The organism is Haemophilus sp. HMSC061E01, assembly GCF_001810345.1.
Lineage (GTDB): Bacteria > Pseudomonadota > Gammaproteobacteria > Enterobacterales > Pasteurellaceae > Haemophilus_D.
Window position 1 is genome coordinate 112,463 of sequence record NZ_KV801015.1, and the last position, 57,671, is coordinate 170,133.

A 57,671-nucleotide genomic window follows, 5' to 3' on the forward strand; every position below is an offset into this window, starting at 1 on the left:
AAAAAAAGCGGCGGCTGAAGCTGCCAAAGAAACAGAATAACGCAGGAAAAAATTATGTTTAAGAAAATGGTGAGTTCGCCTCATACCCATTCAGGCAAATTAACCGCCCGTATTATGTTATGGGTGATTGCAGCCATGTTGCCTGCTCTGCTCACACAAATTTATTATTTTGGAATGGGTGTTTTGGTGCAATCCGCCTTGGCTATTTCTTTCGCATTATTACTTGAGTTTATTGTGACCAAATTGCGCAATAAGGCAAATCTTGTCTATATTTCAGATTTTAGCGTGGTGCTTACTGCCTTAATTTTAGCGATGGCGATTCCGCCTTATGCACCTTATTGGGTGATTTTAATCGGTACGCTTTCTGCTGTTATTCTAGGCAAACACGTTTATGGCGGCTTGGGACAAAATCCTTTTAATCCGGCTATGGTGGGTTATGTGGTGCTATTGATTTCTTTCCCTCTACAAATGACAAGTTGGATGCCGCCTATTTCATTATTAAATGAACCCCCAACATTTGCGGATTCGCTTTCTTTAATTTTCACAGGCTTAACCACTGACGGTTTTAGCTTAAGCCAACTCGTCCATTCCATTGATGGAATTACACAAGCGACGCCATTAGACAGCGCAAAAATCTTCTATAACTTACATCAAGGCGATGAAAGCGTATTCCATGATTTTGTAAAATTGCCGATTTTATTACAAAACGGGACTGACTTTGCTGAAGGTTGGTGGCAGGTTAATCTGGCATTTATGCTTGGTGGGATTGTATTAATCTTAAAGAAAAAAATTCACTGGCAAGTTCCTGTTTCAATGCTCGTGACCTTTGTGACCTTAGCAACAATCACTGCGATGTCAGGCCATCATCATTTAAGTATGATAAGCCAACTCTTTAGCGGTGCCATGATGTTCGGCGCATTCTTTATTGCGACTGACCCTGTCACAGCTTCTATTACACCTCGTGGTAAGCTTGTATTTGGTACTTTGGTTGGACTATTGGTTTACCTTATTCGTTACTTTGGAAACTACCCTGACGGCGTGGCATTTGCGATTTTGTTAAGTAATATTTGTGTACCACTTATCGATCACTATACCCGCCCTCGTGTAGCTGGCCACTTTGCAAAAGGGAGAAAATAATGGGTATTTTAAAAGTCACCTCCCGTTTTGGTTTGTTATTAGGTTTTATTGCGCTTACATGTACCGCTGTTTCTGCAGGCATTTATATGCTGACAAAAGATAAAATTGATGAAGCCATGGCTGAACAACAAAAAGCGTTATTACTCCAAGTGATCCCTCAAGATTATTTTAATAATAACTTGCTTGAAAGCGTAGAAACACCTGAGCAAGATAAACTCAAAGGCATTCAAAAACTCTATTTTGCTATTAAAGATCATGTACCCACTGCCTATGCTTATGAAACAACAGCACCAGATGGTTATTCAGGGAATATCCGTTTATTAGTAGGAATCACACCAAAAGGTGAAGTTTTAGGTGTGCGTGTCATCGAACATCATGAAACCCCAGGATTGGGCGATAAAATCGAACTTCGCATATCTAATTGGATTTTAAGTTTTACGAACCAAGTTATCGTACCAGAAAGCCTAAAAGATTGGGCGGTCAAAAAAGATGGCGGTAAATTTGATCAATTTTCTGGCGCAACCATTACGCCACGCGCGATTGTAAATCAAGTAAAACGTTCTGCTCTCGTGATGCTTGAAAATGAGGCATTACTCAACGAGATGGCAAAAAAATACGCGCAATAGGATATTTATTATGACTGATTTAACCGAAAAAACGACCTCACTTGATGAGCAAAGTGCGGTTGAAAATTCAGAAGAAATAACGCAAACGCCTTCTATTTGGAAAGAAATCTTTATTCAAGGCGTATGGAAAAATAACTCAACCCTCGTGCAATTATTGGGGCTTTGTCCGCTCTTAGCTGTATCAAGTACTGCGACGAATGCATTGGGTTTGGGCCTTGCAACTATGTTGGTTTTAACCTGTACAAACACCGTTGTTTCGCTCTTTCGTAAACAAATCCCTCATGAAATCCGTATTCCGATTTATGTGATGATTATTGCCACCACCGTAACCGTGGTGCAATTATTGATGAATGCTTATACCTATACACTCTATCAAGCTCTTGGGATTTTTATTCCTTTAATCGTGACTAACTGTATCGTCATCGGTCGTGCCGAAGCCTTTGCCTCTAAAAATAGCGTAGCACATGCAGCCTGGGATGGTTTTTCGATGGGATTAGGTATGGCATTAAGTATCACCGTATTAGGTGCGCTACGTGAAATCCTAGGCCAAGGTACCCTTTTTGAAGGCATTGAAAACCTATTTGGTCAAGGCGCCAAATTCCTGACATTACATATTTATCACGCTGACAGCAGCTTTTTACTCTTTATTCTTCCGCCAGGTGCGTTTATTGGATTAGGCATTCTACTGGCGATTAAAAACCGAATTGATATGAAAAAATGAACCAAGCTAAACGAATTGAAATCCTCACTCGACTTCGGGAGCAAAACCCGCATCCAACCACGGAATTAGAGTATAATTCGCCTTTCGAATTACTCATCGCTGTGATTTTGTCAGCTCAAGCGACCGATAAAGGCGTGAATAAAGCGACAGCAAAATTATTCCCTGTGGCAAATACCCCACAAGCTATTTTAGATCTCGGCTTAGAGGGGTTAAAAGAATACATTAAAACCATCGGGCTTTATAACAGCAAAGCAGAAAATATCATTAAAACCTGCCGTGATTTAGTTGAAAAACACAACGGTGAAGTACCTGAAAGTCGTGAAGCCTTAGAAGCCCTTGCGGGAGTCGGCAGAAAAACGGCGAATGTAGTGTTAAATACCGCTTTCGGTCATCCAACTATTGCAGTGGATACGCATATTTTTCGCGTATGCAACCGCACAAACTTTGCCCCTGGCAAAGATGTGGTAAAAGTGGAAGAAAAACTACTCAAAGTTGTGCCAAAAGAATTTAAAGTGGATGTACATCACTGGCTGATTTTGCACGGGCGCTATACTTGTACCGCGCGCAAACCTCGATGTGGAGCTTGCATTATTGAAGATCTCTGTGAATACAAAGAAAAAACAGAATATTAAACGAATAAAATCAAACGGAATATATTATGACAACAAACAATCAATCTCGCCAAACATGGTCTAGCCGACTAACTTATGTGCTCACCGTTGCGGGTGCGACAGTTGGCTTTGGGGCAACGTGGCGCTTCCCTTATTTAGTGGGTGAAAATGGCGGCGGTGCCTACGTACTCCTCTTTTGTATCGCGATGATTGTCATTGGTATCCCGATGATTTTAGTAGAAAATGTTATCGGACGCCGTTTGCGTGTGAATTCCATTGATGCCTTTGGCGACAAAATCCAAGATAAAGGTAAAAACATCTCCAAATATTGGAAGATTCTTGGTTACATGGGGCTTCTTGGCTCATTTGGTATCATGGCTTATTACATGGTATTAGGTGGTTGGGTGATGTCTTATATCATCAGCCTGATGAATAATACCCTTGATATCAGTACCCCAATTACAAAAGAAGTGGCCAAAGATTTCTACGATTTACACATCAGCAACAGCCCATGGGAAATCATGCTCTACACCTTCCTGTTTGTGGCAGTGAATTACATTATTTTAGCGAAAGGTATCATCGGCGGGATTGAACGTTCCGTAAAATACTTAATGCCATTACTCTTCATTTTCCTCATCGGCATGGTGATTCGTAACCTTACCTTACCGGGTGCAATGGAGGGTGTGACTTTCTACTTAAAACCAGATTTCAGCAAAATTACACCTAAATTATTCATTTTCGTATTAGGCCAAGTGTTCTTCGCATTAAGCCTTGGTTTCGGTGTATTAATTACTCTCTCAAGCTATTTAAATAAAGAAGAAAACCTTATTCACACAGCCGTTATTACAGGCTTCACAAATACTATTATCGCTGTGTTATGTGGTTTTATGATCTTCCCATCATTATTCACATTCGGCATTGAACCTAACGCCGGGCCAACTTTGGTTTTCCAAAGTTTACCAATTGTATTCTCACATTTATGGGCGGGTAAATTCTTTGCTATCGTATTTTTCGGCTTATTGCTTATTGCGGCATTAACCACGTCAATTACGATTTACGAAGTCATCATCACCGCATTACAAGAAAAACTCAGAATGCGCCGTGGTAAAGCGATTTTTGTTACCTTAATGGGAATTTTCTTATTAGGTAACGTGCCATCTATTCTAGGTGATAACCTTTGGAAAGATTTCACCATTTTCGGTAAAAGCATTTTCGATACCTTCGATTTCGTCAGCGGAAATATTCTCTTTATGCTGACCGCACTTGGCTGTGCCATTTTCGTTGGTTTCGTGTTAAAAGATGATGCCAAAAAAGAGCTATCACCAACACCAAATTCACGCTTCACAACAATTTGGTTTAACTATGTTAAGTTTGTGGTTCCAGTGATTATTTTGGTGATTTTTATTAGTAATATGTAATAAAAAAACCGAGCTATTTCGCTCGGTTTCTTTTTTACCTATACCCTATTTTGCTTCTGCTTGAGTCTTTTTCTCTTCAAGTTCTTCCCAACGAAGGAAGGCTGTTTCAAGTTCCGCTTCAGTATCCGCTAATTCTTTAAGCTTAGCATCCGTTACATCATGGGCTTGTTGGAAAAAGTGAGGGGCACCAATTTCAGCTTGAAGTGTGGTGATTTTCTCTTCCAATTCTTCCAATAATTGTGGAAGTTGTTCTAACTCACGTTGTTCTTTGTAAGAAAGTTTAACGGATTTTGGCTTTTGAGAAACAACGTCATTTTTAACCGCACTTTCCTGTGCTTTTGGTGCTTCTTTTTTGACTTTTTGAGCTTCTTGCTCTGCTTTCATCGCAAAGTAATTGGCTTGTTGTCCCTTTGCATCAAAGAAACCGCCCACGTATTTATTCAATACGCTGTCGCCTTCAAAGAAATAACACTCAGTCGCGACATTATCAATAAACTGACGATCATGGCTGACAATCAATAGCGTGCCTTGATAATCCGTGAGGATTTCTTCCAATAATTCTAAGGTTTCTACATCCAAGTCATTGGTTGGTTCATCGAGAATCAGTAAGTTATTCGGTTTCAGTAATAATTTAGCCAATAACAAACGGTTACGTTCACCACCTGAAAGCGCTTTTACAGGTGTCATCGCACGTTTGGGTGGAAATAAGAAATCCTGCAAATAGCCCAAAACATGACGTTTTATGCCATTGACTTCAATATCCTGCTTGCCATCGGCAACGTTATCCATCACCGTTTTTTCTGGATCAAGATCAGCACGATATTGGTCAAAATAAGCAATGTCTAATTTTGTACCGCAATGAATGCGACCGCTGGTTGGCTTGGTTTCACCTAATAAAAGTTTAATAAACGTGGTTTTTCCACAGCCATTTGGGCCAACCAATGCAATTTTATCGCCACGTAAAATGGTCGTGCTGAAATCTTTGAGCAGCTGTTTGCCTTCAATCTCATAAGACACATTTTCCATTTCAAACACGATTTTGCCTGAACGACTTGAGTTATCTAATTGTAACTTAGCAGTACCCATCACCTCACGACGTTGGCGACGTTCTTCACGCATGGCTTTTAAAGCGCGCACGCGGCCTTCATTACGTGTACGACGCGCTTTAATCCCTTGACGAATCCAAACTTCTTCTTGCGCTAAACGCTTATCAAAAAGGTCATTTTGCAATGCTTCAACACGTAAGCTTTCCTCTTTAGCGGTGAGATATAAATCATAGTTACCTGGATAAGACACTAATTTCCCGCGATCTAAATCAACAATACGAGTCGCCATTTTACGGATAAAAGAACGGTCGTGGGAAATAAACACAATACTTCCAGTAAATTCTAATAAGAAGTTTTCTAACCATTCAATTGCATCTACGTCCAAATGGTTGGTCGGTTCATCTAATAACAAGACATCGGGGTTACACACCAACGCACGAGCAAGAGCGGCTTTACGCAACCAACCACCCGATAAATCGGCTAATTTGGTATCGGGATTTAACTCGAGCTTTTGCAGGACTTCATTGATTTTATTTTCAAACTGCCAACCATTGGCATGCTCTAATTTTGCTTGCACTTGTGCTAGCTGGTTAAGAGTTTGTTCGCTGTAATTTTGTGTCAACTCTTGCGAAATATGGTGATATTCCTTTAACAAATCTGCTAAATGTTCAATGCCTTCTGCCACATAATCAAATACATTCCCTTCAGCATGGCGAGGCGGATCTTGTTCTAAACGTGAAACCACTAAATCTTTTTCATACTGCACTTTGCCGTCATCCATGGTGACTTGCTGTGCAATAATTTTTAATAAAGTCGATTTACCTGCCCCGTTACGCCCCACCAAACATACGCGCTCATTGGGTTCAATATGCAGTTCAGCGTGATCAAGTAACGGATGATCACTAAAAGAAAGATAAGCGTTAGTTAAACTAATTAATGCCACAAAATTGTCCTATAAATTCAAAATATCAATAAAAATAACCGCACTTTAGAGCTGATGATAAACCTTTAAAGCATAGGCATCTGACATGCCTGCGATATAGTCACAAATAATACGTTTTTTGCCCTGTTCTGGCGCATTTTTCCAACGAGTAGCCGTATTCGTTGGCAATAAACGTTCTGGGTCAGACTCAAAAATCTGGAACATTTCCGTAAGAATGCGTTGGCCTTTATATTCAATACGTTGCGTTTCCACATGACGAATCACGTATTTCCATACAAACTTTTTGAACACATTTAATGCCGCAATCACATCTTGCGGTAGTTCTGCATTATAACGTAACAAAGGTTCATCAAAATTACCGGTGACTTTCCAACGCACATGAGTAATAAAGAAATTCACTAATGCACCAATGGCATTTTTACGCTCGAAATGATGGTTGGAGAATAATCGTTGGCTGACTTGCTCTATATTTTTTGCCAGCCAATCTGAAGGAATCGTTTTAAGTTCATCCAATGCTTCTTGCCACTGATGTTGATTTACTACACCGGTCACAATCGCATCTTCTAAATCATGTACCCCATACGCAATATCATCCGCCAATTCCATAATGCTGCAATCTAAAGATTTAAATTGTGTTTTTAAAAACTCGGCAGGATTTGACCGCACTTTTTGAAATGAACCAAACAAAGTGCGGTCATTTTCAGAAAGGTTTTGCAATAGCCAATTAAACATTGTGACGTCATCACGGAATAACCCTTTTCCTGGTTTCCAGTCGCTAATTTTGACATAGCGTGGATCAGCGTTTTCAGTATGCGGCAACTGGGCATATTGAGGGGAAGATAAGTCTAAAATATTCGGATATTTCACCACACCTAAAATGGCACGACGTGTTAAATTCATCCCTGCTGTTTCAGTATAGGGCTCAAGTTTAGTAATAATACGAAATGTCTGCGCATTGCCTTCAAAGCCGCCATGATTCCGCATCATATAATTGAGCGCTACTTCCCCACCATGACCAAACGGCGGATGACCAATATCATGCGCAAAGCACAAACTTTCAATTAAATCATTGCTTGGTAATAAAGGCTTGAGTTGTTTCTGTAATTCACTTTTTTCGATATGAAGCTGGTCTGAAATAGCAACATAACTTTCCGCAAATTTTAATTGGGAAACCAGGCTGCTACCGATTTGTGCTACTTCTAGAGAATGAGTTAGGCGCGTGCGATAAAAATCATTTTCGCCCACCGCGTGAATCTGTGTTTTGGCTTGCAGACAACGGAAAGCAGCAGAATGTAAAATCCGCCCGCGATCACGACGAAATGGTGGTCGGTGATCTTTTTCGCGAGGTGGATCAGGAAGGAAACGTTCGGTCCAAAAATCAGCTAATTGGGTTCTCATAAAAATAGATGAATAACTTTGAATACTAAGGGCGCTAAAATTGAGCTCATAATACCGCAAAGTACCAAAGAAATCGAACTATAACTACCGGCTTTCGGATTAGCTTCCATACAGCTTACCGTGCCGAGTGCGTGAGAAACGGCACCAACAGATAAACCTACGGCTTCTTGTTGTTTAATACCGAGTTTTTTCAAGATGAGATAACCAAAAACCGAACCTTGTAAACCTGCAACAATCACGCCTACGGCTGTAACGGCTGGAATACCGCCTAAATGAGAAGACACTTCCATCGCAATTGGCGTGGTAATTGATTTTGGCAATACGGTAGCGACCATTTCAGGGCTTGCCCCTAAAATAATCGCAAAAATGGCACCGGTAAACATGGAAAACAGAGAAGCCAATGTCACCACAGAAAGAATAATTTTCCACTGTTTCGCAATTTGACGAAGTTGTTCATACAACGGTAACGCCAGCGCAACAATACTCACGCCTAATAAATTATTAATCGGCGCATTACCCGCCATGTAATCATCATAAGGAATATCGCCAACTACTAAAATCAGCACAAGAATTGATACTGTGAGCACGAACGTATTGAAAATCATGGATTTCCAACGTTTACTGATTTGTAATGCGAGCCAAAATCCGAAAATCGTTAAAATGGTATAAAGATAAATTGCATACTGCATAATAAAACCTTAGTCAGCTTGAAGATTGCGTCTTTCTAATACTTTTTTACGCTTATGGGTAAAGGATTGTTTATAAAATAAATAGTTTCCTATAAATGCAATAACTAAAAGTGTCAGAACGGTACTGAGAATATTTGGGATGAGCAAAACTTTCCATTGGCTAACGAGTAAATCATAATATTTGATAATCCCCACGCTCACAGGCACAAAAAGAACCGCCATGTATCGGATCAATAAGCTCGAGCCGAAATAAATCCACTCCAGGTGAATCACATGAGTCGTTAAACCTAAAAAAAGTAACAATAACCCCCAAATACTGCCTGGAATCCCCACTGGAATGTATTGAGAAATCAAATTGCCGAGTAGTAACATAATGTATAAAATGATGAGCGAACGAGCGAGTTGAACGCCTTTTTGGAGTAACATATTTCCTCTATCAACTTTTTTAATAATAATTAAAAATTATTTTACGCTTTTTTGTTAAAATTACCCATCCATTTTAGCGAAATTTTGCGATGCAGATCAAAGAAATTCCAAATGATTAAAAATGCTTTCTTATTTTTAGCCCTAATTTTGACCGCACTTTGGACGCAATTTTCAGTCGCTACTGAACGCCAAATGGCATGTTGGGTTGTAGGGGTCAGCGATGGCGACACCTTAACTTGCCTCTTACCCACTAAAAAACAACTCAAAGTGCGATTACAAGAAATTGATGCACCGGAAAAAGGCCAACCATTTGGAAAGAAAGCCAAACAATATCTTTCACAACTGGTTTTCAAACAAAATGTGACGTTGTCCGTTTCTGGTTACGATCGTTACCAACGTATTTTGGCAACGGTTTACCTGCAAGAACAAAACATCAACTTAGAAATGGTAAAAAACGGCATGGCGTGGGTTTATCCGCAATATGTTAAAAATCCACTCTACTTTCAGGCACAAGATTTTGCCCAACAACAAAAAATTGGCTTATGGCGAGATTCCAACCCTATTGCCCCTTATGAATGGCGAAAACAGAACAAAGCAGGCAAACATGGAGGTCAACATGGCTTTTGATTATCAATCATTTAAAAATGAATTTCCTTATTTTAAATCGTCAAATGCCGTGGTTTATTTGGATAATGCGGCAACAGCATTAAAACCTCAAGCACTAATTGATGCAACAAGTACTTTTTATCAATCGGCAGGCTCCGTGCATCGTAGTCAGTATGAAGCCGCACAAACAGCACAATATGAAAATGCCCGCCACTTAGTTAAAACCTTAATTAATGCAGAAGATGAAAAAGCGGTGATTTGGACTTCAGGAACGACGCATAGCATTAATTTAGTCGCTAACGGTTTACTCCCCTCTTTGCATACGGATGACGAGATTTTAATTAGCCAAGCAGACCATCATGCTAATTATGTTACGTGGCATGAGACAGCGAAAAAATGCGGGGCAAAAATTCAAGTGTTGCCTATTTTGGATAATTGGTTAATTGATGAAAATGCCTTAATTGCAGCCTTAAATGAGAAAACTAAATTAGTGGCGCTCAATTTTGTTTCCAACGTAACGGGAACGGAACAACATATCCAACATTTAATTCGAGTAATCCGTCAACATAGCAATGCGCTCATTTTAGTGGATGCCGCTCAGGCTATTAGCCATATACAAATTGATTTGCAGGCATTAGATGCGGATTTTATTGCCTTTTCGGCACACAAAATTTATGGACCAAACGGCATTGGTATATTAAGCGGAAAATTAAGCTCACTTTCTCTGCTACAACCGCTTTTTTACGGTGGAAAAATGATTGAGCGCGTATCCCATGAATGTATTACTTTTGCCGATTTGCCTTATCGATTAGAGGCGGGCACACCAAATATTGCGGGCGTGATTGGCTTTGGTGCAGTGCTAGATTGGCTCAAAAAATGGGATTTTCAGGCAGCCGAAGCTTATGCCGTTGCTCTTGCTGAGCAAAGTAAAGTGCGGTTAAAAAACTATCCAAATTGTCGTTTATTTAATTCACCGCAACCGAGTTCAGTAGTATGTTTTGTTTTTGATGGGATTGCGGCTTCGGATCTTGCTACCCTATTAAGTGAACAGAAAATTGCGTTGCGTGTGGGTGAACATTGTGCCCAACCTTACTTAGCCCGTCTTGGCGAGCGTACTACATTAAGACTTTCTTTTGCGCCTTATAACAGCCAACAAGATGTGGACGCTTTTTTTGCGGCATTAGATAAATCCTTAGAGTTATTAGCATGCTAGAAAACATTAAACAGGCAAAAAATTGGGAAGATCGCTACCGTTTTATTATTCAAGCGGGTAAGCATCTCCCTCAACCTTCTCCTGATGAATTGGCTCAAATGCAATCGATTCAAGGCTGTGAAGCGGGACTTTGGTTTATGCCCATTCCACAACATGACGATACGTTTCAATTTCAAGCTTACAGCGAAGCGCGCATTATGAATGGCTTGTTATGGTTGTTGTTACAAAACATCAACGGCCAAACCCGAAACCAATTACAACAATTTAATATTCGTCAATTTTTTGATGAGCTTGGTGTTGCCTCCCGCTTAAGTGAAACCCGCTTAAACGGTTTAAAACAAATTGAAGAAATCTTGCACAATCTGTAATTATGTATCTGATCGAACCCTTTTTTAAATTAACTGCCTTAGAAAATGACATCGGCCAACAAAGCCGTTTACTCAATGCAATCATCGACCAATGGCGTTATAACGGGCAAATTATCGGCCGTGAAATCCCGCTTTATTTAACGGAGGAAGACGATCAACAAGGTTTTGCAATGCGCGTTATTTGCCCTGAGCAAGATAGCCTTTTGCCCAAGAACAATAACCAAACTGTGAATCTGGCAATGGAAAATGCTGAAAAGTGCGGTCTAAATTTTCAAGGTTTTCAAATTATTGCCGATGATTTAAATGCTGACAGTACAGCTGAATGTAACCGACCTGCATGGCAGATGCTCTACACCACGCATTTACAATCTTGCTCGCCATTACATAGCGGGGATGATTTCTCCCCAATTCCGCTCTATAAACAGCTAAAAAATCAACCGCACTTAAGCCAAGATTTAATTAAATGGCAGGAAAATTGGCAGGCCTGCGATCAGTTGCAAATGAATGGTTCGGCTTTAGAAAAAGAAGCATTAAATGAAATCTTCGAGGTTAATAGCACGCTCAGCAAACATGGACGCTACCTTGCTGCTGAAATCGAAAAAGAAAACGGCATACCGACCTATTATTATTTATACCGTGTCGGTGGACATTCTTTAGAATCGGAACAACAACGCTGTTGCCCGCAATGTGGTGGCGATTGGACATTAGACGCACCACTATTTGATGTAATTTACTTTAAATGCGACCAATGTCGATTAGTCTCGAATGTGTCGTGGAATTTTTTATAACGCTTTCGTCATTCAGGAAAACAAATGAACTATCAAGATAAAAGCCTTCAATCTTTAAAACTCGGTCAAGCAACAGAATATGCTGCGAATTATGACCGCACTTTGTTACAACCCGTGCCTCGAAAACTCAATCGTGATGGCTTAGGCATAACTGAACAACAGCCATTTTCCGAAGGGGCGGATATTTGGACAGCCTACGAAATTTCTTGGTTAAATCCAAAAGGTTTGCCACAAGTAGCTATTGCCGATGTGGAAATTGATTATCGCAGTGAAAATTTAATTGAATCGAAAAGCTTTAAACTCTACTTAAATAGCTTTAACCAAAGTAAATTTGCTGATTTTGCTAGCGTAGAACACACTATGCGTGAAGATCTAAGTGCTTGTGCTCAAGGCGAGGTCAAAGTACGTTTGCATCCTTTATCCCATTATCAAGGACAAAGTATTGATACTTTACCGGGCGATTGCATTGATGATCAGGATATCGAAATCCACAGCTACGAATTTGATGCAGACATTTTGCAAGATTGTACGTCCAATAACGTGGTGGAAGAAACCTTAGTAAGCCATTTATTGAAATCTAACTGTCTTATCACCAGTCAGCCGGATTGGGGAACCGTGCAAATTCATTATGTGGGTAAGCAAATCGATCGCGAAAAACTTCTCCGCTACATAGTGTCTTTCCGTCAACATAATGAGTTTCACGAGCAGTGTGTCGAGCGTATTTTCTGTGACTTGATGCATTACGCCAAACCAGAAAAACTCACCGTCTATGCGCGTTATACGCGCCGTGGTGGATTGGACATTAATCCATTCCGTTCGAACTTTGAGGAAATTCCACAAAATTTACGTTTGGCAAGACAATAAGTAAAAAGAAAAAGTGCGGTGAAAATCAACCGCACTTTTTACTTTATACGTGACGTAAATCGTGAGCTTGTTGTAATAACTGACGACTTTCTTGCAAGAATTGATCAGAATATTCCCCAAACCATTCTCTCACTTGATGGAAAGCATCAATAAATCCTTGACGATCGCCTTTTTCAAAGAATTGTAACGCTTCTTCATAGGTTTGTTTCAAACTTTCAATCACATCTAAATTTTCTGGCTTATCCATAATAATATCTGCATAAAGTGCCGCATCTTGAGCAAATAGACGACCAATCATAGCTAATTCCAAACGATAAATCGGGGAAGATAGCGCCAATAAATTGCTTAAATTGACGGGCTGTTTAGAAAGATGCAGACCATTCGCAAAAGTGGAAAAGTGACGTAATGCTTGAATATACGTCATATTGTGATCATGCTCAGCTGCATCAATTTGGTAAATTTTTGCACCCCAGATTTGAATTTGCTCCAGTAACCATTCATAACACTCACTAAAGCGCCCATCACAACACACAACCACTTGTTTTGCCATGCTCGCAATATCAGGGCCAAACATTGGATGCAATCCAACTACCGCCCCTTTATGCACCTCTAACATTTTAGCTAATGGAGCACGTTTCACGGAGGTGAGATCCACCAGTAGCATATTTTCCGTTAAATAGGGTTTTAAACGTTCTATGGTTTCTAACGTGTGATCAATTGGCACGGAAACAATGACAACATCTGCATTCGTTAAAATGCGTTCTGCCACATCCCAATCATTCAGATCTAAAATAGAAATAGGATAACCAGAAGCGCGCAAATAGCGGGCAAGTAATTGCCCCATTTTTCCGTAACCGCCGACAATAACAATTTTGTTAATGGCTGGATTCAGGGTTTTAAAACCAAACTGATTTTCATTGGAATACGATTCACGCATGAAACGACGAAGCACATCTTCGATAAGTTGTGGAGAGATTCCCGCTTTCGCCGCCTCTTCTCGGCGCGCTTGTAGCATTGCTAATTCACGTTCTGGCGCATAAATTGGTAAACCTTTTTCATGCTTAACCTCTCCTACCTGGCTTACCAGTTCGAGGCGTTTAGCAAAAAGTTGAATCAGTTCACGATCGAGCGCATCAATTTCCTGACGTAAATGGTTAAGGACATCCATAATTCACCTGTAATATCTTATTTACATTGATTGCAATTAAAAGGTTACAGGTGAGATTACTGGAATTAAAACAGAAAGGCAAATGGTTAGAGAGATTGTGTAATCAAACGTTGCGGACGAATTACATTGTTATCATCGATAAGTGCCACGCCTAAAAAGATATTCTTGTCAGAAAACAACCGCACTTGACCACGCAATTTTGCTTCATTAGTAAATTTAACGCGCTGTCCAAAGCCTATACTTTTACTTTGCTCTGCGTTTAACTTTAATGCAGGTAATTTACTGACTGCTGTATCTGTCGGTAAAAGATGTTGATCAAGTTGTGCAAGATTGCCTTGCTCTGCAAGCGCCTGCAAAGCATCCCATGTCATCATCTTTTCTGTTGGATAATCCGCAACCGCAGTTCTACGTAACACTGTCACATGAGCGCCACAACCTAACACTTCACCTAAATCATCCACTAATGTTCGGATATAGGTTCCTTTCGAACAATGCACTTCTAAAGTTAGAAAAGGCGCTTGATACTCAATAAAGTTAAGCTCAAAAATCGTGATAGGACGTGCTTCACGTTCTACCGTAATGCCTGCGCGAGCATACTCATACAATGGTTTTCCATTGTGTTTTAACGCTGAAAACATGGTCGGCACTTGCAAAATATCACCACGGAATTGTTCAAGCGCGGTCAAAATTTGTGATGTTTCCACATTGACAGGACGCGTTTCGACCACTTGTCCTTCTGCATCTGAGGTATCCGTACGTTCACCTAATTTTGCTGTAACCACATAGCGTTTATCTGCATCTAATAAGAATTGCGAAAACTTTGTCGCTTCGCCTAAGCAAATAGGTAGCATACCGGTTGCTAATGGATCGAGCGCACCGGTATGCCCTGCTTTATTCGCTTGGAATACGCGTTTCACCTTTTGCATAATATCATTAGATGACATGCCTTGTGGCTTATCTAATAAAAATACGCCATCAATATCACGTCCACGCTTACGAGGTCTCGACATTAGTCATTTTCCTCAACGTGTTTTTTCTCGTCTTCACGTATCACGTTTGTCACCAAATTAGACATACGCATCCCTTCGACTAAGGATTGATCATAGAAGAAACGAATTTCCGGCACAATGCGTAAACGCATTGCTTTACCCACTAATGAACGAATGTAAGGTGCCGCTTTTTCTAACCCTTTCATGCCCTGTGCAATCGCTACTTCATCATGATCAAACAAAAATGTGACAAACACTTTTGCATAAGCTAAATCGCTTGATACTTCCACATCAGACACGGTTACCATGCCAATACGGGGATCTTTCACTTCACGTTGCAAAATGATGGCGATTTCTTTTTGTAATTCTTGTGCAACGCGATCGCTGCGTTTAAATTCTCTTGCCATAATATTTCTCTTATTAAAAAGCGGTCAAAAATACGTTGAATTTTGACCGCTCTTTTTATCGATTAGATTGAACGTTTAATTTCAACGACTTCAAACACCTCAATTTGGTCGCCGACTTTCACGTCATTGTAGTTTTTAACGCCGATACCACATTCCATACCATTACGGACTTCAGAAACGTCATCTTTAAAGCGACGGAGAGATTCCAATTCACCTTCAAAAATTACCACGTTATCACGTAATACACGGATTGGGTTGTTGCGTTTTACTACACCTTCGGTCACCATACAACCGGCGATTGCACCAAATTTCGGATGTTTAAACACATCACGCACTTCAGCCAAGCCGATGATTTCTTGTTTGAATTCAGGTTGTAACATACCGCTCATCGCTGCTTTCACATCATTTAATAGTTCATAAATGATAGAGTAATAACGAAGGTCAATATTTTCTGCTTCGATAATACGACGAGCTGAAGCATCCGCACGAACGTTAAAGCCAACCATAATCGCATTAGAAGCTGCCGCTAAGGTTGCATCAGTTTCAGAAATACCACCGACACCAGAGCCCACTACTTTCACTTTCACTTCGTCAGTAGAAAGATCTTGTAACGATTGAATAATCGCTTCCACAGAACCCTGAACGTCCGCTTTCACAATGATGTTCAGTTCAGCCACATCACCTTCCGTCATATTGCTAAACATATTTTCAAGTTTCGCTTTTTGCTGACGAGCAAGTTTCACTTCACGGAACTTACCTTGACGGTGTAACGCCACTTCACGTGCTTTTTTCTCATCACGCACTACAGTCGCTTCATCACCCGCTGCAGGTACACCAGAAAGACCTAACACCTCAACCGGGATAGATGGGCCTGCTTCATCGATTTCTTTACCGTTTTCATCGCGCATTGCACGAACACGACCGTATTCAAAACCGCAAAGTACGATATCACCTTTACGTAAAGTACCAGATTGAACAAGAATGGTCGCAACCGGACCACGACCTTTATCAAGGTAAGATTCAATCACTACACCGCTTGCCATGCCGTCTTTTACAGCCGTTAATTCAAGTACTTCTGATTGAAGCAAGATGGCATCTAATAAGTCATCAACACCGGTACCTTTCTTCGCAGAAACTGGAACGAATTGCACATCACCACCGAATTTTTCAGAAATCACTTCGTGTTGAAGTAATTCTTGCTCTACGCGATCTGGATTTGCCTCTGGTTTATCAATTTTGTTCACTGCCACCACTAGAGGTGCACCGGCTGCCTTCGCGTGTTGAATCGCTTCAATAGTTTGCGGCATCACTCCATCATCTGCCGCAACAACAAGAACGACGATATCCGTTGCTTTCGCACCACGTGCACGCATTGAGGTAAATGCGGCGTGTCCCGGTGTATCTAAGAAAGTGATCATTTTGCCGTCATCCATTTCTACGTGGTACGCACCGATGTGCTGAGTAATACCACCCGCCTCACCTGCTGCAACTTTCGCTTTACGAATATAGTCAAGCAATGAGGTTTTACCATGGTCAACGTGACCCATGATCGTTACAACTGGTGCACGAGTCACTTTTTCTGCGTTAACATCACGATCGCCTAATACTTCTTCTTCTAGTTCATTTTCATTGCGAAGAATCACTTTGTGACCTAATTCTTCAGCCACTAATTGAGCTGTTTCTTGGTCAAGCACTTGGTTAATGGTCACCATTTCGCCCATCTTCATCATTGCTTTGATGATTTCAGTTGCTTTGGTTGCCATTTTGTTTGCTAATTCTGCAACGGTAATGGTTTCACCAATAACAACATCCTGTTTCACAACCTGAACAGGTTTTGTGAAGGCTTGTTGTAATGCTGCACCTTTCTTACCATTTTTACCTTTACCAAATTTACCATCTTTTTGATTTTTACGGTTAGATTCGCGCTCATTTTTATTGCCGCCTTTCACGTCATCGCGTTCTTTTTTCGCTTTAGCGACTTTATTTTTGCCGCGACCACGATTTTCATTACGGCGTTCTTCTTCGTCTTCCGCTTCTAAAGCATAACGAGAGCTTAAATTGTAATCGGTATAATCTTCTGATGCGCTTTCATTGCTTGACGTATCCGCTTCAGCATAACGTTTAGCATCTTCAGCTGCTTTACGAGCTTGCTCTTCTGCCTTTTGGCGAGCTAGCTCTTCCGCTTTGCGACGAAGTTCTGCTTCTTCTGCTTTACGTTTTTCTTTTTCTGGATCAACCGATTTAGGTTTATTTTCAACCGCACTTTGTGCTGGTTTCGCTGCCTTTTCTGCTTCAACCTTCGCTTTTTCAGCTTTCGCTTTTTCCGCTGCAGCTTTTTCAGCAGCTAAACGTGCTTTTTCTTCTGCCGCTTTCTTCTCTGCTTCTTGCTGTGCTTTTAATTTCTCTGCCTCTGCGGCTTTTCGAGCGGCATCTGTTGGCACTGTGCGTTTTTTACGAACTTCAACTTGTACCGCTTTTGCTTTACCGCCAGCTGTTGTGCTGCTTACGGTTGTTTTTGTTCTGCGTTGAATACTTAGTTTTTTCGGTGCATTCGCATCCGTATTTTTTACATCTTCAGTCATTATTAAACTCCTTACTCTTCGCTAAACCAGCAAATATTACGCGCAGCCATAATAAAGTCAGCGGCTTGCTCTGCGGTTAATTCTTCGATATCAGCTAAATCATCTACACCTTGCTCAGCAAGTTCTTCAAGCGTAGTAATTTGTTTTTCAGCTAATTTAAAGGCAATGTGACGATTCATGCCTTCAAGATTTAATAAACGATCTTCAATATTCGCTTTTTTCAAGGCTTCTTCTTCAGCTGCTGCAGCTGCAGTAATGGCATCTTTTGCGCGACCTTGTAACTCTTCGATAAGATCTTCATCTTCTAAACCATCAATTGCAGTCAGTTCACTCACAGGAACATAAGCCACTTCTTCTAAAGAAGTAAAGCCTTCATCCACTAAGATTTGAGCGAACTCTTCATCAAGACCTAATTTATCCATGAATAAATTTAATACTTTGGTATCTTCAGCTTGATGTTTTTCATTTAATTGTTCGGTAGTCATGACATTTAATGTCCAACCGGTTAATTGTGTCGCTAAACGTACGTTTTGACCGTTACGACCAATTGCTTGTGCTAAGTTGTCCGCATCAACCGCAATATCCATTGAGTGATTATCTTCATCCACAATGATTGAAGTCACATCAGCTGGCGCCATAGCATTAATTACATATTGTGCTGGGTTGTCATCCCAAAGTACGATATCTACACGTTCACCACCTAATTCATTGGTAATCGCTTGAACGCGAGCACCGCGCATACCCACACACGCACCAACTGGGTCGATACGTTTGTCATTTGATTTCACCGCAATTTTCGCACGAGAACCTGGATCACGAGCTGCACCACGGATTTCAAGCATTTCTTCGCCGATTTCTGGTACTTCAATACGGAATAACTCGATTAACATTTCAGGTTTCGCACGAGTCACAAATAATTGTGCAGTTTTGCTTTCTGGATTCACTTTATAAAGCACACCACGAACACGATCGCCAGGGCGGAAATTTTCACGTGGAAGCATATCTTCACGCATAATCACGGCTTCAGCTTTATTGCCTAAATCTAAAATAATGCTTTCACGATTTACTTTTTTCACCGTACCCGTAACAATTTTGCCTTCTTCAGAACGGAATTGCTCAACCACTTTTGCACGCTCAGCTTCACGAATTTTAGTACTGATTACTTGGCGAGCGGTTTGCATCGCAATACGGTCAAATGCGATAGATTCGATTTGATCTTCGACATAATCGCCGATTTGGATATTAGGGTCTTCGAATTGTGCTGCTTCTAATGTAATTTCTTTTGTTGGCACTTTAACTTCATCAACAACTAACCAACGACGGAATGTATCAAACTCCCCTGTTTTGGTGTTGATAGACACACGAATATCGGTTTCATAGTCATATTTTTTCTTCGTTGAAATTGCAATCGCACTCTCTAACGCTTCAAAAATCTTTTCGCGTGGCAATAACTTCTCGTTAGATACTGCTTCAGCAGCTAACAAAATCTCTTTACTCATTTTCCTTTTTCTCCTTTAAAATTTTGCGATTACATTGGCTTTTTGAATGTTGCCAAAAATAAGAACTTGCTCCTGACCATCAACAATAAGTGTCAACATGTCATTTTCAATTTTTTCCAATTTACCTTGCCATTTACGGCGATCTAAAACAGGAATACGTAAATGCACAGCGATATCCTCACCCACATAACGTTGGAATTGTTCAAGCGTAAATAATGGACGATCAAGACCTGGTGATGACACTTCGAGGTTATATTTATCCGCAATCGGATCTTCCACATCTAAAATCGCGCTCACTTGACGACTTACATCAGCACAATCATCAACGCCTACGCCACCGTCTTTATCAATGAATAAACGCACAGTCATGAAACGACCTGCACGTTGGCATTCAATCCCCCAAAGTTCACAGCCTAAGTCTTCTACTGCACCTTGAAGCATCTCTTGCAATTTTTGTTCTAATGTTGCCAATTTTTGCTCCTAATCTTAAAATTCAGACATAAAAAAAGGGTTAGGTTCGTCAATGAACCTAAGCCCAGTTTCTAAATTTCTCGTACAAAAAAACCCCAAATTTGGGGTTCTTTTTACTGAACTTGTTATTGGTTGCGGGGGCCGGATTTGAACCGACGGCCTTCGGGTTATGAGCCCGACGAGCTACCAAGCTGCTCCACCCCGCGTCCGAAATATGCGGTGTATTATAGTGATCTAAATCAAAAGATCAAGCGGTTTCTGCTAATTTTCTTGAAAACGTAAGATTTTTTGACCGCACTTTGCTTTATTTAAAGTGAGAGTTAGAATCCAAAGCCCGTGCCTAGACCTACACCAACGCCCACACCATTACTGCCACCGCCAGCACCTACACCAACAGAACAAGCACTCACCAAAGCACTTAATACAGCCACTAAAAATAATTTTTTCATAGATTTTCCTTTGTTAAATGTTCAAATAACCGATAAACGGCCAATAAGTCCGTTCGTGCAATCGGTTTGAACGGAAGTAAAAGATAATAAAGCCAACGAAATCTTCTCACATAAGACAACATATCAGTCCAATAAGTTGTCGGGCAATGAGATTTATAATAATCAAATAATTCATCAAGCTTTTCATCATCTAAGCTTTTCACACGACATAAACTGTCTAAAAATGCCAGCATATCACGTGTAATCAACCAGTGCTCATTATGGCTTTTTGAATGTGATTCAAAGTCCATAAAACTAATCTTGCCTTCTTTCCATGCGATATCTCGTATGGCTGGTCGACCATGAATAATGCCTTTTTGATGAAGACTAATCAATATCTCCATCGCTGAATGCAAAATATGTGATTTTTCTGCCCAAGACAATTTTTCATCATTCAGCCAGATGTTTAATGTTGGCCCCGCATCTTCCAATACTAAATAATCATCACCAAAATCGCATAATTTGGGTACTGGTGCACCAATATTATTTAGATGCTGTAGTATTTCACACTCTTCTTTAAAATGTTGTTTTGGATGCGGTTTTAATAATAACCATATCCCTTTTAATTGCTCAGGCTGTTTTAACCAATATTGTTTTCCTAAATATTCAAAGCGAAAAACGCGCTCCCCACGATGCTCTTCAAGAAGCTCTTGCACATGGTCTTTAAATGACGAAGTCATAATCTCTACTTAAATTTTTATTGTGTATTGAAAAGATAAGCGATACATTCTACAAAATTTTTATTCTTTTTCAATCAAGGAGAAAAATATGCATTTTTTCAAAAAAGTGCTTACCGTACTGACATTAGGTTTCTTCACGCTATCTGTACAAGCTTCCCCTTTTAGCATCAGCGAGCAACAAATTAACCAGTATTTAAGTGAAAAAGGCACAATTAATGACAAACTCGGTATTCCAGGATTATTTTCTGTCGATTACGCACTGAAAGATTTGGTGACTAAAATCGGACAAACTGAAAACAATCGTGTTGAAATGAGCGGTTTGGTTGATACACTTATCCGTTTATCTGGTAAAACCTACCCAGCTAAATTGCATTTAACCTTTGATGCCGTTCCAGAATATAACGCACAGGAAGGTGCGCTCTATTTAAAAAATCTGCGCATTTTACGCTGGTCTGGTGAACCGAATAGTGTGATGGATCAACTCCAAGATGTCATGCCGCTATTAAGCGATGGTGTGGCAGCACTATTAAGTCGTATGCCAGTTTATACCTTGGATGAAAGTGATATGAAACAAATGCTGATTAAGAAATTTGCCAAAGAAATTAAAGTTGAAAAAGGTCGATTAGAATTAATTGGTGGAATGTTTTAAAAATAAGGGCGTATTAAACGCCCTTTTTTATAACTCAATGATAGCTCGTAAACCTTGAATTTGCCCGTTAGATTCAATGTTTTCTAATCGGAAACGATAGTGATGCAATTCCGCTATTCTTGCCACAATAGACAATCCAAGCCCACTTCCCTTTTCATTTTGTCCTGCAGGACGATAAAAACGCTGCCCTAATTTTGCTAATTCTTCTGGCGCAACACCACCGCCATTATCTTCAATAAGAATTTTACGTGGCTGTAAAATCACACGAACCAGAGTGCCTTGAGGACAATATTTAATGGCGTTATCCAACAAGTTTCTCAACATTTGGGCAAGTAATAATGTCTGCCCTTGCTTAACGGCAGGATCTCCCTGATGTTCAAACTGCAATTCGATTTTGCGTTGCTGCGCACTGAAATATAACTCACCGATAAGTGAAGTTATCATTTCTGACCAATCAATGGATTCCTGATGATTTAATTCTTTAAGATTATCTAATCGAGAAAGCGTAAGAAGCTGTTCGATTAATTGGGTCGCTCGGTCGATACCTTGGGTTAAATGCGTTAAGGCCATTTCACGAGTTTGTGCATCATCGCCAGCCAACTGTGCGACTTCCGTTTGAATACGTAATGCCGCTAATGGGCTACGTAATTCATGTGCTGCATCAGAAACAAAGCGGCGCTCCCGTTCCAACTGCTCACTGGTGCGTTTGAAAAATTGATTTAAGTTTTGGACTAACGGTAAAATCTCTGTTGGCACATCATCGGTTTCTAATAACGATACATCACCTGGTCGGCGAGCTTGTACGTTTCGACTCAATCGATTAATTGGTTTTAATGCACGATAAATCACAATAAACGCGACCAATAAGAGCACTGGTAATCCTGCAAACCAAATTCCTGTTTGGCTGAAAACCATTTTATTGACCAACTCTTCGCGATATTCTAACTCTTGACCTACGGCGATCACCAATTCACCATTACCAACAGGTTGCCAATAAATCAACCATTCATCGTCATCATCTAAAATATGCGCTTTACTAAAACCAGTTTTATTTTGAAAAATAAATTTGTCGCCATTATCACCATCGGTTAATAATCTTTCACCTTTGTTAGAAAATATGGCAAAGGCTAACGCATCATTATCGTAATGACGTTTCTGTGATTTAAATCCACCACGTGGAAAGTTCGCATTTTCATCCAATAAGACATTTTTCAAATCAGAAGCTGCCAAACGCTCGGCAAAAAGTACTTGTTGTGCATTAAACACATCTTTGACTTCTTTTTTAACAACCGTCCAAGCAACAGCCGTGGCAACGCACCACACACAAAGTGCGGTCAAACTTAAACCGATTAAGAGACGGAAACTCAGTCGTTTATTTTTCATTAACTTGTCCTAAAGCATAGCCTACGCCATGTACCGTACGAATAAATTGCTTACCCAGTTTTTGACGTAAATTATAAATATGTACGTCCAATGCACCGCTACTTAATTCTTCATCCCAATTTGACAGTTTTTCTTCAATAGTCGCACGTGAAAGCACTCGTTCTTTATTCAGCATAAAAAGCTCGAGTAATTTATATTCACGTCCAGTTAATGTAATTTCATCCTCATTCAACCAAGCCTTACGCTGTGCAGGATCGAGTTTGACATTGCCATGCTCAATCTGTGGTTTAACTTGCCCATAACGACGACGAATTAATGCTTGCAATCGCACCACCACTTCAGCCAAGGCAAAGGGTTTGCAAAGATAATCATCCGCACCTTGTTGAATGCCTTTAATGCGTTCATCCAATGTATCACGTGCAGTTAAGATCAACACTGGCACATCTTGATTATTTGAACGCCATTGTTTTAATACCTCCAAACCATCTAGTTTAGGCAGGGTTAAATCCAATAACACTGCATCATAAGGCGCGCCGATTAAGGCGTTTAATCCACTTTGCCCATCAGTAAACCAATCTACAATAAAGCCTGATTTCGTTAAACCAATTTGCAGACCATTGCCGATGAGCGCATCGTCTTCTACTAATAAAACTCGCATAATATTGACCGCACTTTTATCTTTCTCAAAACGAAAAAATGGCGGGCTTTTGCCCACCACTTCAAATTATATGAATTATTGCGTTTTTTCAACGCTAATGACTTCAAGCTCAGCTTTTTCAAACGCGTCATTATCCAATTTACCGTAAACGCGGATTTTATCCTGAGGTCCCACATTTAAGCCATTCCAAACGCGGTTTTTAATTTCCAATTTGATTTGGTCTGTACCATCGGTGAAAACATATTCATCACCATCAATTTGTTGAGTGATGTTACCGACTAAGGTAATCATAGAATTATCTTTCGCAGATAATGCTTGTTTAACAGTCAATTGTTGACCTTGGTTACCACCTTGGAAGCCACCTTGTGCAGTGTTGCCATTGAAACCCGCAAATGCTACTGAAGTAGATAAAGCTAAAAGAGTCGCTAAAGCAAATTTTTTCATCATGTTCTCCTAAATAGAATTAAGCATAAATTAATCATGTTTCAAAGCGAAGGATTATCCTCATTGCCGCCTTGTTGATGCTTATTAAACACAACAAATCTTAATGAAATCTTAAGCAACCTTAAGATTTTAAAATTTTTTTAAAATCACCAACAAAATCGTTCATTCACCAAGTTATCTTGGCGTTCTTTTTCCCATTTCGCTTTATTTTCAGGATTAGCAAAATAACGGTCTTGCTCAACTAAACGCGCATCAAGTTTTGCCTCTGCTTCTTTTAATGCTTGTTTTCTATCTTGATACTTGCTTGGTAATTGAGGTAAAAATACCGCCTGATACGGATGATTTTTCACCCAGTCAATCGCATCTTGCGCCGCCTTGTGTTGTTTATTCAAATCACAGAACGCATACGGATTAACATGTTGTCCCACTAATTGCCCAAATGCTGTGTTATTCGAGACTGTTAATTTATCTAAATCCAACACATATAACGCGGTGATTAAACGATTTTGCCCACGATAAAACCATTTTACCGCTTCATCACGCAAGCCAAAATCATAAGCACGAGCAGAAAGTGCAAACATTGTCATCGGAGAAACAAAATCCACTTTTTTCTCAATAATATTGACCGCACTTTCAAAATCTTTTTGTGTATTTTTCAGTAATAACGCATCAATATCTTTGTTCACATTAATCTGTTCAAGTCGTCCATCTCTGGCATCGTAATAAGGCTTTACATACATATCAATATGCTTAACCGGCTCCTTTGAAATTGAGCTACAAGCCGTTAATAAAAGTGCGGTTGAAATTAACGTTAATTTTAGAAAGGTTTGCATGTTCTTCCCTTATGATGAATATTAGCTCGCTATCTTACAACAAAAGAGCCGTGAGTTTTACTTCTCTTTCTTCTATAATGAGTAAAATTTTGTTTTATTTTGTTTCATGAAAATCAATCTTATTCAGCGCCAAATCACCTTAGATTTCGATAACCAAACTTCTCTGCTTAACTTTTTAGAACAACATCAAATTCACCATGAATATCAATGTCGTTCAGGTTATTGTGGTTCTTGCCGCGTGAAGATCAAAAAAGGCAAGGTGTCTTACGCCGAAACGCCCCTTGCCTTTATTCAACCCGATGAGATTCTACTGTGTTGTTGTCGGGTGGAAAGTGATTTAGAAATAGAACTATAAGATATAAATTTTATATAGCTAAAGATTTTACTAATTGTAGTAATATACTTTCAAAAAAGCTCTCACGCCCTTGTTTTCTATTTTGTTTTCTCACCTACAATGAAATATCCACAAAAGTAGGTAATAAATAAAGCCCCCCATATTCTTAAAGAAAGAATCAAGTAATCTTTATTGGTAAACAATTCAAATTGATCTATTTCACCAGTAGAAAAGAATCTGTCTATAAAGACTATTAATTGCAATCCAATTAGCATGAAAAATGAGTTTCTGAATGCAACTATTATATATTTCATTATTTTCCTTTCTTTCGTTTCTTTCGTTTCTTCTTTTGGGCTCTAGCTTTTTTAACATCATCTTTTTTATCATCTCCATAAATGAGAGGTGAGTAATAAGAAATTAGAAGAGCTGAAAAAAATAAAAAAGCCCCCCACACCACAAAATAATGAAAAAATTTTTCTGTACTAAATTCAATTTCCCCACTAAGTAAAAGAGTCAAATAAATCATGATAGTGGACAAAATAGAAGCAATAGCTATTCTAATAATTTTATTTATTGTCATTATTTATCTCTATTTTAATTTATCTGATGTACCAAGCTCAGGGGGAAGGGATACTTCCATGCACAAATAAAAACATAACGATCTACACAAAATGAATAGATCGTTATTTGATAGGCGAATTTTAAAATTAAGTCTACTCTATAAATTATTCAAATCCAACACGTCTGTCATATCAAACAATCCGTGAGATTGTTTTTCTAACCATTTACCTGCACGCACTGCACCATTCGCAAAGGTCATACGACTTGATGCTTTGTGAGCAATTTCAACGCGCTCACCGATATCGGCAAACCAGACACTATGTTCACCCACTACATCTGAAGCACGAATAGTGGAGAAACCAATTTCATCACGTTTACGTTCTCCTGTAATGCCTTCACGACAAAATACGCCATGCGTTTTTAAATCACGACCAAGGGTTTTCGCAATGTGTTCCCCCATAGAAAGTGCCGTACCTGATGGTGCATCTACTTTGTGGCGATGGTGCGCTTCAATGATTTCGATATCACAATAATCGCCCATCACTTTGGCTGCTTTTTCTAATAGTTTAAATACCAAATTAACACCCACACTGAAGTTGGATGCAAATACAATGGCAATTTTTTCTGATGCGGCTTGAATTGCGGCTTTGCCCGCATCATCAAACCCTGTGGTACCAATTACCATCTTTTTATTATTAGCGACACAAAATGCGATGTGCTCAAGCGTGCCTTCTGGACGCGTGAAATCAATCAGCAAATCAAAGTTGTCTTTTTCTGCATTTAAATCATCTGATACTTTGATACCTAATGTACCGATACCAGCAAGCTCACCAGCATCAGCCCCCACTAAAGAGGAACCTTTACGTTCAAAAGCGGCACCTAATTCTACCCCTTCTGCATTATGTACGGCTTGAATTAATTGACGCCCCATTCTTCCGCCTGCACCGGCGATCGCAATTTTTAATGTCATGTTTTGTCCTTTTTAATCAAATTAAAGCGTGTTGAACGCCACTATAAATTAAATAGATTCCGAAGAAAATAAAAATCAGCCCTGCTGCATTATCAATATAGCGACTATATTGGCTATAAAACTGTTTTGCAACAGAACGAGAGAAAAGCACCGAAATGATGTAGAAATATAAAAAGGTTTCTACGGTAATCACGGCAAGTGCGGTCAAAATTTGTGATGTTTCGGTAATATTCACTAGAACCAATGACATCACACTGCTGAAATAAATCACAACTTTAGCATTAGATAAATTGACTAATAAGCCTTTCATAATGCTCGTTAAAGTCGATTGATTTGGCACATTTGCATTTTGCTTTTCATCAAAAACCGCATTGGTTTTCACTTTTGCCATTTTAATGCCAAGATAAACTAAATAGGCTCCACCAAGCATCATCACAATGCCTTGAATAATTGGCATAGTGGCAAAAATAATGGCGAGTCCTAAAACCGCTGCTGTTGCCCAAATTAATACACCAATGGTAATCCCAATCACGCCACCAATAGCTTCTCGACGGGAACTCATGGCAGAAATTCGGCTGACATAGAAAAAATCTGGGCCAGGCGAAAGTAAACCAACAAGATGAATAATCATCAAATTTAGCATGGCAAGCCTATAATACGTAGTATCGCAATCACGATAACAGCATAAACTGCCGCTAAAACATCATCCACCATAATCCCAAAACCGCTTTCCAGTTTTTGGTCAAAATAACGGATGGGATAAGGTTTTAAAATATCGAAGAAACGGAAAAGTACAAAGGCAATGACAATCCAAGGCAAAGATAAAGTTGGAATTGCAGCTAGCACAATAAATACCCCAACAAATTCATCCCAAACAATGGAGCCGTGATCATGAACGCCCATATCATCTGCGGTTTTTTGACACAGATAACAGCCAAGCGCAAAGCAAAGTGCGGTCAAAATTAAGAAGATTTTTAGACCAAGACAAGCTAATAATGCCGAACCTAAAATCGTTCCGGCTAAACTTCCCCATGTGCCCGGTGCAGGACGAATTAATCCTGAACCGAAACCTAATGCAAGTAAATGAACTGGATTTTTTAAGCTGACTTTATCAAGAGGTGAACTATTCATTATTTATCCTTAAAATGATCGAAACCAGACGGTGCTTGATAATTGATGACACGTCCATCTTTTAAAAAAGTAATCTGATTGTTATTTTGCGGAACGATTTTTCCGATACAAGTGCAAGGTACATTCAACGATTGGGATAACTTTTCAATCTCGGCCTTTTTATTTGCGGGAACCGTAAAGCAAAGTTCATAGTCTTCCCCGCCACTTAATGCAAATGCTTCTGTTTTTTCTAAGCGATATGTTTTTTTAAGTGAGGTGGATAAAGGCAAGGTAGATAATTCAATCTCCGCTGAACATTGGTTTCTCGTTAAAATATGCCCTAAATCGGCAACAAGACCATCTGAAATATCAATGCATGAATGCGCTACATCCACTAAGGCTTGACCTAATTCAACACGTGGCGTTGGGTGAAAATGGCGTTTTACTAAAAATTCAGTATCAAAATCGACCGCACTTTTACCTTGTAAGATCCAATTTAAACCTGCCGCACTATCACCTAACGTGCCCGATACATAAATTAAATCACCAACCTTCGCGTTATGTCGGAATAAAGCCTTTCCTTTTGGTACGAAACCTTGTGCCGTAATGGTTATAGAAAGTGGACCTTTCGTTGTATCGCCACCAATTAATGTTACATCATATTGATTTAATGTATCAAACAGACTTTGACTAAAGTGGCTCAGCCAGTTTTCATCAACTTTAGGTAATGTGAGTGCAAGAGAAATCCAAGCGGGTTTCGCCCCCATAGCAGCTAAATCACTTAGATTTGTCGCGATAGCTTTATACGCTAAATCTTGGGGAGAAATGGAAGATAAAAAATGCGTGCCTTCGACCATTGTATCGGTGGTGATCGCAAGCTGATAGCCTTCTGGAATATGAGTGATCGCACAATCATCCCCAATACTGAAATCAATAAAGTGTTGATTGCCTTTTTGTATTGAGAAATATCGCCCTATAAGATCAAATTCACCCGTACTCATTTTATCTGCGCACCAAAAAACAAAGGGCAGACATTTGTCTACCCTACATTTGAATAATTATTTGCGACCTAATGCAGGAGCGACTTTATCCAATACACCGTTAATGTATTTATGGCTTTCATCTGCACCAAACACTTTCGCTACTTCAATCGCCTCGTTAATCGCCACTTTATACGGCACATCTGGCTCAAATTGAAGTTCGTAAACCGCTAAACGTAAAATCGCTTTTTCAATCGGATCTAATTCATCCAATGTGCGATCTAAATAATGGCTCATTGAAAAATCAACAGCGTCCACATTCGCGACAGTTTGACGGAAAAGGCGGCTAAAATAAGGTTTATCCACACCTTTTAAATCTTGATCCACCACAAAAGTGAGTTCCACTTGTTCTGGTGCATTACCAGAGAGCGCCCAAGAATATAATGCTTGAACCGCACATTCTCTCGCTCTACGACGTGGCGATACTTTTTTTACAGGTTCTTTTTTCTCTGTCATTGGAATTATGCCGCATCAATTTGTTGTAAAAGGTTCACCATTTCAAGTGCAGTTAATGCTGCTTCTGCACCTTTGTTACCTGCTTTAGTGCCTGCGCGCTCGATAGCTTGTTCAATGTTTTCAGTTGTTAAAACACCGAATGCCACAGGAATTTCAGCTTGCATTGCTACTTGACCTAAACCGCTACTTGCTTCACCCGCTACATATTCAAAGTGAGCTGTACCACCACGGATCACCGTACCTAATGCCACGATTGCATCAAATTTTTTGCTTTCAGCTAAACGACGTGCTACTAATGGAAGTTCATACGCACCTGGTGCACGAACGATTGTAATATTCTCATCTTTCACTTGGCCGATACGTTTTAATGCATCTACCGCACCTTCTAATAAACTTTCATTAATAAAACTGTTAAAACGAGCAATCACCACTGCGATTTTAGCATTTGGCGCAGCTACCGCACCTTCTAAAACTTTCATACTTTTTCCTAATCTGAATGAACAATAAATTTGACGGTGGATTTTAGCATAAAAAGAAACCCTGTGGAAATAATCCGACAGGGTTTTCTATGAGTGGAAAAGAACTTACTTCTCGAGTTTTAACGGTTCAATTTTCCAGATATTTTTCGCATATTCAAGAATTGTACGGTCTGATGAGAAGAAGCCCATGTTCACCATATTTTGAATGGTACTTGCTATCCATACGTCACGATCTTGATATTTTTTATCTACCGCTTTTTGCGCTTCCACATAACTGCGGAAATCAGCAAAAGATTGGTAATAATCGTGGTATTGTAAACCTTGAATGAGAGAGTGATAACGGTTCGGTTCTTCCGGCGAGAAATCACCACGGATAATTTGGTCAATAACTTCACGTAATTGCTCGTCATTTTGATAATAATCAAACGGACGATAACCTTCGCGACGTAATGCTTCCACTTGTTCAACCGTATTACCAAAGATAAAGATGTGGTCTTCACCAACATTATCTAAAATCTCAACGTTCGCTCCATCAAGCGTACCCAATGTTAACGCACCATTTAAGGCAAACTTCATGTTACTGGTACCTGATGCTTCTGTTCCTGCAAGAGAGATTTGCTCAGAAATATCTGCCGCTGGAATGATTAATTGTGCAAGACTTACGCTGTAGTTCGGAATAAAGACAACTTTTAAACGACCTTTTAAGCGTTCATCATTATTGATAACATTCGCGACATCGTTAATTAAACGAATGGTTTGTTTTGCTGCATAGTAAGCTGAAGCCGCTTTACCCGCTAAAATGAACACACGTGGCTGCCAATCTTTTTCTGGATGAGCAAGCATTTCGTTGTAACGAGCAATAATGTGTAACACATTAAGCATTTGACGTTTGTATTCGTGAATACGTTTTACTTGTACATCAAATAAAGCATGTGGATCTAAATCAATATCAAGTGTTTTCTTCACATATTGTGCTAATTTCACTTTGTTATCGTATTTAATATCCGCAACTGCACGCTTAAATTCACCTTTATCTGCAAAGGCTTTAAGTTTTTCAATTTGGCTTAAATCGCAACGCCATTCAGAACCAATATATTGATCAAATAAAGCCGCTAATTTCGGGTTTGCTACGGCAAGCCAACGACGCGGTGTCACACCGTTTGTTACATTGGTGAAACGTTCTGGATAGATACGAGCAAAATCAGCAAAGGTTGATGTCACCATAAGATCTGAGTGAATTGCCGCAACACCGTTCACTTTATGAGAACCGACAACAGACAACCATCCCATGCGCACTTTACGTTGATATCCTTCTTCGATAAGTGAAACGCGACGGATAAAATCCATATCAGTCGTGACATACGTTTTCACATATTCAAGGAAATGATCATTAATTTCAAAAATCATTTGTAAGTGACGCGGTAAGATCTTCGCCATCATTTCTACCGGCCAGGTTTCTAATGCTTCAGACATCAAAGTATGGCAAGTATAAGAGAAAATACGACGAGTCACATCCCAAGCGTTTTGCCATGAGTAACCGTGTAAATCGATTAAAATACGCATCAACTCAGGAATGGCTAATGCCGGGTGGGTATCATTCAAGTGAATCGCTACTTTATCAGCAAGATTATCCAATGTACCATGGGTTCTTAAATGGCGACGGAGAATATCTTGTAAAGATGCTGATACTAAAAAGTACTCTTGACGTAAACGTAACTCACGACCATTCCAGGTAGAATCATCTGGATAAAGTACACGAGAAAGGTTTTGGTTAGCTGAACGCGTTGCCACCGCCGCTAAATGATCACCACGGTTAAATTCAGCTAAATCAAATAACTCTCCACCATGAGCAGACCATAAACGTAAGGTCGATGCCGAATCATTTTTATAGCCTGGGATCATTTGATCGTATGCAAGTGCGGTCACTTTTTCAGCCGGATTCCAGATACATTTTTTATCTTCAAAATAGATATGACCACCAAAATCAATACTGAAACGTTTTGATGGACGCATAAATTCCCAAGGCGCACCTTTTTCCAACCAATCATCCGGACGTTCAACTTGTTGACCATTTTCAATTTTTTGACGGAACATACCGTATTCATAACGAATACCGTAACCCATCGCAGGAATCGCTAATGTTGCCAGTGAGTCCATAAAGCAAGCAGCAAGGCGACCTAATCCCCCGTTACCTAAACCTGGATCCACTTCTTTTTCAATAATCTCTTCCAAATTAACATTTAATTCAGCCAGGGCTTTTTCTGCCACGTCATAAACACCTTCTGCGATCATCGCATTAGAAAGTGTACGGCCGATTAAGAATTCCATAGAAAGGTAATAAACACGACGAGTTTCTTCTGCACGAGATTGACGAGCGGTGGTAATCCAGCCTTCAGTCACTAAATCACGCACAGCATGAAGGGTTGCATTTAGCCAGTCGCGTTGACTCGCCTCTTTTGGTGAACGACCAATTAAGAAAATTAATTTATAAACAATTGCTTTTTTCACGCCTTCAACATCAAGACTTGGTCGATTGTAGAGAAATGGCGAATCAAAATTGTCCATGATCATAGAAAGTAAAACCTCAATAAAAAAATCGCGCAAATTTTAAGCTTTTTTACGAAAAAAACAACAAAAATCCCCCTCTTCAAAGGCGATTATTTTGAAGAGGGAGTAAATCCATTTAATTATGAGTCTAAAATGCTTAAATAGAGCTGCTCATATTGAGCGGCGGCATTTTTCCAACTAAAGTCCTGAGCCATGGCATTATTACGAACCATCGCCCAAACTCGTTGTTTTTGCCACAAGACAAAGGCATGCTGGATAGCACTTCGTAAATCATCTGCTTCGGCTTTTTGGAATACAAACCCCGTTGCAGTACGCGCTTTAATGGTTTCACTTGTACTGTTGGTCACGGTATCCGCTAATCCTCCCGTCGCACGAACAAGCGGCAATGTGCCATATTGCAAGCCATACAATTGAGTTAATCCACAAGGTTCAAAGCGACTTGGTACTAAAATGACATCACCGCCGGCAACCATTAAATGTGAAAGTGCTTCATCATAGCCAATTTTTACTGCAATATTTTCTGGGTAACGTTGTGCTAATTGGCAAATACCCTCTTCCAAATGTTTCGCACCCGAACCGAGAATGGTTAATTGGCCACCTTGTTTAACAATTTCATCCGCTGTGGCAATCAGTAAATCTACGCCTTTTTGTTCTGTTAAGCGAGTCACCATCACAAATAAGAGTGCATCAGGTTGTTGTGGCAAATTGAAGTAAGCTTGTAAATCAGCTTTATTTTTCTTCTTGCCTGCGACGGATTTTAATTTGTAGTGATGCTGAATATACGCATCACAACTTGGATGCCAAATTTCTTGATCCACGCCATTTAAAATCCCTACCAACTTGCCTGCTTCACGTAGGCCTGTTAGCAAGCCTTGCAAGCCATAAGCAAAGTCTGGTGTGGTGATTTCTTTCGCATAAGTAGGACTCACTGCTGTGACCATATCAGAATAATAGAGACCTGCTTTCAAATATGAAATTTGGCCAAATAACTCTAAACCATCAACATGGAACATGCCTTCTGGCAATCCAATTTCATGTAAATGGCGATGAGCGAATTGTCCCTGATAAGCCAAGTTATGAATCGTAAATACCGATTTTGCTGGACGACCTTTATTGAAGAGATAAGCGGCGGCTAAGCCCGCATGCCAATCATGGGCATGAACCACTTCAGCTCGCCACCAACTATCTAAGCCTGTCGCAAGCTCTGCCCCCACCCAACCTAATAACGCAAAACGCTTATAGTTATCGGCATAATCGTTGTAATCGGTATCATGATAAGGATTTCCTTCTCGCCAATAGAGATGTGGTGCATCAATCAGATAAATCCCCACGCCATTGTATTCGCCATAACGCAATACAACATGACCAGCAAAATTATCAAATTCTGTGACAACATGCGTATTCTCAATACCTGCAGAAATTTTTGGATAAGCCGGCAATAAAATACGTGTATCAATACCAATTTCTTTTTGTGCAAAAGGTAATGCCCCTAAAACATCGGCAAGTCCACCGGTTTTGAGTAAGGGATACAGTTCCGAGCAAACATGTAAAACTCTCATAATTTTCCTTTTATATTTAAAATTGTGCTGTCATTGATAACAGCACAATCTTTTTACTTCACTTAAAATACCGTCAAAATTGACCGCACTTTAATCCAAATGTTCTTCGTTAGTGACTTCTTCGCCTTGCAATTTTTTCAACATCGTTGAGGTTACAAGTACAACTTTACCGGTAGAACTCACACGGAAGCGTTTACTATCAAGCGCTTTGTCCACACCGATTTCCATACCATCTGGAATAATACAATGGCGATCAATAATACAATCTTTCAATGTACAATTTTTACCAATTTGTACTTGCGGTAACACGACACTGTGATCAACAGAAGAGCCTTCATCAATTTTGACTCTATCAAACAACACCGAGTTACTAATAGATGCATCGGTAATCACACAGCCACCACCTATAAGCGAGTTATCTACCGGTTTGACATTCGCTTTTTTATAGAAGAATTTAGATGGATAAGCCTGCACTGGATTACCACGAATTGGCCAGCTTTGATCATAAATATCTAATTGTGGATGCTCTGAAACTAAATCGATATTCGCTTGCCAGAAACTATCGAGTGTACCCACATCACGCCAGTAAATTTCACCTTCAGTGTTTCGGCCCATACAAGAACGGCTGAATGGATGCGCATAAAGCACGCCTTCTTCCAAGCATTTTGGCAAGACATCTTTGCCAAAGTCATGAGATGTGCAAGGTGTGTTTACTTCTCTATCTAGCATTTTATAGAGATATTCTGCATCAAAGACATAAATCCCCATGGAAGCTAATGAAATGTCTGGTTTACCAACCATTGCTGGTGGATCTTTTGGTTTCTCAACGAAGGCTTTCACTTTAAGGTTTTCGTTTACCGCCATGACACCAAATTCACTCGCTTCAGAACGCGGTACCTCAATACAACCTACTGTACATTTTGCTCCACTTCTCACGTGATCCATCAACATGACACTGTAATCTTGTTTATAAATATGGTCACCTGCAAGAATCAAAATGTATTTTGGACGATAGTGATTACGGATAATCGCCATATTTTGATACACCGCATCCGCTGTACCACGGTACCACGTAGAATCATCAATTTGTTGACGGGCAGGTAACATATCAACGAATTCACCACGCTCTTGCGGTAAGAATGACCAACCTGTTTGTAAATGGCGTAATAAAGAGTGAGCGGCATACTGGGTCACGACACCAATGCGATTCAGGCCTGAGTTAATACAGTTGGAAAGCGCAAAATCAATAATGCGACGATTACCGCCAAAATATAACGCAGGTTTAGCACGTTTATCGGTTAATTCATGTAAACGGGAACCACGACCACCAGCCAAAATAAGCACTAAAGTATCTTTAACTAATTCATATTTATTAAGATCGCTTTTCATAACAAACTCCATCGTTTTCATCATCCATATGTTCCAACACTTCAAATGCTATACCGCTCACATCACATTGTTGAATCACGCTATTTTCAGTTTCGGCAATCTTTTTCCATTTACCCTTTGGCAAATAAAAAGATTGCGGTTCAGTTTTTGCATTAATTAAGAAAAGATATTTGCCGTCCAACATAACTTGTAGGGCTTTGCTTTCCCGATTATGCCAATCGTCTAGTGTCATAGGGTTTCCCCCAGTATTCAACCACTCGACATTTTCATCCGACCACCAAGCCTCCTGTTGCAAACTTTGAATTTTTTTTCGAAATGCAATGGTTTGCTTGGTAAAGTCAAATAAGGTTTGGTTAAAATCATCCCACTTTAACCACGTAATTTCGTTATCTTGGCAATAGGCATTGTTGTTGCCATATTGGCTGTTGCCGAACTCATCTCCAGCAAGCAGCATGGGTACACCATTTGCCAGTAATAAAGAGCCTAACAAACCTTTTTCTGATAAAACACGGTTATTTTCGACCGCACTTTGCCATTCATCAGCTAAATCCAGTTGAGAACCTTCTATGCCATGATTGTAGCCATAATTTTCATTGCGTCCGTCACGGTTCTCTTCACCATTAGCATCATTGTGTTTATGGTTATAGCTCACTAAATCTCGTAACGTAAAACCATCATGAGCAGTAATAAAGTTCAAGCTACCATGCGGTAATCGTTCTTCTCGTTTAAAAATATCGCTAGAGCCAGCAAAACGTTCTGCAAAGGCCCCCACTTCACCACTTTGCCACAACCAAAAACGGCACATATCATCGCGGAAACGATCATTCCATTGAGAGAAATAAGCAGGAAAATAACCAACTTGATAGCCGTAATGACCAATATCCCAAGGTTCTGCGATTAATTTAATTTTTTGTAGAACCTCATCCTGTTCCATTTCCGCAAACAATTTTGCATTCGAATTGAAATCAGGCGTTTCACGACCAAGTACCGTGGCTAAATCAAAACGGAAACCATCCACATGACATTCTGTTACCCAGTAACGTAAACAATCTAATACCCATTTGCGAGTGACATCATTAGAAAGATTGAGCATATTGCCGCAACCCGTCCAGTTGAGGTAATCACCATGCTCGCTTTGCCAGTAATAGGTTTTATCATCAATACCGCGTTGGCAAAATGTTGGGAACGTTTTTTCAGATTCAGCCGTATGGTTAAACACCACATCTAAAATCACTTCAATGCCCGCTTGATGCAAGGTTTTCACCATGCTCTTAAACTCATTTAAAGGCTGTTTTTGATCAGCTGCGTAACTTGGTTCTAAAGCAAACATGGCTAGTGGGTTGTAGCCCCAATAATTACGTAATCCTTTTTCTTGCAAATGCGGTTCATCAATGAAGAAATTCACTGGAAGCAACTCAAGGCTGGTAATACCCAATGATTTAAAATACGCAATATTTTCAGGATGAGCTAAAGCCGCATAAGTGCCTCGAATATTTTCTGGAATACGGGAATTTAATTGGCTAAATCCTTTAACATTCAGTTCATACACAATGGTTTGAGCCCAAGGAATAGACGGTTTGCAATCCCCTGACCAATCAAAATGCTCGTCAATAATGTGGCCTTTAGGTGCAACGGCGGCATTATCTCGTTCATCATTTAACACGAAAATTGAACGAGATTCTGGTGAGCTTAAATCCGGTTTATGGCTTACTGCTTTGGCATAAGGATCAAGCATTAACTTTTGCGGATTGGCTAAAGTGCGGTTATTTTTGCCTGTGATTCTGAACGCATACTCATCATTTAACTCAACGCCTTCAATTGCCACATGCCAAATATCATCGGTTCTGCTCATGGCAAAACGGCTTTCTTTGCCATCACGGAACAAACAAAGTTCAACAGCATCGGCCGCACTAGAAAACAGCGCAAAATTCGAAATTTTTAGGCCGTTTTCCAGCGTTTGAGAATATCCCATTGGGGAAGGTTTGCCATTGTTATAAATACTAAACATTGTGTTTTTCGCGATTGTTATGCTTTATATTTTAAATAGATCGTTGCGAGTGGCGGAATGGTCACGCTAATCGAATTGTCACGTCCGTGACTTGTAATCGCTTCGCTTTTCACAGAGCCGAAATTACCTACATTTGAACCTTGATAATACATTGAGTCAGTATTCAAAATTTCTTCGTACTCACCCGCTGCATTAACCCCAATGCGATAGCCTTCGCGTGGCACCGGAGTAAAGTTACTGATCAAGATAATGCGTTCGCCATTACTGCTTTTACGTTCAAAAGCAAAGACCGAATTTTCCGCATCATCCACCACTAACCAATCAAAGCCTTCCGGTTCACCGTCTAATTCAAAGAGCGGTGCATTTTTTTGATAAATTCCGTTCAAATCTTTGACTAATTGCAATACACCTTTATGCCATAGGCCACCATGGTTTTCGTCAAGTAAGAACCAATCCAAACTTTCTTCATAATTCCATTCGCGACCTTGAGCAAATTCATTGCCCATGAATAATAATTTCTTACCTGGATAGCCCCACATATAACCGTAGTAAGCACGCAAGTTAGCGAATTTTTGCCATGCATCGCCCGGCATTTTGCCAAGTAACGAACATTTGCCATGTACAACTTCATCGTGAGAAAGTGGCAATACAAAGTTTTCACTGTATTGATAAATCATCCCGAAGGTCATTTTGTCGTGATGATAACGACGATAAACTGGATCGAGTTTCATATAACTTAGGGTGTCATTCATCCAGCCCATGTTCCATTTAAAATTAAATCCAAGACCACCGTTTTCTGTCGGATGGGTTACGCCACCGAAAGATGTGGATTCTTCCGCAATCGAAATCGCACCGGACACCTCAGAATGGATTTTCCAGTTGGTATGTTTTAAAAATTCAATGGCTTCTAAATTTTCACGACCGCCATATTGATTCGGAATCCATTCGCCTTCAGCACGGCTGTAATCGCGGTAAATCATTGATGCGACCGCATCTACACGGATACCATCTACACCAAATCGTTCAAGCCAATACAGTGCATTACTGGATAAGAAGTTTCTCACTTCATTACGACCATAGTTATAAATTAAGGTATTCCAGTCTTGATGATAGCCTTCACGTGGGTCAGCATGTTCATATAAGGCTGTACCGTCAAATGCGACTAAGCCGTGTGTATCACTTGGAAAATGCCCTGGCACCCAGTCTAAAATCACATTAATGCCTGCTTTATGGGCTTTTTCGACTAAGCGTTTAAAGCCTTCTGGTGTACCAAAACGACTCGTTGGTGAATACAGCCCTATCGGTTGATAGCCCCAAGAGCCATCGAATGGAAATTCGGAGAGCGGTAAAAACTCAATATGCGTAAAACCCATATGTTTTACATAAGGAATAAGTTCATCAGCAATTTGGTCATAATCAAGCCAGAAATTATTTTCTAAATTACGGCGCCATGATCCCAAATGTACTTCGTAAATCGAAATAGGTTGATTACGTTGGTTCGCTTTACGACGTTGCTCCGTCATTTCGACTACATCCGGCAACATGCTGATTTCGGATGCTGTATCTGGACGTAATTCAGAGCTAAATGCATAAGGGTCAGCTTTTAAACGAAGGTTGCCGTTGCAATCAATCAATTCAAATTTATAGCGTTGCCCCAAACTGGCTTTTGGTAAGAATAACTCCCACACACCACTTGCCGGATGGAAACGCATTGGATGACGACGACCATCCCAATAGTTAAAATCACCTACCAACGAAACGCGCTTAGCATTTGGCGCCCATACACGGAAATTTACGCCCGGTACACTGTCACATTCAGTAAAATGTGCACCTAATACTTCATAAGGACGCAATAACGAACCTTCCGCCAATAGCCATTGATCCAAGTCATTAATCATCGGATGAAAACGGTACGGATCTTCAATAATTTGGGCTTCTACGCCCCAATACACTTTTAATTGGTAGGTAAAGAAATGGTGAATCTCTGGCACAATAGCACCAAAAAATCCGCGGTCATCCAGTTTTTCTAGTTCAACAACGATGGATTGACTTTCTTTATCAATCACTTCGACTTTATCTGCATCGGGTAATAAAGCACGAATCTCAATACCATTGTGAGTTTCATGCATGCCTAATACAGCAAAAGGATCGGCATGTTTGCCATCAAAAAATGAATTAATTACTGATTGAGCGACTAATTTCGTCATGACATACTCCTTTATGCTTTGCAAGCTTGATTATTTACAACCGATAGTATTTTCTCGTTTGTTGAGCGGCAAAAAGCATTAAACGATGATAGATAAAAGGCAAAGCAGGCAATGAATGAAAGTGCGGTTGAATATGGAATGGTTTTTTCAAGCTGAATTTGGTTTTGCTCGTCGAGCAATTGATAACGCAAAGAAGCATCAGGGGGAGAAGAAAACGCGACTAAATCATCATGAATGGGTTCGTTTTCAAAGGCACATATGACATCTTGGAACGGCTGATTTTGTCCAATATTCGGCGGAAATTGCAACTGCTCGATAAAATAATCAATACTGGTTGGCGACGCATCAATCAAATGCCCATTAATATCATAATGGGAAAACGAAATGCCAAGTTTTTCAGCAGATTGTTTAAGTGATAAGGACATTTGCATACAACGAATGATACATCTATATAATACTTATTAAGTATTATAAGTAAGCACAATTGAAATACAATTGCCAATCTTGCAAATTGTGACCTAAATCAAAAAACAAAGTTTAAAGAGAATAAAAAAACAACGAAATTTAAATTATTCAGTTTCAATGACAAATTCAAACCAATCAATGACATCTTCTTCATGTACGCCATCTTGAATTAAAACACCTGCATTTTTCACTGAATTAGGAGCGCCGCTGATTAAAGGATGCCATTCGGGTAAAGGTTTCCCCTCATACAATAAACGATACGCACAGGTATTCGGCAACCACCCAAAATCAGGCAAGTTCTTTTTGGTTAATTTGGTACAATCACTTTCGATTTTAAAACGTTCTGGATAATTACGACACTTTCCTGTTTCTACATCTAATAAATTGCAAGCAATGCGTGTGTAATAGAGTTTTTCACGTTTGCCTCGCCCTTGAATGTATTTTCGATAACAGCATTTCCCGCAGCCATCACATAGGGCTTCCCATTCGGATTCCGTCATTTCAAGGAGCGATTTTGTTTGCCAAAAATGAGATTCAAATTGCATAGTGAAACCAATAAAAAAGTGCGGTCAAAATTTACGTGATTTTTGACCGCACTTTGTTGTTTAGAATTAGAAGCCTTCTTTTAAGCTTACGGTCAAGTTAAACACTAAGTGCTCTGGGCGGCTGTCTTTGTTATCCGCACAGAAATAACCTTCGCGTTCAAATTGGTAACCTTTTTCTAGTTCTGCATTTGCGAGGCTTTGTTCTACAAAACCGTGTTTCACCACTAAAGAGGTTGGATTTAACACGCTTTCGATTTCTTCTGCTGCACCTGGGTTTGGTACGGTGAAGAGACGTTCATATAAACGGAACTCCGCTGGGTGATTATGTACTGCAGATACCCAGTGAATTACCCCTTTCACTTTACGACCATCAGCTGGATTTTTACCTAAGGTTTCAGGATCGTAAGTACAGAAGATCGTAGTAATTTCACCATTTGCATCTTTCTCTACGCGTTCAGCTTTAATCACATAAGCGTTACGTAAACGCACTTCTTTACCTAATACTAAACGTTTATATTGTTTGTTTGCTTCTTCACGGAAGTCTGCTCGATCAATATAAAGCTCTTTCGTAAACGGTAATTGACGCTCACCTAATTCTGGACGATTTGGGTGATTTGGTGCCGTTAAGGTTTCTTCGCCTTCAAAGTTTTCAATCACTACGCGAACAGGATCAATCACCGCCATTGCACGTGGTGCATTTTCATTTAAATCGTCTCGAATGCATGCTTCAAGCGCAGAATACTCTACGACGTTATCTTGTTTAGTCACACCAATACGACGGCAGAATTCACGTAACGAAGCCGGGGTATAACCGCGACGACGTAAACCTGAAATCGTTGGCATACGCGGATCGTTCCAACCATCTACAATGCCATCATTCACCAATTTCAATAATTTACGTTTAGATGTTAACGTACCTTCTAAATTTAAACGAGAGAATTCATATTGATGTGGCAATGGACGTTCAATACTAATATTGTCCAACACCCAGTCATATAAACGACGGTTGTCTTGGAATTCTAATGTGCATAAAGAGTGTGTAATACGCTCAATCGCATCAGAGATACAGTGAGTGAAATCGTACATTGGGTAAATGCACCATTTGTCACCGGTTTGGTGATGGCTAGCAAATTTAATACGATAAAGCACAGGGTCACGCATGACCATAAATGGTGAAGCCATATCGATTTTCGCACGAAGACTTAATGTACCTTTGGCAAACTCACCATTTTTCATTCTTTCAAATAACGCTAAGTTTTCTTCGACACTACGATCACGATATGGACTGTTTTTACCTGGCTCAGTTAATGTACCGCGATACTCACGCATTTGGTCTGGTGAAAGTTCATCTACATAGGCTAAACCTTTCTCGATTAACTCAATCGCATAGCCATAAAGTGCATCGAAGTAATCAGATGCATAACGCGGTTCGCCTTCCCATTTAAAACCTAACCATTCCACATCGGCTTTGATGGAATCCACATATTCCACGTCTTCTTTTACTGGGTTGGTATCGTCAAAACGTAGGTTACATAAACCGTTATATTCTTTTGCCAAGCCGAAGTTTAAGCAAATCGATTTTGCGTGGCCAATATGTAAATAGCCATTCGGCTCAGGCGGGAAACGAGTATGAACACTTTTGTGTTTACCCGAAGCTAAATCTTCATCAATAATTTGAGTAATGAAATTGTGTGTGCGGGTATTTTCCGCATTTTCTAGAGTGTGTTCTGTATTGCTCATAAATTTCTCAATAAATTGAAAATAATTTCCCCATTCTATACGAAAAGTCTGGCGTTGTGAATTTGATCACAAAACTAACCGCACTTTCATTAAATTAAGACTGAATTTTTTAGGATTTTTAGGTCTAACTTGAAGATTTTTCGTGCAAACTGAAAAGTTTACCTTTAGAATACCACTTTACTGAACAAACGTTCATTTTTATTTAGGATAACAAAGTCTTTATGAAAAAACGCTTTTTTATTTTACTCGGATTACTCGTTGCTACCGGTGCTGTTTATTATTTTTTCTCAAGCAATAACAAACAAGAAACCACCTATCTGACTGAATCGGTTACACGTGGCAATGTGGAAAAAACAGTTGTCGCCTCTGGTTCAGTTGAAAGCGTGAATGAAGTTGATGTTGGTGCTCAAGCTTCAGGTGAAATCACTAAACTCTATGTCAAATTAGGGCAAGAAATCAAAAAAGGCGAAATGATTGCAGATATTGATTCTACAACCCAAATTAATACCTTAAATACCAAAAAAGCGGCATTGGTCAGCTATCAAGCTCAATTAAAAGCGAAGAAAACTGCTTATGATGTAGCTCTTTCAAGTTATAACCGCTTATCAAAACTTTATACACAAAAAGCGACGTCTTTGGATAGTTTGAATACTGCAAAAAGCACACTTGATAATGCGAAAGCTGAAATGGAAGCCATTGAAGCCAATATCAAACAAGCTGAAATTGAAGTGAATACCGCAGAAACCAATGTGGGTTACACCAAAATCACCGCCCCAATGGACGGTACCGTTATTTCTGTGCCTGTTTCAGAAGGTCAAACCGTTAACGCCAACCAAACGACGCCAACGATTGTAACCATTGCTGATTTAAGCAAAATGAAAATTAAGCCTGAAATTTCAGAAGGCGATATTACTAAAGTTAAAGCAGGTCAAGAAGTCAGCTTTACTATTTTATCAGATAGCCAAACCGTATATCACTCCGTTATTGATTCTGTTGATCCAGCCAATACTACGACAAGTGATAGCTCTTCAACATCATCTTTAAGTAGCTCAAGCAGCTCAACGACCAGTGCGATCTACTATTACGCCAATGTTTTGATTGATAACCCTGATCGTACTTTACGCATCGGAATGACGACAGAAAACAACATCAAAATTGCCAACGCGAAAGATGTGTTATTAATTTCCAATATGGCTATTCAAAAACGTGATGGCAAAAGCTTTGTCAATGTATTGAATGATAAAAATCAACCTGAACCGCGTGAAGTTGAAATCGGTGTTCAAAATGATTTCAAAACTGAAATCAAATCGGGTTTAAACGAAGGTGAAAAAGTCATCGTGTCGCAAGTTGCGAATGGTGAACAAGTTGGCTCTATGCCTCGTGGTCCAAGAATGTTCTAAAAGTGCGGTAGAAAATTAATGAATATTATTGAAATTAAGGATCTCAACCGTTACTTCGGTGAAGGCGAAAATCGTGTTCATATTTTAAAGAATATCTCTTTAAATATAGAAAAAGGCGATTTCGTCGCGATTATTGGGCAATCAGGTTCCGGTAAATCGACCTTGATGAATATCATCGGATGCTTGGATACGGCAACCAGTGGTTCTTACAAAATCAATGGGAGAGAAACCATTGAATTAAGCAAAGATCAACTTTCAGATTTACGTAGCCAAAAATTCGGCTTTATTTTCCAACGCTATAACTTATTATCAAGTTTAACTGCCGCTGAGAACGTCGCTTTGCCTGCAATTTATGCGGGAATATCACAAGAAAAACGTCTTTCTCGTGCGAAGCAACTTTTAGAAAAATTAGGCTTAGGTGATAAATGGCAAAATAAACCCAGCCAGCTTTCTGGTGGTCAGCAACAACGTGTGAGTATTGCCCGTGCGTTGATGAATGGCGGTGAAATTATCTTAGCCGATGAACCCACTGGCGCATTGGATTCACAAAGCGGTCAAAAGGTGATGGAAATTCTGCGTCAATTACACGCAGAAGGCCACACCATTATTATGGTAACCCACGATCGTGAAATTGCCGCCAGCGCGAATCGCGTGATTGAAATTAAAGACGGTGAAATCATTGGCGATACACAAAAAGAAGCAGTAAAAAGTGCGGTCAAAAATCCAACCAAATCTAAATCGCACTTTGGATTTAGCAAAGATCAATTTGTAGAAGCCTTTCGTATGTCGGTGAGTGCGATTATCGCCCACAAAATGCGTTCTCTTTTAACCATGCTCGGGATTATTATCGGGATTACCTCCGTGGTTTCCGTCGTGGCATTGGGAAATGGTTCACAACAGAAAATCTTAGCAAATATTAAAGGCATCGGTACAAGTACTATGACTATCTTTAATGGTACTGGTTTTGGCGATCGTCGTGCTGAACAGATGCAGAACCTTACAATTAATGATGCCACTGCTTTAAATCAACAAAGCTATGTACAAAGTGTCACGCCGAATAGCTCATCAAGTGGCACATTAATTTATGGTAACCAGACGTTCTCCTCGACCAGTTTAAAAGGTGTAGGTGAACAATATTTTGATGTCGATGGATTAAAACTAAAATCCGGTAATTTATTTTCGGCTCAAGATGTTGCTGATAACAACCAAGTAGCCTTAATCGATGAAAGTGCGAAAAAATCGATTTTCCCGGATGAAAATCCTATCGGTAAAATCGTAATGTTTAACAAACGTCCATTACGTATTATTGGCGTGGTATCTGATAAACAAATGGGCGGGGCAAGCAGTTCACTTAATCTCTATGCCCCTTACACTACCGTGATGAATCGTATTTCGGGCAGCAAAAAAATTGGGTCGATTACGGTAAAAGTGGATGATTCTGTCAATACGACTGTCGCTGAAAAAGGAATTACTGAATTGCTCACTATGCGTCATGGTAAAAAAGATTTCTTCATCATGAATAGCGATACCATTAAACAAACCATTGAAAGTACCACTGGCACAATGAAATTGCTCATTTCCTCTATCGCCTTTATTTCATTAATCGTTGGTGGGATTGGGGTGATGAATATCATGTTGGTTTCCGTGACAGAGCGAACTAAAGAAATTGGTGTACGCATGGCTATTGGCGCGAGACAATTTAATATTCTGCAACAATTTTTAATTGAAGCCGTGCTGATTTGTTTAATTGGCGGCGTGACGGGGATTCTGCTTTCGGGCCTAATCGGTCTGTTATTTAACGTATTTATGACTGACTTTACGATGGCATTCTCTACCGGCTCAATTGTTGCGGCAGTGGTCTTCTCTACCCTTATTGGTGTGATCTTCGGCTATATGCCGGCAAAACGTGCAGCGCAATTAGATCCAATTACAGCTCTTGCTCGAGAATAAAGAAATTTTGTAAAACACAAAAGAGCGGTTAAAATTCTTACTAATTTTTAACCGCACTTTAATTTAAAAGAAAGGAAAAAATCCATGTTAAAAATGAAAAAATTAACCTTAGCAATCGCGATGGCAACTGCTCTAGCAGGTTGTGCCAATATCGGTGATTCTTATAAAGCGAGCCAGCAGGATTACCAAAATTATGCGGAAATCACTAAACAATTTAATGTAAAAGAAAACTGGTGGGCGCTTTACAATGATTCACAATTAAATCGTGTGGTAGAACAAGCATTAGTTAACAACAAAGATTTAGCCAAAGCGTCTGTTGCCGTAAATCGTGCTCTATATAATGCAAACCTTGCAGGCGCGAATTTAATTCCGGCATTTAGCGGTTCAACCCAATCTTCCGCAAGTAAAAACGTGAAAACGGGTGGTAGCTCAGCAGTAAGCCATCAAGGTGCATTAAATGTGAGTTATACATTAGATTTATGGCAACGTTTAGCAGATACTGCAGATGCCGCAGAATGGTCACACAAAGCAACGGCTGAAGATTTAGAAGCAACGAAACTTTCACTCATCAACTCTGTTGTGACAACCTATTATCAAATAGCCTACTTGAATGATGCGATCAGCACAACCGAAGAAACCATTAAATACTACAACGACATTAGCAGCATTATGCAACGTCGTTTATCACAAGGTGTGGCGGACAGCGCAAGCGTAGATCAAGCACAACAAGCGGTATTGAACGCACGTAACAACTTAATCAACTATCAAACGCAACGTAAAACAGCGGAACAAACTTTACGTAACTTACTGAACTTAAAACCAGAAGAAGCATTAAATATCAACTTCCCACACATTCTTAATGTAAAAAATGTAGGCGTGAATTTAAATGTGCCTGTTTCTGTGATTGCGAATCGTCCTGATGTGAAAGGCTATCAATATCGCTTAAGCAGTGCATTCAAAAATGCGAAAGCAACCGAAAAAGGTTGGTTCCCAGAAGTGACTTTAGGCGGCAGCTTAACATCAAGTGGCACTAAAGTCGGTAACGCATTGCACAATCCAGTTGGTACAGGTTTAATCGGCATTAGCCTACCATTCCTCAACTGGAATACGGTGAAATGGAACGTGAAAATCTCTGAAGCCGATTATGAAACCGCACGTTTAAACTACGAGCAAAGTATTACTAAAGCTTTGAATGATGTAGATACCAACTACTTCGCCTATACACAAGCGCAAAGTGCCTTTGCTAACTTGCAAAAAACACACAGCTATAATCAACGTATCACCAAATACTATCGTGATCGTTACAATGCTGGTGTATCTGAATTACGTGAATGGCTCGCCGCGGCAAACACAGAGAAAAGCTCTCAACTTTCTATCTTGAATGCGAAATACAACATCATTCAAGCAGAAAATGCCGTATATAGTTCAATGGCAGGTTATTACTCTCGTTAAAATTATGATTAAGGAAGTTTCGGCTTCCTTAATTTTTTTATGGACATGAAAATGAAAAAACAACTGACTTTTTATTTCATTCGCCACGGTAAAACTGTTTGGAATACAGAAGGTTTAATGCAAGGTCATGGCGATTCCCCTTTGACTGAAGAAGGCGTTAATGGCGCGAAAAAAACAGGTGTGGCACTTAATCATATTCCTTTTGTCGCGGCCTACTCTAGCGTATTAAAACGTACCATCGCGACAGCCTCTCATATTATTGGTGAACGAGATATCCCCCTTTTCCATCACCAAGGTTTAAATGAACAGTATTTTGGTTCTTGGGAAGGCAAAGTTGTTGATACGTTAAGAGAACATCCAGAGTTCAAACAACTCATTAAAGATCCTGCCAATTACAAAGCTCAAGTAAATGGCGGAGAAACGTTCGAACAATTGGGCGAGCGAGCCATGAAAGCATTGCACGACATTATTAAGATCCACAATCAAGGCAATATTCTCATTGTGTCGCATGGCCATACTCTACGTTTATTGCTTGCCTTATTAAATGGCGCAACCTGGCAAAATCACCGCGATGAAGATAAATCAGTATCGCTTATTAACACCTCAATTAGTGTTGTGCATTATGACGATGAGAACGGTTTTTGCGTTGAGAAAATAAATGATGCAGATCATTTAAAATAAGCAAATTTCGCTAAAAAAATAACCGCACTTTAGATGACCTAAAGTGCGGTTAATTTTTATGATGTTTTTGTAATTATTTCACTTCGCGGAATAAAATCTCGCTTGGAATCACAGAACCTTGCCAGTAAAGCTCGGTTGATACTTTCTCTGCTAAATCTAAGAAAGATTTCGCAATTTCACTGTCTGGTGCAGCAACTACAGTTGGTTTACCCGCATCCAAATCTTGACGAACTTGGATATTCAACGGTAACTGACCTAATACTTTCACATTGTATTTTTGTGCCATTTTTTCTGCTCCACCAGTACCGAAAATTGCTTCGTGATGACCACAATTGCTACAAATATGCATAGACATATTTTCCACAATACCTAACACTGGCACCGATACACGTTCAAACATCGATACACCTTTCACCGCATCTAATAATGCAATATCTTGTGGGGTTGTGACCACTACCGCACCCGTTACAGGGATTTGTTGTGAAAGCGTTAATTGGATATCACCTGTACCCGGTGGCATATCAATCACTAAGTAATCTAAGCTGTCCCATAAGGTTTCATTTAAAAGTTGGCTTAATGCGCTACTTGCCATTGGACCACGCCAAATGGTTGCATTATCTTCATCCATTAAGAAACCAATCGAGTTAGCAGATAAACCATACGCTTTAATTGGGGTAATATGTTGGTTATCTGGTGAAGTTGGGCGTTGATGCGGCGCACCTAACATATGCGGAATAGATGGGCCGTAAATATCTGCATCTAAGATCCCTACGCGAGCACCTTGAGCTTGTAAAGCAAGCGCAAGATTCACCGAAACGGATGATTTCCCTACCCCGCCTTTACCTGAAGTCACTGCAATGATGTTCTTCACACCTTTTACAGCGGGTTGATTATTCGCACGTTTTAACGTTGCGATTTGATAATTCACTACCCATTTGATTTCTTTGCTATCCGTTGCTTTTAATAACGCATCAGAAAGCTGTTGTTTCACTTGCTCCACGCCAGTGTTCCATGCAAAAGGCAGTTGTAATTCAATACGCAATACATCGCCACCTTTTTCTACTTTCTTCAAAGTATTTAATGCGATTAAATCTTTTTGCAAACTTGGGTGTTGAAATTGTTGGAAAAGTTGCAGAACCTGAGCTTGTTGTTCTGCTGTTAAATTTTCAGAAAAAGCAGTTGCCATAATATTCCTTTAATAGTAGTAGGTAGTAGAGTAAATTTGTCAGGGATATTCTACCCCTTTTCCCCCTCAAATGTTAAGCTAAAAGTATAACTAAACTAGAAAAAATCACACTAATCGGGTAACATACTCGCAATTTTTGCAAAAAGAATAAGAGAAAAATAATGACAACTCAACCTCGTAAAATTTTAGTCACATGTGCATTACCTTATGCAAATGGTGCCATTCATTTAGGCCATATGTTAGAACACATTCAAGCAGATATTTGGGTGCGTTTCCAACGTATGCGTGGCAATAAAATTCATTTTGTCTGTGCTGATGATGCACACGGCACACCAATTATGCTTAATGCCGATAAATTAGGCATCACACCAGAAGAATTAATTGCAAAAGCAAAAGCTGATCACGTCCGTGATTTTGCAGGTTTTAATATCAGTTTTGATAACTATCACTCTACTCACAGTGAAGAAAATAAACAAATCACCGCTGAGATTTACAATAAGTTAAAAGCGAAAGGCTTTATTAAAACGAAAGTGATTTCTCAATTATTCGATCCTGAAAAGAATATGTTCTTACCGGATCGTTTCGTCAAAGGGACTTGCCCAAAATGTAAAGCCGAAGATCAATACGGTGATAACTGCGAAGTTTGTGCTTCTACTTATAGCCCAATGGATTTAATTAATCCTCGTTCTGTTGTATCAGGTGCGACACCAATCATCAAAGAATCTGAACATTTCTTCTTTGACTTACCTGCTTTTGAAGGCATGTTAAAAGAATGGACTCGCTCTGGCTCACTTCAACCTGAAATTGCAAATAAAATGCAAGAATGGTTTGAAAGCGGTTTACAACAATGGGATATCTCTCGTGATGCACCTTATTTTGGTTTTGAAATTCCGGGTGCAAAAGATAAATTCTTCTATGTTTGGTTAGATGCCCCAATCGGCTACATGGCTTCTTTCAAAAATCTCTGCGATCGTGAAGGCATTGATTTTAATGAATTCTGGGGAGAAAACAGCGATGCAGAACTTTATCACTTTATCGGTAAAGATATCGTGTATTTCCACAGTCTGTTCTGGCCAGCAATGCTAGAAGGGAGCGAATACCGCAAACCAACCAACGTGTTTGCTCACGGTTATGTCACCGTAGATGGCGCCAAAATGTCAAAATCACGTGGTACATTTATCCAAGCCAGCACCTATTTAAATCACATTGATCCAGAATGTTTACGTTATTACTATGCGGCTAAATTAAACGATCGCATCGAAGATCTTGATTTCAACTTGGAAGACTTCGTTCAACGAGTCAATACGGATATCGTTAATAAACTAGTCAATTTAGCTTCTCGTAATGCTGGCTTTATCACAAAACGTTTTGAAGGCAAATTAGCAGATAAATTAGAAGACGAAGCGCTTTTTGCTGAATTTACTGCACAAGCTGAACAAATTGCTGCTTACTATGAAAGCCGTGAATACAACAAAGCCATTCGTGAAATCATGGCATTAACCGATAAAGCCAATAAATATATTGATGAAAAAGCCCCTTGGGTCATTGCGAAAGAAGAAGGCAAAGATGCTGAATTACAAGCGGTTTGCTCAATGGGTATTGAGCTTTTCCGTGTATTGATGTCTTACTTAAAACCGGTTCTTCCAAAACTGGCTGAACGTGCAGAAGCATTCTTACAAACAGAACTCACTTGGGATAATATTGCACAGCCTTTATTAGGTCATCAACTTGCTCCATTTAAAGCGCTTTTCTCTCGTTTAGAGAAAAAACAAATTGATGCGGTAGTAGAAGAAACTAAAGCACTGTTCGCTGAAGCAAACAAAGCGACAGAAAAAACAGCGGCAAAATCGACCGCACTTTCAAATGTCGAACCTATTGCTGACACCATTAGCATTGATGATTTTGCTAAAATAGATATGCGTGTGGCAAAAGTGTTGAAATGCGAAGCAGTACCTGAATCCAATAAACTCTTACGTTTTGAATTAGATTTAGGTGACCATACTCGCCAAGTGTTCTCTGGCATTAAAGCGGCTTACAACAAACCTGAAGAATTAGAAGGTCGTTTTATTATTGTGGTTGCAAACCTGGCACCACGTAAAATGAAATTCGGCGTATCAGAAGGGATGATTCTTTCTGCTGGTACTGGCGGAAGTGATTTATTCTTACTTTCAGCTGATAGCGGTGTCACTGCCGGTATGCAAGTAAAATAATTTACTATTTAGGCGACTTCGGTCGCCTTTTTTATTGCCAAACGAAACCAAATACCCTACCATATCAATCAGCTATTTATCACACAAATTAAAAGGAATTCATTATGACAAACGAACTTATCTGCTATAAACAAATGCCGGTTTGGACAAAAGATAAATTACCTAAAATGTTCCAAGAAAAACACAATACTAAAGTGGGAACTTGGGGCAAACTTACAGTGCTAAAAGGTAAACTTAAGTTTTATGAGCTAACCGAAAATGGCGATGTCATTGCTGAACATATTTTCACTCCAGAAAGTAACATTCCATTTGTCGAGCCACAAGCATGGCACCGAGTTGAAGCCCTTTCTGATGACTTAGAATGTACGCTTGGTTTCTATTGCACAAAAGAAGATTACTTCAACAAAAAATATAATATGACTGCAACGCATGGTGATGTGGTTGATGCAGCTAAAATTATCAAACCTTGTAAAGTGCTAGATTTAGGCTGCGGACAAGGTCGTAACTCCCTTTATTTAAGTTTAAAAGGCTACGATGTGACCTCTTGGGATCACAACGAAAATAGCATCGCCTTCTTGAACGAAACTAAAGACAAAGAAAACTTGAATATTAAGACCGCTGTTTATGATATTAACACCGCCAATATTCAAGAAAACTACGACTTCATTTTATCAACCGTGGTATTTATGTTCTTAAACCGAGAGAGAATTCCAGCCATTATTAAGAATATGCAAGAACACACCAACCCAGGTGGTTATAACTTAATTGTTGCAGCCATGTCCACGCCTGAAGTGCCTTGTCCACTTCCGTTCTCATTTACATTCTCTGAAGGTGAATTAAAAGAATATTACAAAGATTGGGAATTCTTAGAATATAACGAAAATATGGGTGAATTACATAAAACCGACGAAAACGGCAATCGCATTAAATTAAAATTTGCAACAATGCTAGCAAGAAAAAAATAATTCGCTAATTTAAAAAAGAAAATGACCGCACTTTGTCTATCAAGTGCGGTCATTTTTTATGGTATTTTAATTACTCTTCAATAGAACGTAATAATTCGTTGATACCTACTTTACCTAAAGTTTTTGCATCAACTTTTTTCACGATCACTGCACAGTATAAGCTGTATTTACCACATTTTGATGGAAGGCTACCAGAAACAACAACTGAGCCTGCAGGCACACGACCATAGAATACTTCGCCCGTTTCACGGTCGTAGATTTTTGTTGATTGACCGATGAATACGCCCATAGAGATCACGCAACCATCTTCAACAATCACGCCTTCAACGACTTCAGAACGTGCACCAATGAAACAGTTATCGCCGATAATGGTTGGGTTTGCTTGTAATGGCTCTAATACACCACCGATACCTACACCACCAGATAAGTGAACATTTTTACCAATTTGCGCACATGAACCAACAGTTGCCCATGTATCGACCATGGTACCTTCACCTACGTATGCACCGATATTTACATAAGATGGCATTAATACACAGTTTTTAGAAATGTATGCCCCTTTACGTACTGTTGCAGAAGGTACGACACGGAAACCTTCTTGAGCAAAACGCTCTTCTGTATAGTCAGCAAACTTTAATGCCACTTTGTCATAGTATTTGGTTTCTGCTCCATCAATAATTTGGTTATCATTAATACGGAAAGATAATAATACTGCTTTTTTCAACCATTGGTGAGTAACCCATTCACCATCAATTTTTTCTGCAACACGGTATTTACCGCTATCTAATCCTTCGATCACTTCTTCGATTGCTGCACGAGTTTGTGCATCAACTGTTTTAGGGGTAATTTCCGCACGTTTTTCAAATGCAGCTTCAATAACTTGTTGTAAATTTGACATTTTGCTTCCTATTGTTGATGTGAAATAACGGTTGTTAGTTTTATCATATTTTTGACTTTCAAGCAAAAAACAACCGCACTTTCTTTTGATTTAAAATATAAAAAAAGCGAACCTAATTATGGCTCGCTTTTTTATATTTCTAGTTTTAGTTAGTTGATAACAGAAACATTTAATGATGAACCGCCAACGATTCTTACTCGACGCCCCGCTTTGAAGCTAGGATCTGCTTTTTGAACCACAACGATCTCTTCTCTATTATCTTTTCTGATAACAAGTTCTGCACCATTAACTTGGCTCATTTTTTCCTCAGCTTTGCTACCAATAATCGCCCCACCAATTGCACCTACTGCAGTTGCAATTGCTTGTCCGGTGCCACCGCCAATTGTACTACCAGCGATACCACCTAAAGCACCGCCACCAACTGTACCAATTACACCTGGGTTATCCGCTTGGATTTTAACAGGACGGACAGAAACAATAGTACCATAGCTAATTGAACGAGCTTCTTTTGCTTGTCCAGCTTCATACACATCACCGCTAAAAATATCGGTATTTGCACAACCGGTTAAGCCGATAGACATCATAAGTGCTAATGCTACTGTTATTTTTTTCATAAAACTAACCTTCTAAAAATAAATTAGATTGGGTTTCTTGGAGACCAAGTAGAAACGTTTTTCACGCCTTGACCGTTGTCAGATACTTTCACACAAGCACCAGTTACTAAAGTTGAATCGTATTTGTGAACGATAACTTCGGTTTCACCTTCTTGTTTGTATGAGCAGTCGTTTTTACGAACGGTTAATTTTACATCATCACCTTGTAATTCGGTGAAGATAACTTGACCTTTATAAGCGCTTTCATCTTTTTGTGATTGAGATGAACAAGCTGATAAACCTAAACTTAATAAGACAGTTAATGCTAAGGTAATTTTTTTCATTACACTAAACCTCGAGTATTTTCTTTATTGTATAAGGATGAACCTTTATGCAAACGTGATTTTCTGTTTTATCAACAAAACTCACTGCAATTGATGGATTGGGCAATTGCTCCCCTTCCACCTTAGGTTCGCTCACCTTCATGGTTAATTGAGTTAGTTCCTTCCATAAAAATGTATTGCAAATCCGATTAACCCAATCCTCAACAGATTCATGAGATAAAAACGGCATTACAATTTCAATATGTTCCCAAGTTTCTTGGGGATATTGTTTATTTTTAGGAAACGGTAATTCAATAACATCGACAGGCTGACCAATGAAATCAACTGGCTCATCTAATTCAATCAAATAGATAGGACGCCCATTGACGATATTATCGCTTAAAATTCTACCGCACTTTAATAACTCTGTCAGCCAATTTTTTGCTTTTTCTTCAGTATTTGCTCTTAAAGCTAAATGATCAATTTGGAAATCATTCAAATTCACTTTTATAACGGCGGCTAATTGCTGAATTTTTTCCTGAAATAAAGGCAATTCTTGATAAAGTGCGGTCGATTCTTCTATTAAATTTGACATTTTCTTCTGCTCTTACTTTGAGAAATCTATAAACAACGGTATCATAGCCGATTATTTTCATTATTCAATTTCAAGATTAGGAAAAACCGTGAATATTCAATCTATTTTATCCGATAAAATTAAACAGGCGATGATTGCAGCTGGTGCAGATGAACAGTGCGATGCGCTTATTCGTCAATCTGGCAAACCGCAATTTGGTGACTACCAAGCAAACGGAATTATGGCTGCGGCTAAAAAACTAGGATTAAATCCACGTGAATTTGCACAAAAAGTTTTAGATCATGCCGATCTTTCTGATGTTGCTGAAAAAACTGAAATTGCAGGTCCGGGTTTTATCAACATTTTCTTAAATCCAACTTGGTTAGCGAATAATGTTTCTGCTGCATTAAAAGATCAAAATCTTGGTGTCAGCGCAAATGAAAAACAAACCATCGTGATTGATTATTCTTCACCAAACGTTGCGAAAGAAATGCACGTAGGCCACTTGCGTTCTACCATCATCGGTGATGCTGTTGTTCGTACCCTTGAATTTTTAGGTCACAACGTTATTCGTGCGAATCACGTGGGTGACTGGGGTACGCAATTTGGTATGCTTATTGCTTATCTTGAAAAAATGGAAAATGAACATGCGAGCGAAATGGAACTTCAAGATCTTGAAGCATTCTATCGCGAAGCGAAAAAACATTATGATGAAGATGAAGCTTTCGCTGAAAAAGCCCGTAACTATGTAGTGAAATTGCAAGGTGGAGATGAATATTGCCGCACAATGTGGAAAAAATTAGTCGATATCACCATGCAACAAAACCAACGCAACTACGATCGTTTGAATGTCACCTTGACCGAAAAAGATGTGATGGGTGAAAGTCTTTATAACCCAATGTTACCAGCTATCGTTGAAGATCTGAAAAAACAAGGTTTAGCAGTTGAAGATGAAGGTGCATTGGTCGTTTATCTTGATGAATTCAAGAATAAAGAAGGCGAACCGATGGGCGTTATCGTACAGAAGAAAGATGGTGGTTTCCTTTATACCACTACCGATATCGCGGCGGCGAAATACCGTTATGAAACCTTAAAAGCGAATCGTGCATTAGTGTTCTCTGATACACGTCAAAGCCAACACATGCAACAAGCGTGGTTAATTACGCGTAAAGCAGGTTATGTACCAGATAGCTTCTCACTTGAACATAAAAACTTCGGTATGATGTTGGGTAAAGATGGTAAACCATTCAAAACTCGTACTGGCGGCACCGTAAAATTAGCAGATTTATTAGACGAAGCGATTGAGCGTGCAACGATATTAATCAACGAGAAAAATACCAATTTATCTGATGAAGAAAAAACTGCGGTTATTGAAGCGGTGGGTATTGGCTCGGTGAAATATGCGGATCTTTCTAAAAACCGCACGACTGACTATGTGTTCGATTGGGATAATATGCTCAGTTTTGAAGGTAATACCGCGCCTTATATGCAATATGCTTATACGCGTATTCGTTCAATCTTCAATAAAGCAGACGTGAACCCAACCGCTCTTGCAGAAGCGAAAATTCAGCTTTCAGATGAAAAAGAACGTGCATTAGCCATCAAATTGCTTCAATTTGAAGAAGCCGTTCAAACGGTGGGCAAAGAAGGGACACCACATGTACTCTGTGCTTATTTATATGAATTGGCTGGTGTCTTCTCTTCATTCTATGAACACTGCCCAATCTTAAATGCAGAAGATGAAAACGTAAAATTAAGCCGTTTAAAACTCGCTTCTCTTACAGAGAAAACCTTAAAACAGGGTTTAGCGTTATTAGGTATTAAGACAATCGAAAAAATGTAAAAAAGTGCGGTCAATTTCGACCGCACTTTTTCTTTATACATCCACTAAAATGAGTATCGCGGCTTCTCCGCCCCATTCTTTGGGAGCTTGGTGTAACGCTCGGACTTTAGGGTGCTGAACTAACCAACGTGGAATTTGTTTTTTCAACGTAAACGTGCCGTAGCCGGTCATGATGCTCGCGCAATAAACATGCTCATTTTCACAAGCTAATAACAGTGCTGCCAATTCCATTTTGGCTTGCTCACGGGTTAAACCATGCAAATCCAAAAATAATTCGGGTGAAAAATCGCCACGACGAAGTTGCTTTAATAAATGGCTATCTTCCCCTTCACGTAAATATTTGATGACACCATCATGTTCATTTAGCAGTGGTTCATATTCATCGGAAAAATAGAAAAGCGTATCTTCTTTTTCTCGAATATCACGTAAAGGGGATTTTTTTTGACCGCTCTTTTGACGAGGTGCCACAAAGGTATCTTGCTTGATGGGTTTGATCCCTTTTGTTTCCGCCCGAAAAAGATCGAAATCATCTTGTTCTATCATTATTTTTCTCAATTTGTTATTTTGCTTAATGATAGCACATCTATTCTATGGTATAACTAGCCAAATTTTTTATTGAGGCACAAAATGGAAACCTTACACAATCAAGAACTTGTTGCGACAATTTTAGAAGATAATGTGGCAAGTGAATTAACGACCATTCAAGATTTTTTACGCTGGACATACAGCTCATTCAACCGTTCTGATATTTACTACGGGCAAGGCCATGACAATGCGTGGGATGAAAGCCTTCAATTAGTACTTGCTGGACTTCAATTACCACTCGATTTACCGCAAGATTTATTTAACAGTAAACTCACTCATTCAGAAAAAGAAACCTTAGTACAATTAGTCTTAAGCCGTATTGAGCAACGTATGCCAGTCGCTTATTTAACGAATAGTGCGTGGTTCTGCGGATTAGAATTCTATGTGGATGAGCGTACGATTATTCCACGCTCACCAATCAGCGCATTAATCCAAGATAAATTTGCTCCGCTTTTAAAATCTGAGCCAAAACGTA

At 39.5% G+C, this 57,671-nt stretch carries 57 protein-coding genes and 1 tRNA gene (1 of these 58 cut by a window edge); 20 read left to right on the forward strand and 38 right to left on the reverse strand.

What is annotated here, in order from left to right; genetic code table 11:
• Positions 1-54 precede the first annotated feature (54 nt).
• Genes rsxD through HMPREF2732_RS06455 form a run of 5 tightly spaced genes read left to right on the forward strand, consistent with a single transcriptional unit; the run spans position 55 to position 4,513 of the window.
• Positions 55-1,137 (forward strand): electron transport complex subunit RsxD, encoded by a 1,083-nt coding sequence (gene rsxD, locus HMPREF2732_RS06435; RefSeq protein WP_070592144.1) that lies wholly within the window; start codon positions 55-57, stop codon positions 1,135-1,137.
• Positions 1,137-1,763, forward strand: a complete 627-nt coding sequence (gene rsxG, locus HMPREF2732_RS06440; protein WP_070592148.1) for an electron transport complex subunit RsxG — start codon at positions 1,137-1,139, stop codon at positions 1,761-1,763. The genes rsxD and rsxG overlap by 1 nt, the downstream gene beginning before the upstream one ends.
• Before the next feature lie 10 nt (positions 1,764-1,773).
• Positions 1,774-2,484, forward strand: coding sequence for an electron transport complex subunit E (locus tag HMPREF2732_RS06445; protein WP_005699035.1), 711 nt, complete (start codon positions 1,774-1,776; stop codon positions 2,482-2,484).
• Positions 2,481-3,116 (forward strand): endonuclease III, encoded by a 636-nt coding sequence (gene nth, locus HMPREF2732_RS06450; RefSeq protein WP_005696036.1) that lies wholly within the window; start codon positions 2,481-2,483, stop codon positions 3,114-3,116. Before HMPREF2732_RS06445 ends, nth begins: the two co-directional genes overlap by 4 nt.
• 26 nt (positions 3,117-3,142) lie before the next feature.
• Complete coding sequence (locus HMPREF2732_RS06455) at positions 3,143-4,513, forward strand: sodium-dependent transporter (RefSeq protein ID WP_070592150.1); 1,371 nt, start codon at positions 3,143-3,145, stop codon at positions 4,511-4,513.
• Positions 4,514-4,558: 45 nt separating this feature from the next.
• Here HMPREF2732_RS06455 and HMPREF2732_RS06460 read toward each other — a convergent pair whose 3' ends face one another.
• The 4 genes from HMPREF2732_RS06460 to HMPREF2732_RS06475 are packed head-to-tail and all read right to left on the reverse strand — an operon-like array spanning position 4,559 to position 9,015.
• Positions 4,559-6,502, reverse strand: a complete 1,944-nt coding sequence (locus HMPREF2732_RS06460; protein WP_070592152.1) for an ABC transporter ATP-binding protein — start codon at positions 6,500-6,502, stop codon at positions 4,559-4,561.
• 45 nt (positions 6,503-6,547) lie between these two features.
• The gene (locus HMPREF2732_RS06465; RefSeq protein ID WP_070592154.1) at positions 6,548-7,900 is read right to left on the reverse strand and encodes an anti-phage deoxyguanosine triphosphatase; all 1,353 of its coding nucleotides are present in this window, start codon (positions 7,898-7,900) and stop codon (positions 6,548-6,550) included.
• Entirely contained in the window at positions 7,897-8,592 is a 696-nt protein-coding gene (locus HMPREF2732_RS06470; RefSeq protein WP_070592158.1) for a CidB/LrgB family autolysis modulator, read from the reverse strand. Before HMPREF2732_RS06470 ends, HMPREF2732_RS06465 begins: the two co-directional genes overlap by 4 nt.
• A 6-nt stretch (positions 8,593-8,598) precedes the next feature.
• Positions 8,599-9,015, reverse strand: a complete 417-nt coding sequence (locus HMPREF2732_RS06475) for a CidA/LrgA family protein (protein ID WP_070592160.1) — start codon at positions 9,013-9,015, stop codon at positions 8,599-8,601.
• 111 nt (positions 9,016-9,126) lie between these two features.
• On the opposite strand from HMPREF2732_RS06475, the gene HMPREF2732_RS06480 reads away from it, so the two are divergent.
• From HMPREF2732_RS06480 to queF, 5 genes are read left to right on the forward strand one after another with little or no spacing between them, the layout of a single operon-like run.
• A complete protein-coding gene (locus tag HMPREF2732_RS06480; RefSeq protein WP_005699019.1) occupies positions 9,127-9,642 on the forward strand; it encodes a thermonuclease family protein in 516 nt (171 codons plus the stop codon).
• The gene (locus tag HMPREF2732_RS06485) at positions 9,632-10,834 is read left to right on the forward strand and encodes a cysteine desulfurase (protein ID WP_070592163.1); all 1,203 of its coding nucleotides are present in this window, start codon (positions 9,632-9,634) and stop codon (positions 10,832-10,834) included. The genes HMPREF2732_RS06480 and HMPREF2732_RS06485 overlap by 11 nt, the downstream gene beginning before the upstream one ends.
• Entirely contained in the window at positions 10,828-11,202 is a 375-nt protein-coding gene (locus HMPREF2732_RS06490; protein ID WP_070592165.1) for a SufE family protein, read from the forward strand. The genes HMPREF2732_RS06485 and HMPREF2732_RS06490 overlap by 7 nt, the downstream gene beginning before the upstream one ends.
• A gap of 2 nt (positions 11,203-11,204) precedes the next feature.
• On the forward strand, positions 11,205-11,990 hold the full coding sequence (locus tag HMPREF2732_RS06495) for a Zn-ribbon-containing protein (protein WP_070592168.1): 786 nt from the start codon (positions 11,205-11,207) through the stop codon (positions 11,988-11,990).
• A 24-nt stretch (positions 11,991-12,014) separates the two neighbouring features.
• Positions 12,015-12,854, forward strand: coding sequence for an NADPH-dependent 7-cyano-7-deazaguanine reductase QueF (gene queF, locus HMPREF2732_RS06500; RefSeq protein WP_070592170.1), 840 nt, complete (start codon positions 12,015-12,017; stop codon positions 12,852-12,854).
• A gap of 43 nt (positions 12,855-12,897) precedes the next feature.
• Here the strand turns inward: queF and tyrA are convergent, their stop codons facing one another.
• The 9 genes from tyrA to HMPREF2732_RS06545 all read right to left on the reverse strand — a co-directional run bounded on the left by tyrA (position 12,898) and on the right by HMPREF2732_RS06545 (position 21,138).
• Entirely contained in the window at positions 12,898-14,022 is a 1,125-nt protein-coding gene (gene tyrA / locus HMPREF2732_RS06505) for a bifunctional chorismate mutase/prephenate dehydrogenase (protein ID WP_070592173.1), read from the reverse strand.
• 86 nt (positions 14,023-14,108) lie between these two features.
• On the reverse strand, positions 14,109-15,032 hold the full coding sequence (gene truB, locus HMPREF2732_RS06510; protein ID WP_070592175.1) for a tRNA pseudouridine(55) synthase TruB: 924 nt from the start codon (positions 15,030-15,032) through the stop codon (positions 14,109-14,111).
• Entirely contained in the window at positions 15,032-15,418 is a 387-nt protein-coding gene (gene rbfA, locus HMPREF2732_RS06515; protein ID WP_005699364.1) for a 30S ribosome-binding factor RbfA, read from the reverse strand. The genes truB and rbfA overlap by 1 nt, the downstream gene beginning before the upstream one ends.
• 62 nt (positions 15,419-15,480) lie before the next feature.
• Positions 15,481-18,000, reverse strand: coding sequence for a translation initiation factor IF-2 (gene infB / locus HMPREF2732_RS06520; RefSeq protein WP_049384170.1), 2,520 nt, complete (start codon positions 17,998-18,000; stop codon positions 15,481-15,483).
• Between the two features lie 11 nt (positions 18,001-18,011).
• The gene (gene nusA / locus HMPREF2732_RS06525) at positions 18,012-19,499 is read right to left on the reverse strand and encodes a transcription termination factor NusA (RefSeq protein WP_049384169.1); all 1,488 of its coding nucleotides are present in this window, start codon (positions 19,497-19,499) and stop codon (positions 18,012-18,014) included.
• A gap of 15 nt (positions 19,500-19,514) precedes the next feature.
• The gene (gene rimP, locus HMPREF2732_RS09790) at positions 19,515-19,970 is read right to left on the reverse strand and encodes a ribosome maturation factor RimP (protein WP_049364144.1); all 456 of its coding nucleotides are present in this window, start codon (positions 19,968-19,970) and stop codon (positions 19,515-19,517) included.
• A gap of 129 nt (positions 19,971-20,099) precedes the next feature.
• Positions 20,100-20,176: transfer RNA gene (locus HMPREF2732_RS06535), tRNA-Met, on the reverse strand.
• A gap of 114 nt (positions 20,177-20,290) precedes the next feature.
• The gene (locus tag HMPREF2732_RS09985) at positions 20,291-20,419 is read right to left on the reverse strand and encodes a hypothetical protein (RefSeq protein WP_005696016.1); all 129 of its coding nucleotides are present in this window, start codon (positions 20,417-20,419) and stop codon (positions 20,291-20,293) included.
• Complete coding sequence (locus HMPREF2732_RS06545) at positions 20,416-21,138, reverse strand: RIO1 family regulatory kinase/ATPase domain-containing protein (protein WP_049383934.1); 723 nt, start codon at positions 21,136-21,138, stop codon at positions 20,416-20,418. Before HMPREF2732_RS06545 ends, HMPREF2732_RS09985 begins: the two co-directional genes overlap by 4 nt.
• Before the next feature lie 88 nt (positions 21,139-21,226).
• Between HMPREF2732_RS06545 and HMPREF2732_RS06550 the strand changes: the two genes are divergently transcribed.
• Entirely contained in the window at positions 21,227-21,787 is a 561-nt protein-coding gene (locus tag HMPREF2732_RS06550) for a YceB family lipoprotein (protein WP_070592176.1), read from the forward strand.
• Between the two features lie 27 nt (positions 21,788-21,814).
• Here HMPREF2732_RS06550 and qseC read toward each other — a convergent pair whose 3' ends face one another.
• The 4 genes from qseC to HMPREF2732_RS06570 all read right to left on the reverse strand — a co-directional run bounded on the left by qseC (position 21,815) and on the right by HMPREF2732_RS06570 (position 25,105).
• Positions 21,815-23,170 carry a quorum sensing histidine kinase QseC gene (gene qseC / locus HMPREF2732_RS06555; RefSeq protein ID WP_070592177.1) on the reverse strand — a complete coding sequence of 452 codons (1,356 nt, stop codon included), beginning with the start codon at positions 23,168-23,170 and terminating at the stop codon, positions 21,815-21,817.
• Positions 23,160-23,828: a response regulator gene (locus tag HMPREF2732_RS06560; protein ID WP_049383935.1), complete on the reverse strand. Its 669-nt coding sequence runs from the start codon at positions 23,826-23,828 to the stop codon at positions 23,160-23,162. Before HMPREF2732_RS06560 ends, qseC begins: the two co-directional genes overlap by 11 nt.
• Positions 23,829-23,903: 75 nt before the next feature.
• Positions 23,904-24,272 carry a YgiW/YdeI family stress tolerance OB fold protein gene (locus HMPREF2732_RS06565; protein ID WP_049383931.1) on the reverse strand — a complete coding sequence of 123 codons (369 nt, stop codon included), beginning with the start codon at positions 24,270-24,272 and terminating at the stop codon, positions 23,904-23,906.
• Positions 24,273-24,418: 146 nt separating this feature from the next.
• Positions 24,419-25,105, reverse strand: a complete 687-nt coding sequence (locus tag HMPREF2732_RS06570) for a hypothetical protein (RefSeq protein WP_049383930.1) — start codon at positions 25,103-25,105, stop codon at positions 24,419-24,421.
• A gap of 106 nt (positions 25,106-25,211) precedes the next feature.
• On the opposite strand from HMPREF2732_RS06570, the gene yfaE reads away from it, so the two are divergent.
• Positions 25,212-25,460 (forward strand): class I ribonucleotide reductase maintenance protein YfaE, encoded by a 249-nt coding sequence (gene yfaE / locus HMPREF2732_RS06575; protein ID WP_065422614.1) that lies wholly within the window; start codon positions 25,212-25,214, stop codon positions 25,458-25,460.
• Between the two features lie 292 nt (positions 25,461-25,752).
• Here yfaE and HMPREF2732_RS06585 read toward each other — a convergent pair whose 3' ends face one another.
• The 15 genes from HMPREF2732_RS06585 to glnS all read right to left on the reverse strand — a co-directional run bounded on the left by HMPREF2732_RS06585 (position 25,753) and on the right by glnS (position 42,536).
• Complete coding sequence (locus tag HMPREF2732_RS06585) at positions 25,753-26,019, reverse strand: hypothetical protein (protein ID WP_070592178.1); 267 nt, start codon at positions 26,017-26,019, stop codon at positions 25,753-25,755.
• Positions 26,020-26,157: 138 nt separating this feature from the next.
• Positions 26,158-26,970, reverse strand: coding sequence for a 4-hydroxy-tetrahydrodipicolinate reductase (dapB, locus tag HMPREF2732_RS06590; RefSeq protein ID WP_070592179.1), 813 nt, complete (start codon positions 26,968-26,970; stop codon positions 26,158-26,160).
• 16 nt (positions 26,971-26,986) lie between these two features.
• Positions 26,987-27,613: a LysE family transporter gene (locus HMPREF2732_RS06595; protein ID WP_070592180.1), complete on the reverse strand. Its 627-nt coding sequence runs from the start codon at positions 27,611-27,613 to the stop codon at positions 26,987-26,989.
• Positions 27,607-28,101, reverse strand: coding sequence for a phosphatidylglycerophosphatase A family protein (locus HMPREF2732_RS06600; RefSeq protein WP_049383997.1), 495 nt, complete (start codon positions 28,099-28,101; stop codon positions 27,607-27,609). The genes HMPREF2732_RS06595 and HMPREF2732_RS06600 overlap by 7 nt, the downstream gene beginning before the upstream one ends.
• On the reverse strand, positions 28,101-29,081 hold the full coding sequence (thiL, locus tag HMPREF2732_RS06605) for a thiamine-phosphate kinase (RefSeq protein WP_049383998.1): 981 nt from the start codon (positions 29,079-29,081) through the stop codon (positions 28,101-28,103). Before thiL ends, HMPREF2732_RS06600 begins: the two co-directional genes overlap by 1 nt.
• Positions 29,082-29,138: 57 nt before the next feature.
• Positions 29,139-29,576 carry a transcription antitermination factor NusB gene (gene nusB, locus HMPREF2732_RS06610; protein ID WP_049383999.1) on the reverse strand — a complete coding sequence of 146 codons (438 nt, stop codon included), beginning with the start codon at positions 29,574-29,576 and terminating at the stop codon, positions 29,139-29,141.
• Positions 29,577-29,581: 5 nt separating this feature from the next.
• Positions 29,582-30,055 (reverse strand): 6,7-dimethyl-8-ribityllumazine synthase, encoded by a 474-nt coding sequence (ribE, locus tag HMPREF2732_RS06615; RefSeq protein WP_005695997.1) that lies wholly within the window; start codon positions 30,053-30,055, stop codon positions 29,582-29,584.
• Positions 30,056-30,160: 105 nt separating this feature from the next.
• Positions 30,161-32,626 carry a glycogen/starch/alpha-glucan phosphorylase gene (locus HMPREF2732_RS06620; RefSeq protein ID WP_070592181.1) on the reverse strand — a complete coding sequence of 822 codons (2,466 nt, stop codon included), beginning with the start codon at positions 32,624-32,626 and terminating at the stop codon, positions 30,161-30,163.
• A gap of 116 nt (positions 32,627-32,742) precedes the next feature.
• The gene (gene glgA, locus HMPREF2732_RS06625; RefSeq protein WP_070592182.1) at positions 32,743-34,182 is read right to left on the reverse strand and encodes a glycogen synthase GlgA; all 1,440 of its coding nucleotides are present in this window, start codon (positions 34,180-34,182) and stop codon (positions 32,743-32,745) included.
• A gap of 90 nt (positions 34,183-34,272) precedes the next feature.
• On the reverse strand, positions 34,273-35,571 hold the full coding sequence (gene glgC / locus HMPREF2732_RS06630; RefSeq protein ID WP_070592183.1) for a glucose-1-phosphate adenylyltransferase: 1,299 nt from the start codon (positions 35,569-35,571) through the stop codon (positions 34,273-34,275).
• A complete protein-coding gene (gene glgX / locus HMPREF2732_RS06635; protein ID WP_070592184.1) occupies positions 35,555-37,579 on the reverse strand; it encodes a glycogen debranching protein GlgX in 2,025 nt (674 codons plus the stop codon). The genes glgC and glgX overlap by 17 nt, the downstream gene beginning before the upstream one ends.
• Before the next feature lie 17 nt (positions 37,580-37,596).
• On the reverse strand, positions 37,597-39,786 hold the full coding sequence (gene glgB, locus HMPREF2732_RS06640) for a 1,4-alpha-glucan branching protein GlgB (protein ID WP_049384004.1): 2,190 nt from the start codon (positions 39,784-39,786) through the stop codon (positions 37,597-37,599).
• 11 nt (positions 39,787-39,797) lie between these two features.
• The gene (locus HMPREF2732_RS06645) at positions 39,798-40,211 is read right to left on the reverse strand and encodes a 4-alpha-glucanotransferase (protein WP_239660929.1); all 414 of its coding nucleotides are present in this window, start codon (positions 40,209-40,211) and stop codon (positions 39,798-39,800) included.
• A 144-nt stretch (positions 40,212-40,355) separates the two neighbouring features.
• Positions 40,356-40,796, reverse strand: coding sequence for a YcgN family cysteine cluster protein (locus HMPREF2732_RS06650; RefSeq protein WP_049384005.1), 441 nt, complete (start codon positions 40,794-40,796; stop codon positions 40,356-40,358).
• A gap of 66 nt (positions 40,797-40,862) precedes the next feature.
• The gene (gene glnS / locus HMPREF2732_RS06655) at positions 40,863-42,536 is read right to left on the reverse strand and encodes a glutamine--tRNA ligase (protein ID WP_070592185.1); all 1,674 of its coding nucleotides are present in this window, start codon (positions 42,534-42,536) and stop codon (positions 40,863-40,865) included.
• A 221-nt stretch (positions 42,537-42,757) separates the two neighbouring features.
• Here glnS and HMPREF2732_RS06660 point away from each other — a divergent pair, with 221 nt between their 5' ends.
• From HMPREF2732_RS06660 to HMPREF2732_RS06675, 4 genes are all read left to right on the forward strand, one after another.
• Positions 42,758-43,936, forward strand: coding sequence for an efflux RND transporter periplasmic adaptor subunit (locus tag HMPREF2732_RS06660; RefSeq protein ID WP_049384007.1), 1,179 nt, complete (start codon positions 42,758-42,760; stop codon positions 43,934-43,936).
• An 18-nt stretch (positions 43,937-43,954) separates the two neighbouring features.
• Complete coding sequence (locus HMPREF2732_RS06665) at positions 43,955-45,886, forward strand: MacB family efflux pump subunit (protein ID WP_070592186.1); 1,932 nt, start codon at positions 43,955-43,957, stop codon at positions 45,884-45,886.
• A gap of 84 nt (positions 45,887-45,970) precedes the next feature.
• Positions 45,971-47,338: a toxin/drug exporter TdeA gene (gene tdeA / locus HMPREF2732_RS06670; RefSeq protein WP_070592187.1), complete on the forward strand. Its 1,368-nt coding sequence runs from the start codon at positions 45,971-45,973 to the stop codon at positions 47,336-47,338.
• Between the two features lie 51 nt (positions 47,339-47,389).
• Positions 47,390-48,019: a histidine phosphatase family protein gene (locus HMPREF2732_RS06675; RefSeq protein ID WP_049372549.1), complete on the forward strand. Its 630-nt coding sequence runs from the start codon at positions 47,390-47,392 to the stop codon at positions 48,017-48,019.
• 73 nt (positions 48,020-48,092) lie between these two features.
• Here the strand turns inward: HMPREF2732_RS06675 and apbC are convergent, their stop codons facing one another.
• The gene (gene apbC / locus HMPREF2732_RS06680; RefSeq protein WP_049364122.1) at positions 48,093-49,205 is read right to left on the reverse strand and encodes an iron-sulfur cluster carrier protein ApbC; all 1,113 of its coding nucleotides are present in this window, start codon (positions 49,203-49,205) and stop codon (positions 48,093-48,095) included.
• A 161-nt stretch (positions 49,206-49,366) separates the two neighbouring features.
• Here apbC and metG point away from each other — a divergent pair, with 161 nt between their 5' ends.
• Both metG and tehB read left to right on the forward strand, forming a co-directional pair.
• Positions 49,367-51,415, forward strand: a complete 2,049-nt coding sequence (metG, locus tag HMPREF2732_RS06685) for a methionine--tRNA ligase (RefSeq protein ID WP_070592188.1) — start codon at positions 49,367-49,369, stop codon at positions 51,413-51,415.
• Positions 51,416-51,519: 104 nt separating this feature from the next.
• Entirely contained in the window at positions 51,520-52,380 is an 861-nt protein-coding gene (gene tehB / locus HMPREF2732_RS06690) for an SAM-dependent methyltransferase TehB (RefSeq protein ID WP_070592189.1), read from the forward strand.
• A gap of 70 nt (positions 52,381-52,450) precedes the next feature.
• On the opposite strand, the gene dapD is transcribed toward tehB, so the two are convergent.
• From dapD to HMPREF2732_RS06710, 4 genes are all read right to left on the reverse strand, one after another.
• Positions 52,451-53,278 carry a 2,3,4,5-tetrahydropyridine-2,6-dicarboxylate N-succinyltransferase gene (gene dapD, locus HMPREF2732_RS06695; protein ID WP_005695977.1) on the reverse strand — a complete coding sequence of 276 codons (828 nt, stop codon included), beginning with the start codon at positions 53,276-53,278 and terminating at the stop codon, positions 52,451-52,453.
• A 149-nt stretch (positions 53,279-53,427) separates the two neighbouring features.
• Entirely contained in the window at positions 53,428-53,892 is a 465-nt protein-coding gene (locus HMPREF2732_RS06700) for an outer membrane lipoprotein (protein ID WP_070592190.1), read from the reverse strand.
• Between the two features lie 23 nt (positions 53,893-53,915).
• Positions 53,916-54,215 (reverse strand): hypothetical protein, encoded by a 300-nt coding sequence (locus HMPREF2732_RS06705; protein WP_049365853.1) that lies wholly within the window; start codon positions 54,213-54,215, stop codon positions 53,916-53,918.
• A 4-nt stretch (positions 54,216-54,219) separates the two neighbouring features.
• A complete protein-coding gene (locus tag HMPREF2732_RS06710; protein ID WP_070592191.1) occupies positions 54,220-54,789 on the reverse strand; it encodes a VOC family protein in 570 nt (189 codons plus the stop codon).
• An 88-nt stretch (positions 54,790-54,877) separates the two neighbouring features.
• Between HMPREF2732_RS06710 and argS the strand changes: the two genes are divergently transcribed.
• Positions 54,878-56,611: an arginine--tRNA ligase gene (argS, locus tag HMPREF2732_RS06715; RefSeq protein WP_070592192.1), complete on the forward strand. Its 1,734-nt coding sequence runs from the start codon at positions 54,878-54,880 to the stop codon at positions 56,609-56,611.
• A 33-nt stretch (positions 56,612-56,644) separates the two neighbouring features.
• On the opposite strand, the gene smrB is transcribed toward argS, so the two are convergent.
• Entirely contained in the window at positions 56,645-57,154 is a 510-nt protein-coding gene (gene smrB, locus HMPREF2732_RS06720; RefSeq protein WP_070592193.1) for an endonuclease SmrB, read from the reverse strand.
• Positions 57,155-57,238: 84 nt separating this feature from the next.
• On the opposite strand from smrB, the gene prmB reads away from it, so the two are divergent.
• Positions 57,239-57,671, forward strand: partial view of a 50S ribosomal protein L3 N(5)-glutamine methyltransferase gene (gene prmB, locus HMPREF2732_RS06725; RefSeq protein ID WP_070592194.1) — the 5' portion only. It continues 512 nt past the right edge of the window; the window shows 433 of its 945 coding nt (coding positions 1-433); it begins with the start codon at positions 57,239-57,241; its stop codon lies beyond the right edge, outside the window.

Bases quoted from the DNA above. Each gene is read 5' to 3' on its own strand.
- rsxD (WP_070592144.1), top strand. From the start codon at position 55: ATGTTTAAGAAAATGGTGAGTTCGCCTCATACCCATTCAGGCAAATTA.
- rsxG (WP_070592148.1), top strand. From the start codon at position 1,137: ATGGGTATTTTAAAAGTCACCTCCCGTTTTGGTTTGTTATTAGGTTTT.
- HMPREF2732_RS06445 (WP_005699035.1), top strand. From the start codon at position 1,774: ATGACTGATTTAACCGAAAAAACGACCTCACTTGATGAGCAAAGTGCG.
- nth (WP_005696036.1), top strand. From the start codon at position 2,481: ATGAACCAAGCTAAACGAATTGAAATCCTCACTCGACTTCGGGAGCAA.
- HMPREF2732_RS06455 (WP_070592150.1), top strand. From the start codon at position 3,143: ATGACAACAAACAATCAATCTCGCCAAACATGGTCTAGCCGACTAACT.
- HMPREF2732_RS06465 (WP_070592154.1), bottom strand. From the start codon at position 7,900: ATGAGAACCCAATTAGCTGATTTTTGGACCGAACGTTTCCTTCCTGAT.
- HMPREF2732_RS06475 (WP_070592160.1), bottom strand. From the start codon at position 9,015: ATGTTACTCCAAAAAGGCGTTCAACTCGCTCGTTCGCTCATCATTTTA.
- HMPREF2732_RS06480 (WP_005699019.1), top strand. From the start codon at position 9,127: ATGATTAAAAATGCTTTCTTATTTTTAGCCCTAATTTTGACCGCACTT.
- HMPREF2732_RS06485 (WP_070592163.1), top strand. From the start codon at position 9,632: ATGGCTTTTGATTATCAATCATTTAAAAATGAATTTCCTTATTTTAAA.
- HMPREF2732_RS06490 (WP_070592165.1), top strand. From the start codon at position 10,828: ATGCTAGAAAACATTAAACAGGCAAAAAATTGGGAAGATCGCTACCGT.
- HMPREF2732_RS06495 (WP_070592168.1), top strand. From the start codon at position 11,205: ATGTATCTGATCGAACCCTTTTTTAAATTAACTGCCTTAGAAAATGAC.
- queF (WP_070592170.1), top strand. From the start codon at position 12,015: ATGAACTATCAAGATAAAAGCCTTCAATCTTTAAAACTCGGTCAAGCA.
- tyrA (WP_070592173.1), bottom strand. From the start codon at position 14,022: ATGGATGTCCTTAACCATTTACGTCAGGAAATTGATGCGCTCGATCGT.
- truB (WP_070592175.1), bottom strand. From the start codon at position 15,032: ATGTCGAGACCTCGTAAGCGTGGACGTGATATTGATGGCGTATTTTTA.
- rbfA (WP_005699364.1), bottom strand. From the start codon at position 15,418: ATGGCAAGAGAATTTAAACGCAGCGATCGCGTTGCACAAGAATTACAA.
- infB (WP_049384170.1), bottom strand. From the start codon at position 18,000: ATGACTGAAGATGTAAAAAATACGGATGCGAATGCACCGAAAAAACTA.
- nusA (WP_049384169.1), bottom strand. From the start codon at position 19,499: ATGAGTAAAGAGATTTTGTTAGCTGCTGAAGCAGTATCTAACGAGAAG.
- HMPREF2732_RS09985 (WP_005696016.1), bottom strand. From the start codon at position 20,419: ATGAAAAAATTATTTTTAGTGGCTGTATTAAGTGCTTTGGTGAGTGCT.
- HMPREF2732_RS06545 (WP_049383934.1), bottom strand. From the start codon at position 21,138: ATGACTTCGTCATTTAAAGACCATGTGCAAGAGCTTCTTGAAGAGCAT.
- HMPREF2732_RS06550 (WP_070592176.1), top strand. From the start codon at position 21,227: ATGCATTTTTTCAAAAAAGTGCTTACCGTACTGACATTAGGTTTCTTC.
- qseC (WP_070592177.1), bottom strand. From the start codon at position 23,170: ATGAAAAATAAACGACTGAGTTTCCGTCTCTTAATCGGTTTAAGTTTG.
- HMPREF2732_RS06560 (WP_049383935.1), bottom strand. From the start codon at position 23,828: ATGCGAGTTTTATTAGTAGAAGACGATGCGCTCATCGGCAATGGTCTG.
- HMPREF2732_RS06565 (WP_049383931.1), bottom strand. From the start codon at position 24,272: ATGAAAAAATTTGCTTTAGCGACTCTTTTAGCTTTATCTACTTCAGTA.
- HMPREF2732_RS06570 (WP_049383930.1), bottom strand. From the start codon at position 25,105: ATGCAAACCTTTCTAAAATTAACGTTAATTTCAACCGCACTTTTATTA.
- yfaE (WP_065422614.1), top strand. From the start codon at position 25,212: ATGAAAATCAATCTTATTCAGCGCCAAATCACCTTAGATTTCGATAAC.
- HMPREF2732_RS06585 (WP_070592178.1), bottom strand. From the start codon at position 26,019: ATGACAATAAATAAAATTATTAGAATAGCTATTGCTTCTATTTTGTCC.
- dapB (WP_070592179.1), bottom strand. From the start codon at position 26,970: ATGACATTAAAAATTGCGATCGCCGGTGCAGGCGGAAGAATGGGGCGT.
- HMPREF2732_RS06595 (WP_070592180.1), bottom strand. From the start codon at position 27,613: ATGCTAAATTTGATGATTATTCATCTTGTTGGTTTACTTTCGCCTGGC.
- HMPREF2732_RS06600 (WP_049383997.1), bottom strand. From the start codon at position 28,101: ATGAATAGTTCACCTCTTGATAAAGTCAGCTTAAAAAATCCAGTTCAT.
- thiL (WP_049383998.1), bottom strand. From the start codon at position 29,081: ATGAGTACGGGTGAATTTGATCTTATAGGGCGATATTTCTCAATACAA.
- nusB (WP_049383999.1), bottom strand. From the start codon at position 29,576: ATGACAGAGAAAAAAGAACCTGTAAAAAAAGTATCGCCACGTCGTAGA.
- ribE (WP_005695997.1), bottom strand. From the start codon at position 30,055: ATGAAAGTTTTAGAAGGTGCGGTAGCTGCGCCAAATGCTAAAATCGCA.
- HMPREF2732_RS06620 (WP_070592181.1), bottom strand. From the start codon at position 32,626: ATGATCATGGACAATTTTGATTCGCCATTTCTCTACAATCGACCAAGT.
- glgA (WP_070592182.1), bottom strand. From the start codon at position 34,182: ATGAGAGTTTTACATGTTTGCTCGGAACTGTATCCCTTACTCAAAACC.
- glgC (WP_070592183.1), bottom strand. From the start codon at position 35,571: ATGAAAAGCGATCTTAATAAATATGAATTAGTTAAAGATACTTTAGTG.
- glgX (WP_070592184.1), bottom strand. From the start codon at position 37,579: ATGTTTAGTATTTATAACAATGGCAAACCTTCCCCAATGGGATATTCT.
- glgB (WP_049384004.1), bottom strand. From the start codon at position 39,786: ATGACGAAATTAGTCGCTCAATCAGTAATTAATTCATTTTTTGATGGC.
- HMPREF2732_RS06645 (WP_239660929.1), bottom strand. From the start codon at position 40,211: ATGTCCTTATCACTTAAACAATCTGCTGAAAAACTTGGCATTTCGTTT.
- HMPREF2732_RS06650 (WP_049384005.1), bottom strand. From the start codon at position 40,796: ATGCAATTTGAATCTCATTTTTGGCAAACAAAATCGCTCCTTGAAATG.
- glnS (WP_070592185.1), bottom strand. From the start codon at position 42,536: ATGAGCAATACAGAACACACTCTAGAAAATGCGGAAAATACCCGCACA.
- HMPREF2732_RS06660 (WP_049384007.1), top strand. From the start codon at position 42,758: ATGAAAAAACGCTTTTTTATTTTACTCGGATTACTCGTTGCTACCGGT.
- HMPREF2732_RS06665 (WP_070592186.1), top strand. From the start codon at position 43,955: ATGAATATTATTGAAATTAAGGATCTCAACCGTTACTTCGGTGAAGGC.
- tdeA (WP_070592187.1), top strand. From the start codon at position 45,971: ATGTTAAAAATGAAAAAATTAACCTTAGCAATCGCGATGGCAACTGCT.
- HMPREF2732_RS06675 (WP_049372549.1), top strand. From the start codon at position 47,390: ATGAAAAAACAACTGACTTTTTATTTCATTCGCCACGGTAAAACTGTT.
- apbC (WP_049364122.1), bottom strand. From the start codon at position 49,205: ATGGCAACTGCTTTTTCTGAAAATTTAACAGCAGAACAACAAGCTCAG.
- metG (WP_070592188.1), top strand. From the start codon at position 49,367: ATGACAACTCAACCTCGTAAAATTTTAGTCACATGTGCATTACCTTAT.
- tehB (WP_070592189.1), top strand. From the start codon at position 51,520: ATGACAAACGAACTTATCTGCTATAAACAAATGCCGGTTTGGACAAAA.
- dapD (WP_005695977.1), bottom strand. From the start codon at position 53,278: ATGTCAAATTTACAACAAGTTATTGAAGCTGCATTTGAAAAACGTGCG.
- HMPREF2732_RS06700 (WP_070592190.1), bottom strand. From the start codon at position 53,892: ATGAAAAAAATAACAGTAGCATTAGCACTTATGATGTCTATCGGCTTA.
- HMPREF2732_RS06705 (WP_049365853.1), bottom strand. From the start codon at position 54,215: ATGAAAAAAATTACCTTAGCATTAACTGTCTTATTAAGTTTAGGTTTA.
- HMPREF2732_RS06710 (WP_070592191.1), bottom strand. From the start codon at position 54,789: ATGTCAAATTTAATAGAAGAATCGACCGCACTTTATCAAGAATTGCCT.
- smrB (WP_070592193.1), bottom strand. From the start codon at position 57,154: ATGATAGAACAAGATGATTTCGATCTTTTTCGGGCGGAAACAAAAGGG.